The following is a 56,981-nucleotide window of genomic DNA, read 5'->3' as shown; positions in this document are numbered from 1 at the left end:
GGAGGGATAAGAAAAATGACCTATGAAGCTGGGCAATATGAAGTGATTGTAATCGGGGCGGGTCATGCCGGAGCGGAAGCAGCGCTTGCTTCCGCTCGAATGGGCTGCGAGACGCTTTTGCTTACAATCAACCTGGATATGGTGGCCTTTATGCCATGTAACCCGTCTATCGGGGGACCTGCAAAAGGACATGTCGTCCGCGAGATTGATGCGTTAGGCGGAGAAATGGGCCGCAATATTGATAAAACATTTATTCAAATGCGGATGTTAAATACGGGTAAAGGACCTGCTGTTCACGCGTTGCGCGCGCAGGCGGATAAGTTCTCCTATCAGCATACGATGAAGAAGACAATCGAGGAAACGGATCATCTGACGCTTCGCCAAGGCATGGCGGAAGATCTGATTGTCGAAGACGGCAAAATTGCCGGTATCGTAACAAAAACAGGCGCTATCTACCGGGCCAAAGCCGTTGTTATTACGACGGGTACTTACCTGCGCGGCAAAATTATTATGGGCGAGCTGATGTATGAGAGCGGCCCGAATAACCAGCAGCCATCTGTTAAGCTGTCTGCAAGCTTGAAGGAGTTGGGCTTTAAGCTCGCGCGCTTCAAGACAGGAACACCGCCGCGCGTGCATAAGGATACGATTGATTTCTCGAAAACGGAAATTCAACCGGGCGATGATAATCCGAAATTTTTCTCATATGAAACGAAATCCTCCGACAATGAACAGCTTCCTTGCTGGCTGACGTATACGTCGGAGGCTACCCATAAAATCATTAACGATAATTTGCACCGTGCCCCTATGTTCTCCGGAGCAATTGAAGGCACAGGCCCACGTTATTGTCCTTCTATTGAAGATAAAATCGTTCGTTTCGCAGATAAGCCAAAGCATCAAATTTTCCTGGAGCCGGAAGGCAAGCATACGTCGGAGTATTACGTACAAGGGCTTTCGACAAGTATGCCAGAGGATGTACAGCTTGGTATTTTGAGATCTATTCCAGGTTTGGAAAAAGTTGAGATGATGCGTAACGGCTATGCGATCGAATATGATGCGGTTGTACCGACGCAGCTATGGCCTTCGCTGGAGACAAAGCTGGTTGACGGATTATTCACGGCTGGACAAATCAACGGCACTTCCGGTTATGAGGAAGCAGCAGGCCAAGGCATTATTGCGGGTATTAATGCAGCGCGCAAAGTGCAGGGGAAAGAGCCGGTTGTTATCGACCGTTCCCAAGGCTATATCGGCGTAATGATTGATGATCTGGTGACGAAAGGCACTAGCGATCCTTATCGTCTTCTGACCTCCCGTGCCGAATACCGTTTGCTGCTTCGTCATGATAATGCAGATCTTCGCTTAACTCCGACCGGCTATGAAATCGGACTTATTTCAGAAGAACGTTATCAGGCTTTTCTTAATAAGAAAGAACTTGTGGCTCAAGAAATCGAACGGCTTGGCACGGTGAAAATTAAGCCAGAGGTTGCTCAGCCGGTACTCGATGCTGCCAACTCAGCGCCTATTGCTTTTACAATGGATGCTTTGTCGCTGCTTCGCCGTCCGGAATTGTCTTACGCGCTGCTCGAGCAGTTGTCGCCTTCGGAGCTTCCGTTGACGGAAGAAATGAAGGAGCAGGTAGAAATTCAGATCAAGTATGCTGGCTATATTGAGAAGCAGCTGCATCAGGTTGAACGCTTGAGCAAGATGGAGAAAAAGAAAATTCCGGATGATATTGTGTACAGTGAAGTGCATGGTTTGGCATCGGAAGCAAAACAAAAACTGGCGGATATCCGCCCTTTGTCGATCGGTCAGGCATCGCGGATTGCAGGCGTCACTCCGGCAGACATTTCCATTTTGCTTGTTTATTTGGAACACTATAACCGTGTGACGGCAGCGAGAGGGCAATGATGACAGAGACGCATGTATGGTTTGAAAAGCTGCTGGGGGAGAACGGTATTTTGTTATCCCCGAAACAGCTTGAGCAATTCGACTCCTACCACCGCTTGCTGGTGGAGTGGAATGAGAAAATGAACTTAACGGGTATAACTGAACGGGATGCCGTCTTCGAGAAACATTTTTACGATTCGATCTCGTTATCGTTCTTCGTTAATATGAAAGAAGTAGGCAGTATAGCCGATATCGGATCCGGAGCGGGTTTTCCAAGTATCCCACTCAAGATTTGCTACCCGCATTTGAAAGTTGTCATTGTAGATTCACTGAATAAGCGAATTCAATTCCTCAACCATTTGGTTCAAGAGCTCGGGCTCGAGAATGTGAACTGTGTTCACGGCCGTGCCGAGGATATCGCGAGAATGCCAGCGTATAGGGATTCCTTCGATCTTGTAACGGCAAGAGCGGTTGCGCGTCTGAATGTATTGAATGAATTTTGCCTGCCATTCACGCGAAAGAACGGAACCTTTGCCGCCATGAAAGGCTCGCAAAGTGTGGAAGAGGTAAAGGAGGCTGCTGTAAGTTTACGTGAGCTTAAAGCGAAGGTCCGTGCAGAGCATGCCTTCAAATTGCCTTTCGAACAGTCAGAGCGCTATATTGTGCTCATCAATAAGACAGACGCCACTCCAAAAAAATATCCGCGCAAAGCAGGCACTCCGCTGAAGCTGCCGCTTGTGTAACCGCAAATAAAAACTCCGTATGTTCCACGTGGAACATACGGAGTTTTTATTTGCGTCAATCTGAAATATTACGAAGATCAAGCAGGAAAAAACCAAAGTGAAGTCGAAATAAAAGAGTAGAGAAAGAATCCCGTTTTGTCAGGGGTTTACATAGGGTTTCTAGCACAACCGCTAGTCTCTTAAATGAGGTTGTTTGTAAGAGGGAATATATATAAAATGGTAGTAACGGGAATATACCCGTTAATGCATAGCAGCACATCTTGGAAACCAACCAATATAACGGTAATGGTTTCTTGGTCGGGTGGTAGAGTAGATAATATGAAAGAATCATTTTCCCGTTTGTTCGGTCTAAGTGATCAGCGGAGCGGTCAAGAAGAGGTTCGGCAGATTCCTATTCAAGATATTGATACGAGTCCATTCCAGCCTCGGACAATCTTCGATGACGAACGTATCGATGAGTTGTGCCAAACGATCAAAACACATGGCGTTATTCAACCCATTGTTGTTCGCGCACGTAATGGCAGATATGAAATTATTGCAGGCGAACGTCGCTGGCGTGCGGTAACAAAGCTTGGATACGATACAATTCCGGCTATTATCCGCGAATTTAACGATTCACAGACGGCATCTATCGCATTGATCGAAAATCTGCAACGTGAAAATTTGACGGCGATTGAAGAAGCCGTGGCCTACCAGAAGCTGATCGAACTTCATGAGCTGACACAGGAGAGCCTTGCGCAGCGTTTAGGCAAGAGCCAATCTACAATTGCAAACAAGCTTCGCTTGCTGGGATTAAATGACACTGTCAAAGAGGCGCTTGCTAGTCGTAAAATATCAGAGAGACATGCGAGAGCATTGCTTTCTCTTGATACGGAAGAGCTTCAGAACCAGGTGCTCGAGGAGATCATTACGAAGGAACTAAACGTCAAACAGACGGAGAATCGTATTGCTTCTCTGAAGGAAGAGCCGAAGGCGAAACAAACGAAGCGTTTTGCGATGCCGAAGAACACGCGTCTTGCTTTTAATACCATTCGTCAGGCTGTACAGATGGTGTCCAGCACGGGGATGGAAATTAAAGCGGACGAAAAAGACCTTGGCGATTTTTATGAAATTACTATTCATATACCGAAAAATTAGCTTTGCGTAAGTCATCTATGATGAACGTAATAGTACTAATCCGGGCCGTCCTCTTTGAGGACGGCGAAACCGTTTATATCGATACGTTTCACCGTTTGATCATCAGGGGATTTAAAAGTTTGGACACAGAGGTGAACAAGTTTGTCTAAAATCATTGCAATAGCCAATCAAAAGGGCGGTGTTGGTAAAACGACAACGTCTGTTAACTTAGGGGCTTGCCTGGCAACACTCGGTAGACGAGTATTGCTCGTTGACATTGACCCACAAGGTAACACGACAAGCGGAATTGGCATTAACAAAGCAGATGTAAATAACTGTATTTATGATGTGCTTATTAACGATGTGCATCCAAAGGATGCAATGTTTGAAACGAAAATTGATGGTCTGAAGATCATTCCAGCGACGATTCAACTCGCCGGTGCCGAGATTGAAATGGTACCAACGATTTCGCGTGAGCTTCGTCTGAAAAAGGCGTTGTCCCTTGTTAAGGATCAATTCGATTATATTCTGATCGATTGCCCGCCGTCGCTTGGCCTGCTGACAATTAACTCTTTAACAGCGGCTGATTCGGTTATCATTCCAATTCAATGCGAATATTACGCGCTGGAAGGATTAAGCCAGCTCTTAAATACAGTAAGACTTGTTCAAAAACATCTGAATACGGCTCTTCAAATCGAGGGTGTATTGCTGACCATGCTGGACGCTCGGACTAACTTGGGGATTCAGGTTATCGAAGAAGTGAAGAAGTATTTCCAACAGAAGGTGTATCAAACCATCATTCCGCGTAATGTTCGTTTGAGTGAAGCGCCATCTCACGGCGAAGCTATTATTACGTATGATCCAAGATCCAAAGGTGCTGAAGTATATCTTGAACTTGCTAAGGAAGTGATTATGTATGAGCAAGCGGCTAGGTAGAGGACTTGATGCGCTTATTCCATCGCTTTCGGTAAGCGAAGACGATAAAGTCATTGAAATTCAATTGACGCAATTGCGTCCGAACCCATACCAACCACGCAAAACGTTTGACGACGAGTCAATCAAGGAATTGGCAGAGTCAATCAAGCAACATGGTGTTATTCAGCCAATCATTGTACGAACGGTATTGAAGGGTTACGAAATCATTGCGGGGGAGAGACGGTTCCGTGCTTCCCAGCTCTGCGGTAATGCAACGGTCCCTGCCGTAGTTCGGGCATTTTCCGATCAACAGGTTATGGAAATTGCCTTGATTGAAAACCTGCAGCGTGAAGATCTGAATGCGATTGAAACAGCCATGGCTTATCAAGGGTTAATGGATAAGTTCAAGTTGACCCAGGAAGAGTTGTCGATGAAGGTGGGAAAGTCCCGTTCTCATATCGCGAACTTCCTTCGTCTTCTTGCACTGCCTGCTGAGATCAAAGACAATGTTTCACGTGGAACAATCTCGATGGGTCATGCTAGAGCATTGGTAGGGATCAAAGATGCAGCAGTCCAGAAGGACATGGCTAACCGGACTGTCAGTCTTGGGTGGAGCGTGCGCGATCTGGAGGAAGCGATTCAGAAGCTGGAAGTGAAGGAGACGGCAGAAGCGGCAAAAGCGAAAGCAAAGTCGAAGAAACGGGATCCGTATATCGAGAGCCTGGAAGAGTCGCTGAGAGACCGTTTCAAAACGACGGTTAAGATTAAGCAGCAAAAGGATAAAGGGAAAATAGAGCTGCAATACTACAATAAGCAAGATCTCGAGAGACTGCTCGAGCTGCTCCAAAATATGGCGTGATTTAGGCGAAAATCTAGCATACCAAAGTTGTAATCTTTGTACTGAAAGATTAAACTAAGGTATGCTATTCTTATGTTCTGTTATGGTGTTTAAGAGGGATTATTGAGAGGAAAGAAAGAGAGAGGAGGATGGAACAAGGTGGAAGGAATTATCTATTTGGACCATGCTGCAACATCGTGGCCAAAACCGCCGGCTGTACTTGAGGCGATGCAACATGCCATGCTGCATGAAGCGGCAAATCCGGGAAGGGGCAGTCATCGGATGGCTGTAAAGGCTAGCCGGGTCCTATTTGATACGAGGAAGCAATTAGCGAAGCTGTTTCGGATCAAAAATCCGAATGATATAGCATTTGCCGCCAATACGACAGCCGCATTAAATATGGCAATAAAGGGCTGGGTAAAAAGCGGAGATCATGTGATTGCTACTTCGGTTGAGCATAATTCGGTAAGAAGACCTCTGGAGTATTTAAAGCAGGCTCTAGGTATCCATGTTACGTATGTAGAGGCGGATGAGGCCGGCAGGATTCAGGCGGAACGGATTGCTTCGGCTATAACTGCGCAAACTTCATTAATTATAGTTAACCATAGCTCTAATCTGCTGGGCACCATTGCACCAATTGCCCAAATTGGCGAATTGGCTAGAAAAAAGGGTATAAAGCTGCTTGTTGATGCGGCACAAAGCGCCGGTATTCTTGAGATTGATGTAGAGGCGATGGGGATCGACATGATGGCCTTCCCTGGTCACAAAGGATTGCTTGGCCCACAGGGCACAGGAGGCCTGTACATCCATCCTAACGTTGATCTCGTTCCTCAGTTGCATGGCGGAACAGGAAGCCAATCCGAGGCTCCTGAGCAGCCTAGCGTGCGTCCTGACCGATATGAGGCGGGAACGCAAAATACACCCGGCCTCGCAGGTCTCAAGGCGGGTGTCGAATATGTTCTGCATGAGACGGTTCATAACATCCATACTAAGGAATGGGCATTAACCCAGCGGATAATGGATGGACTTTTAGCGGTAGACGGGATTAAGGTTCTTGGGCCTAAGCTAGGCGAGCAAAGAACGGGGATAGTCGCATTCGTAGCGGACGGAATCGATCCGTCTGAGATGTCTTTTATACTTGATCAGCATTATCAAATCGCGGTTAGAGCGGGCTTTCATTGCACACCGCTGGCCCATGCCTGTGCAGGTACGACAGGAACAGGCGCAGTACGAGCAAGCGTAGGTTGTTTTACAACAGAGCAAGAAGCGGATGCCCTTGTTGCAGCAGTGAAAGAAATACGGAAGCAATATTCTTAGCATAATTTTCTGGGGGCGGAAGTTCGAAATGGATGAGTGGACGAATAACCCGATGAATGGGGTTACGGTTGTACTGGCATTGTTGGTCATCGTGTTATTGATTAGAATTTCAATTGTTGGCAGAAGACTGAAAAAGCTCAGAAAGCAGTATGTGGAAGTGATGGGCAACACGGGCATTACGAATTTGGAAGAAGTCATTATCGACCTGAAGCAGTCCATTACGGCACAAGAGCTGCAAAGCGAAAAGCTCTTAAAACAGATGGAACAGATGAAGGAAGTGCAGCAGCAGGAAAAAGGCCGCGTTGGAGTTCTGCGCTATAATGCGTTCGCTGATCAGGGCAGTGATCTCAGCTTCTCGATTGCAGTGGTGAATGCGGCGCAGGATGGGGTAGTGATCTCAGGGCTGCACAGCCGGGAGAATACTTATGTGTACGCCAAGCCGGTAAGCAAAGGCGATTCGAACTACACGCTTACTCCAGAAGAGCGCAAGGCAATAGCTGAAGCGAAGTAATTAATTAGTGCCCGGATGTTCCAAGGCGGCTGCCTGTTCTCTGGAACGGGCAGAGACATGTATGCTGTTCATAATGGAGGAGAATACGCTGGAAGCGATGATGTCGGCCATTTTCATGACCAGATGTAAACGCGTGTTCTGCAGGACAAAATACTCCATAAATCCGCCGACGTTAACGATGCCTGTTATATGGATATCGCCGACAGGAGGAAGTTCCTTGTTCACACCGGCGCCAGGTCTTACAGGGCCTGTGCCTAATTGAATCGAGCCGATGCTGGATACTTGCCCAAGGCAGGCATCAATGCCGATAACAAACGGTTTTTGATAAGTGCGATTGATCTGATGGAGTGTCTCTTCGAGGTTCATGGCATGTACAGGCTCTTCTAAGGTACCGTAAATGGAAAAGTAGGGGCTCTGATACTTGGAAAGGCTCGTTCCGATCAGTGGGCCAAGGGAATCGCCGGTAGAACGGTCAGTTCCAACGCACACGATTACGATAGGCCGCCCGGCGGACATCTCGTCGATCATAAGAGAAAGCCGGTTGACGATTTGCCCAACAGCATTCGCTTCCGTGTAAGGAACCTTTAACGGAATGTCCTTCATAAAAGATAGTTTCATAGAATCCCCTCCATAAATGCCAATATGATACTAGTATATGGAAGGGACAACCATTTTATACGTCGCGAAGCCAATAGTTTCGTTCTATGAGGTGAGGGAGAGGAGAAATCGCGATGTTAATCGCCTTTGATTCGACACAGCAAGCGCTGCGCGCGGAGATGCTGCTGGAATATGCGGAGGTTGAAATCGATATATGTCCAACTCCGAAAGAGATTACGGCCGGCTGCGCGTTATCGATTCATTTTCCTGGGGAAGAGCTGGAAACAGTCAAGCATGTTATCGAGACGGAAAATGTAGAAATAAGAGGGGTTTTCAAACCGATTCAGGACGGGTATGAACAAGTTAACCTGTAGGATTGGCAAGGATGGTGGTGCGGTAAAATGGATATTCAAGCCTAATATAAAGATATTGCGGCATGGATAACAAGCGAGACAACATGGGAAGTTTTTGGACAATCGGTCTTGCGCATTGCGCTTATTATCATCATTGGACAGGTTATTATCTGGATTGCTAATAAAACGATTGACCGGGTAGTATTAAACCGCTCGGAGAGTCGAATGGTCCTTCAAACCAGAAGAATGACGACTGTAGGCAAGCTGGTAAAAAACATTATCTCCTATGCGGGATATTTCATTATCGGCATGCTTGTACTTGACGAGTTTGGCGTACAGCTCGCGCCGCTGCTCGCGGGCGCCGGTGTCATTGGACTGGCTATCGGATTTGGTGCCCAAAGTCTGGTGAAAGATATTATTACGGGTTTCTTTATTATATTTGAAGATCAGTTCGCGGTTGGAGATGTCATTCAGACAGGCGAATTCAAAGGAACGGTTGAGGTTATTGGACTCCGGGCAACAAGGATCCTTAGCTGGACGGGAGAGGTTCATATTATTCCGAACGGCATGATCAATGAGGTTACGAATTTCTCGATGCATAATTCAATTGCATTTATTGATGTATCGATCGGTTACGAGGAGGACGCGGAAAAAGCGATAGTGATTATCCGCAGGGAACTCGAACGGTTCGAGAATGACAATCTCGTTAAGCCTCCGGAGGTGCTTGGTATTCAGACCATGCTGTCAACCGAGCTCAAGGTACGCATAACGGCAGAATGCATTCCTAATACGCAGGCGATCGTAGCAAGGGCATTAAATGCTTATATCAAGAAAGTGCTAGACGGCCACGGAATTGACATTCCGTATCCGCGAATGGTAACGTATCATCGCAATGAAAGGGGCGGCGATCCGAATGGAGCGTAAACAATTCGAGCTGGGCGATATCGTTCAAATGAAGAAGCAGCATCCCTGCGGATCCAATGAAATGGAGATTATCCGCATGGGGATGGATATCCGTATCAAGTGCGTAGGCTGTAAACATAGCGTTCTGGTTCCGAGAGCAAAGTTCGAGAAAAACATGAAGAAGGTACTGCGTTCCGCTGCGGATTCGGGGCAAAACGAACAGGCTTAATATTTTTCAAAAAAACAGTTGCATTGGGACAAGGCCTGTGATAATATAGTTTTTGCTTGACACAAACGGAGAGGTACCCAAGAGGCCCAAGGGGGCTGACTCGAAATCAGCTAGGCGTGTCAAAGCGTGCGTGGGTTCGAATCCCACCCTCTCCGCCATATTAAGTAAATAACGCTTAGGCGGTTACATAAAGAAGAAAGCTCCTACGAGATCACGTAGGAGCTTTTTTTTCATCTTCGGAAGAAGCGGGTGAGCGAATGAATCGGTATGATATTACAATCGTCGGAGCAGGTGTCAGCGGCATATTTGCCGCCCACGAATTAGCTGCAAGCGGATTGAAGGTATTCATGCTGGACAAAGGCAAGATGCTTGAGGAACGAACCGATAGCTATATCGGTTTTGGCGGGCTTGGCCTATCGGAAGGCAAATATAATTATACGAATGATTTCGGCGGGGAGCTGGAGCGGAAGACCGGTTACCAAGCTGCGCTGCAGCTGATGGAAGACGTGGATACGATCCTGTGCAAGTACGGAGGAGGCGCTTCGGAGCTGTATAGTACCTATGATTCCGAACTGTCTGAGCGGGCACAGGAAGCTGGCTTTGGCGTGCTGACGACGAAAACCAGGCATCTGGGAACAAAATTGTCAAAGGCTGTTCTAGAGCGCATGTACGACTACTTGAATTCCCGAATCACGATGAGATTTGAGGCAGAGCCCGTTCGAATCCTTCAGAAGGATAACGGACGCTTTGCTATAGAGCTGGCTGATGGAACCGTTATTGATTCCAGGCAAGTTATTGTGGCAACCGGCAGGAGCGGGAACGAATGGTTTACCAGTCAATGCGAAAGCCTTGGAATTGGCAGGGGAGAAGCAAGGGTTGACCTGGGACTTCGAATCGAGATGAAGGGCGACCAGCTGGCTTCGATTCTGCGGCGTTCTTTCGAGACCAAGCTTAGCTTCGAGGGAGAAGGCTACACGGCCACGACTTATTGCATGAATCCGCAGGGCAGGGTTGTGCTCAAGCTGCAGGAAGGATTGGCGATGCCGGACGGACAAAACTTCCGCGAGAAGGAAAAGGGCAGCTCCAATCTGAACTTTACCCTATTTGTGCCGAACCGATTTGCTACGCTTGATGAAGCAGATGCTTATTTAAAAAATATTGTCTGCGGAATTAACCGGGGACGAAACCGGATTGCTGCTGAAAGGCTTGGATCTCTCCGCGGAGGGAAACGGTGCCACTCCAAAGGCGAAGCTGCTGTCAGAGCCGTCAGAGGCGTTACACCAACGCTGGAGGCGGAATTTACGGAGCTGAGGAAAGAGGTGCCGGGACGGTATATAGAAGCGACTCTGGCCTTTCTGGGCGCTTTGGAGAAGCTGCTGGGGGAACCTATTGATGAAGATACCATTTTGTACGCCATTGACGGAAAGCTGTATTCACCGGCAATCGAGACAAACGAGAAGTTCGAGACGAATATTGAAAGATTTTTCGTGATCGGGGACTGCTCAGGGACAACGCATTCCTTATCTCAGGCAGCGGCAAGCGGCGTTTATGTCGGCCGGCTGCTTGCCGGTCAGGACGCTTGATAGAGCTTATACTCATACTTGCCGAACGGAAACTGAAAAAAGGGACTCTCGCGAGTCCCTTTTTCGACGGTGTTGTAAGTTTCGATGAATTATCGCCTTCATACAACGGAAAACCAGGTGCAATCTTCACAGATCGGTACACAATTCCATTAGGTATCGCTTTTCCGATCGCGATTGCTCGTGTGTTACAGCAACGTGTATTTAGCACAACGCCTCGCTTCTTAAGTGATGAGTAGTCAAATTCTCTAGTAGTCCTTGCCCCTATACAGGTCCAATGGAACCACACCTCTCTTCACCGTCGATAATTATGATGTCCGTGATCTGAATTTCTTATTCAAGGCTTTTATAAAAAAATTAATGAGCCATCCGTTTCCACTTGCGTTCATGGTTAGACGTATCCGGGAATCTCTGTCCGCGCTTCAGCTCAACCTTCTTCGGATTATTAACCCCCATATGGTAGGAATTAACGCCCGTTTCAATATAAGTGCCGTCGTTTGGAGCATGGTCGCCCGGGGAAAACAATGTCCATTCGCCCATACTTAATCACCTCCTTGTCCGATTTGTAGTATTCACCGGAGAGGGTGAGGACATGAAAGGCAGAAATCGGGAGCAGCGGATGACTTGTCAATGAGTAGGCGATTTGCTATACTGTGTAGATGCGAGTAATAATCTCGCTCCTTGCCCCTCTAAGGGGCCGTTAGTCCAAAAGGAGGTGAAACACAATGCGCAAATATGAAGTGATGTACATCATTCGTCCGGATGTTGAGCAAGAAAACGTTCAAGCCATCGTCGACAAATTCAGTGGCATCATTAACAATGGCGGGGAAGTCACGAAGCAAGATGTGATCGGTAAACGCCGTCTTGCGTATGAGATCAATAAGATTCGTGATGGTTACTACGTTCTGGTTCATTTCAATGCAACGACTGAAGTTGTTAATGAACTTGACCGCATCATGAAAATTACGGATGAAGTTATCCGTAGCTTGATCGTCAGAGACGTTGCTTAATCCACGCTAGATGTTCGATTGGGAGGCAGAGGCGATGTTGAATCGTGTAATACTAATTGGCAGATTAACAAGAGACCCCGAATTGCGTTATACACCTGCTGGTGTAGCAGTTACGCAATTTACGATAGCAGTAGACCGGCCGTTTACGAGTGGTCAGGGCGAGCGCGAAGCGGATTTTATTCCGGTCGTAACTTGGCGGCAGTTGGCTGAGACATGCGCTAATTACTTGCGTAAAGGTCGCTTAACAGCGGTAGAAGGACGCATTCAGGTGCGTAACTACGAGAACAACGAAGGCAAACGCGTCTATGTGACGGAAGTTATTGCCGATAACGTTCGCTTCTTGGAATCTAACCGTGAAGGCGGAGCTCCGCAAGAGAGTGGCGGTTATGCCGGAGGCAACAACAGCGGCGGAGGATCTTTTGGCGGCGGTGGCGGTAACGCTCCTTATGGTGGCGGTAACGGCGGCGGCGGAAAGCCTAGTACTCCACGCAACAACAACAGCCGTGATCCGTTCTCGGATGACGGTCGACCGATCGATATATCAGAAGATGACTTGCCATTTTAATCGAAAGGATGGGTTCGAATGAGCTTCAAGCAAAGAGAAGGCGGAGACGGAGAGCGTCCAGAACGCAAATTCGGCGGCCGCAAAGGCGGACGCAACAAACGCCGTAAAGTATGTTTCTTCACTGTGAACAAAATCACTCACATTGACTATAAAGATACTGATCTGCTCAAAAAGTTCATCAGCGAGCGCGGCAAAATCTTGCCACGTCGTGTAACTGGAACTAGCGCAAAATACCAACGTCTGCTGACTGTTGCTATCAAGCGTGCTCGTACTGTAGCATTGCTACCGTACACTACTGAGTAGTTCTTTTGAAAGGAAGCCTATTGGGAAACCAATGGGCTTTTTTTCTTTTATTTTATAAAATAGGAATTGATCATTTGGCGGAAGAAGAATACAATAAGATATAGTTCGTGCATACAAGTCGGCGATGATGTTGGGTCTTCATTGTGAATAATTTCACTTTAAATGACAGATGTGGAATGACGGCTTATGCAAGTAAATCATTTGATCGATTACAGATGGAAAGAGGGATGCATTCGTATGTCTGAAACCGTAACGAAATTACCTGAAGAATCCGGTTCCGTACGTGAACTGGACGTGCTTGAGCAACTGCTGAAGCCAGAAATTCAGCAATCGCTGACTCAATTGGTGGAAAACCTGCCTAAACTGGCTGAACTGGTGACTCTGCTCACTAAAGCTTATGATGTTGCTACTACCGTAGCTAACGACAAAGTACTTGTGAACGATATGGTTCACGGCTTTGGCGAATTCGTTAAACCAATCGTAGACACGACTAAAGGCATCGCGAACGCAGCAGTTGAAGCTGGCGACCGCGCGCAAGGCGATAACTCTACAATTGGTCTCTTTGGCATTCTGAAGATGCTGAAGGATCCGCAAGTACAAGCAACGCTTCGTTTCGCCCAATCGTTCCTGAACGTATTGGCTGAGCGTAAAAACGGTTAATCATACAAGAGCGGAGGGTAAACATGGCTAAGCAAATTTTAATTCTTGGCGGCGGTTACGGCGGTCTTCTTAGCGCACTGACAGCTCGCAAATATATTTCGGCTGAAGAAGCGGAAATTACACTGATCAACAAAACTCCATACCACCAAATCATTACTGAGCTTCATCGTTTGGCAGTTAGCGGCGTAAACGAAGGAAACGTAGCTCTTCCTTTGGATAAACTGCTGAAAGGCAAATCGATTAACCTGGTTGTCGATACAGTCGATAACATTGACCCGGAGAAAAAACAAGTAAAGCTGGCTGGCAACGGCACAGTTAAATACGACCAGCTGGTTGTCGCTCTTGGCGGTGAAACGGCATTCTTCGGCATTCCTGGTCTGGAAGAAAACAGCCTGACGCTGAAATCGGTTGAAGAAGCGAAAGCAGTTAGCGCTCATATCCAAAACCGTATTGCAGCTTACGCGCAATCGAAAAACAAAGCAGACGCAACAATCGTTATTGGCGGCGGCGGCCTGACAGGCATCGAGCTGATCGGCGAGATCGTTGATATGCTTCCAAAATGGTGTGAACAGTACGGCGTTGACAAGAGCGAAATCTCGCTGTACAACATCGAAGCTGGTCCAACTATTCTGATGGGCTTCCCGGCTGACCTTCTTGAGCGCGCGAAATCCAGCCTGACAAACCGCGGCGTTAACCTGATCATGGGTGTTGCGGTAACTGAGGTTCAAGGCAACAAAGTTATGCTGAAAGACGGCAACTCCATCGAAACCAATACTTTCGTATGGACAGGCGGCGTTACAGGCAATCCTGTAGTAGCTAACTGTGGCATCGAAGTCAATCGCGGCCGTGCTTCGGTAACTGAATTCCTGCAATCGACTTCCCATTCGGATATCTTCCTGGCTGGCGACAACGCGTTTGTTATGGGTCCAGAAGGCCGTCCGTACCCGCCAAGCGCGCAAATCGCATGGCAAATGGGCGAGTACATCGGTTACAACCTGTTTGCGCAAGCGAAAGGTCTTCCGATGAAATCGTTCCAATTCGTTAACTCCGGCGTACTTGCGAGCCTTGGCCGCAAAGATGCGATCGGTACGATCGGTGCAAGCCAGCTGAAGCTGAGAGGTACAGCGGCTACATTGATGAAAGAGGCAAGTAACGTTCGTTACCTGACTCACGTAAACGGTCTGTTCTCGTTCTTGAAATAATCGCACTGAAAAGCGAAACCGTTTCTCGGTTCGTCCGTATGAATAATAAAATAAGCATGACCTTGGAGGAGCCTGCCACAGCAGGCTCCTTCTGTCTATTTCAAGGAGTTTGCATAGGAGCAGGCTCCTTTTGTTATGCTGAAATGAAGGAGGAAGGAGCGGCAATGGAATTTATTCTTTATCTAGCCATTATTATAGTCTCAACCAAGGCTGCAGGTGCTTTATCGGTAAGACTGGGACAGCCTGCCGTCCTTGGAAAGCTGCTAGCTGGCATCATTATCGGACCAGCAGTGCTAGGCTGGGTGAAACCAGATGATTTTATCGGTCACTTCTCGGAAATTGGCGTTCTGCTGTTAATGTTTATTGCGGGTCTCGAAACGGATCTTGATCAGCTGCGGAAGAACTGGAAACCATCCTTTGCCGTAGCGGTTGGAGGCATCATATTGCCCTTTGTTGGAGGCTACGGGATTGCGTCGGCACTTGGATTGTCGAACAACGAGGCGTTGTTTCTGGGGCTGCTCTTATGCGCGACCTCGGTAAGCATATCGGTGCAGACGTTAAAAGAGATGGATAAGCTGCAATCGAGTGAAGGGATGACCATTCTGGGCGCTGCAGTGGTGGATGATGTGCTTGTTGTCATTCTGCTGGCGGTCATGATGGGATTCCTAGTGCCGGCCAGCGATGTATCGCTTGGATTATTGATCGGCAAGAAGTTATTATTCTTCGTCGTTATCGGTCTAGTCGGGTGGCTGCTTGTGCCGCGTTTCCTAAAATGGTTTGCGCCGTTGAAAGTAACGGAGACGGCCATGAGCGCTGCATTGATCATCTGCTTCGCCTTCTCCTACTTCGCGGAAGAAATGGGCATTGCAGGCATTATCGGGGCATTTGCAGCCGGCATTGCCGTGTCGCAGTCGCCGTTCAAGCATGAAGTAGAATCCAAGGTAGAACCTATTGCTTATACGTTATTCGTGCCGGTCTTCTTCGTAAGCATCGGATTGCATATAACTTTTGACGGTGTAGGGAAGCAACTGCTCTTTATTGTGCTTGTAACGCTTATTGCAGTAGTAACGAAGCTGCTGGGAGGCGGTCTTGGCGCCCGGCTGACCGGCTTTAATAATCGGTCTTCGATAACAATTGGAGCGGGGATGGTGTCACGAGGCGAGGTGGCGTTAATAATAGCGGCGTCGGGGCTAGAATCGGGATTATTGCCGGAGAAATATTTTACTTCGGTTGTGCTGGTTGTTATTCTGACGACGCTTATTACGCCGCCGCTCCTCAAGCAGGTGTTTAAAGAGAGGCAGACGGCATAACAGGATAAAAGGAAAGGGCAGCCTTCGAGGGCTGCCCTTTGTTCATCGTATAATTTACGCCGTTTCAACTTCGGCTTCATGAGTGCTCTCGTCAGCTTCTTCTTCGATAATAAGTTCGACTTTCTTAATACGGTGCTTGCCAACCTCACGGATGATAAAACGGAGATTCTCGTAGTGCATTTCCTTGCCCGGCTTCGGATCGGTAAATTCCGTGAACAGCCAGCCGCCGACCGTGTCTACATCTTCCTGGTCGATTGCAACGCCAGTTATTTCGGATACATGGTCAAGCGAGACTTTACCGTCAAGCAGGTAGCAGTTATCCGCAAGCTTCTCGATTTCTTTTCGTTCATCGGTATCGAATTCATCGCGAATCTCGCCGACGATTTCTTCCAAGATGTCTTCGATGGTAATCATACCGGAAGTGCCGCCGTATTCGTCCATCAGAACCGCGATATGAACGCGTTCCTGCTGCATGCGCTTCAGGAGCGTCTTAACCGGCAAAACCTCGGACACGGCCAGGACCGGATGAACCAGCTTCTGAAAGTTGAACTCTTTGTTTTCCTGGAATTCAAGGAACAGCTGCTTCGTGTTGATCATGCCAACAATGTTGTCTTTGCTGCCCGTTGCTACCGGGAAGCGCGTGTACTGCTCTTTGCGGATGATGTCCATATTCTCCATCATCGAATTATTCGTATATAAGCAAATCATATCGGTACGCGGAACCATGATCTCTTTGGCGAGCATTTCGTCAAAGGCGAAGATCCGGCTCACGTAACCGTATTCGGTGTTATTGATTTTACCGCTCTGGAAGCTGTCGTTCAGAATGATCTGAATCTCTTCTTCGCTATGCGCTTCTTCATGCTCTTTCACAGCCTTCAGTCCAAACATACGGATCAGGCCAGTTGCGGAACCATTCAGCACCCAGATGAACGGGTACATGATCTTGTGGAAGTAGATAATCGGTTTGGCTACGGCAAAGCTGATAAATTCGGCTTTTTGGATGGCCCATGTCTTCGGTGCAAGTTCACCCATGACCACATGCAGGAATGTAACGGCAACGAATGCTATAACAAAGGAAATAATATGATTCAAATCGCTGTGTACGCCCAATTTCTCGAATAACGGATGGATAATTCGTTCAACGGTCGGTTCGCCTAACCAACCAAGTCCGAGGGCGGTAATCGTAATACCGAGCTGACAAGCCGAAAGATAAGCATCAAGGTTGCTTGTCACGCGTTGTACGGCAAGCGCGTTTTTCTTGCCTTCGAGCACCAACTGATCCACTCGGCTCGAGCGAAGGCGGATAATTGCGAACTCCGTAGCAACGAAGAAGGCGGTCAATACAATTAATACAGCAATCATAAACAAATTAAATCCTATACTACTGTCCATTTGGGTTCTTCACAATCCTTTATGAAATATTATAAGTTCCTATGATCTACTATAACGAACTTCAGCTAGCAGATGCAAACCTGCTATTTTACTTTACGGGCGCAATACCAACCATTATGACGAAAAATTCGGAGCTATCATTACAATTTTGGCAAATACCTCGTCTTTACAAGGCTCTGTACAGGGGCGTATGATAAGTTCAGATGAGCTTGTAATCATCAAGCCAATCCCTTTAGGTCATAAGGAGGTAAGCGATATGGAGGCTTTTACGCTTACCCGCAAAGAGATGGCGGATTTGCTGCTTGCGATGCAAGGCCAAAATTGTTGTGGTCCCCTACAGGTTCTGCAGCAGGCTTGGAAACAATCGCACCGTGATGCTTATGAATCCGGATCGTCCCTGCCGGCATTCCTGTCGACGGCGCTTCCGCCTGTCCTGGTGAAGCTGATTAAAGGACGCGAGGTAAAAGGATTCTCTTTGCAGGAGATATCCGCGTTAGGCGGATTAATAGATTTTTCGCAAATGTCGATTACATCGATGCAAAACTGGGTAAAGAGAGATTTCAAGGCTTATTTCGACTGCCCGAAAATCGGCAAGAAATATTCTCTGAATCAGACAGCACTCTTGTTTATTATTGAGGACCTGAAGTCCAGTCTCGATTTTGGTTCCATACGGAAGCTGTTCGACCGGCTATTCAATAAACCGGAAGACGAAACAGACGACTTGATTGGTCCGCTTGAGCTCTATGCGGCGTATACTTCCATGTATGAAGAGCTTGCCGCGAGAGGGTACCGGCTGTTCGATATGGCTCGTCCATACACGGATGCGAAGGACAGGGAGGCTATTATGGAGCAGATGCTTCACAGCGCTTCGGAGCCGTTCCTGCAAATATTGCCGCGGTTAAGCGAAGAGCAGACAGAGGCATTGCGCCATATTTTGTTCATCGCCGTCATTTCGATCCGTACTTCTTACTTTCATTCGCTGGCCAAACGGTACTGTCATGCCACCCTGTTCCTGAATTCTTAAACGGTTCATACACATAGGCAGCCAAGGTGATTAAAAAGGCAGCAACGGATCCTTGCGCTCCCGTACTGCCTCAGCTAATCAGAATTTATATGATTGCTGTTCCGCCCAGTCGCCGATATACGGCAGCTTGAAGCGCTTGCCCTGCAGGGCAAGCAGCATCAGGGCTATCCATAGAATAAAGCCAAGAGGTGTCAGAACCAAACCAAGAAGCCAGCCGATAACGGGAATGAAACCAAGCACGATATTGAGTACAATAAATACAACGGAAATCGCGATAGACTGAAGGGCATGAAATTTTACGAACCGGCTCTGTTTCTCCACGACCAGGAATATAATACCGGTGATAAAGCCCAGGAAATAAGCAAGCAGTCCTGCCACTTTGGGGTCTATACCTGTTGAGGAACGATCAGGCTCGAAGGAAGCGCTGGACATGAACGGATCTCATCCTTTCTATAATCGACTCTCTCGAGAAGATTGTATTCATGTCCGAAAAGTTATATGTCATTACGTATGTTATAGTGAAGCCACTAGGAAAGATTGGAGTTGAATGACGGATGAATATTGCGTTTTTTCTGCTGCCCAAGCAGGAGGTTATTACGGTAACGCAAGATGCAACGCTCAGGCAAACCCTAGAGAAGATGGAGCATCACCGCTACTCTGCGGTCCCGATTATTAATGAAGAGGGGGGCTATGCGGGTACGGTAACGGAAGGCGATCTGCTCTGGTACATGAAGAACACGCCGGGCGTAAGCTTTGAGAACGCTAATAAGGTGAAGCTGCAGGATGTGCCGCTCCGTATGATGAACCGCTCGGTTCGCATTGATGCAGACATGAAGGATTTGATTGCCCTTGCGAAGGTTCAGAACTTTGTACCCGTAGTGGACGACCGCGGCCATTTCATCGGCATCGTCCGCAGAAGCGAAATTATCGATTACTGCCAGTCCTTTATTCCGGGTTCGCCATCGGTTGCGATGGAGGCCTGATTTGTTCGTATTTTGCAATTATGAGTTAAGAGCATTCAGCATCTCCAAAAATGCATGGCGTGCGCGGCTATATTTTCAGATAGGTTAGGAGAAAATAGGCCAAGCGCGAGCATGACTTCAGGAGGGGCTTCATGAATAGGAATGAGCACCAAAAAGACGGAGGCCGCAAACGGTACCGTCTTTTTGTTTTATTATTATTTGCGTTGGTTATCTCGGTAACGGAGCAGGTGGAAGACGGCATGGCAGCCGAAGCGGCAGCATCGGAGGCGGTCTATGATACGGTTATTGCCGGCGGCAGAGTTATGAATCCGGAAAACGGGCTGGATAAGAAGGGCTGGAATATCGGCATAAACGGCGGCCAGATTGCGATTGTTACATCTAAGCCATTGAAGGGTAAGCATATTATAAATGCAGCCGGTCTTGTTGTGGCGCCTGGATTTATCGACAACCTGTCCTACAATCCGAACCCGCTTGGCGTTTGGAACAAGATCGCTGACGGGGTCACGACCAATATTGCCATGCATGGCGGAACCTCCACGCCAAAAGAATGGTATTACTATTATGCAAATAGCACGACGCCGCTCAATTACGGAGCTTCGTTCTTCTACACGGAAGCCCGTAACCGTTATGAGCTCGGCCGTTACGACAGCGCGCAGCCGGAACAGATCAGAGAGCTGGTCAAGCAGGCGGAGCAGGCACTCAATAACGGAGCGCTCGGCATTTCCTTCAGCCTTGAATATGTGCCGGGCATAACGGCGGCCGAGATCCTGCCGATGATGGAGCTAGCTTATGATTACAACGTGCCTGTCTATTTCCATGCCCGTTATTCCGATATGGAGGAGCCGGGCACCAATATGGATGCCCTTAACGAGTTGATCGGTTACGCCCGGAGAACAGGGGCAGCCGTCCATGTTGATCATATCAACAGCACAGGGGGCACCTTCTCGATGAGGAAGTCGCTTTCCCTTCTGGAGACTGTCCGCAGACAGGGGCTCGATATTACCGCCTGCGTTTATCCCTACGATTATTGGGGGACCTTCCTGAACTCGGCAAGGTTCGACGAGGGCTGGCAATCGAGATTCCGGATTACGTTCCATGATTTGCAGATTGCGGGGACCAATCATCGCTTAACGGAAGAGACATTTGGCCGATACCGCGCGGAAGGCAAGCTGGCGGTAGCTTACGCCATCCCCGAGCAGGATGTCGTAAATGCGTTAAAGGCGCCTTACGTGATGATCGGGAGCGATGCGATCCTGGAACCGGGCAACAATAATCATCCGCGTGCTTCAGGCACATACGCAAGAACGATCGGCAGGTATGTCCGGGAGAAGCATACCCTTTCCTTAATGGATGCGCTCTCGAAGATGAGTCTTATGCCGGCGCAGAGGCTGGAGAAGCAAGTCCCCGCACTTCGCAAGAAGGGCAGGCTCGCCAGAGGAATGGATGCGGATATCGTCATCTTCGATTACAAGACGATTAAAGACCGTTCAACGGTTGAGCATCCGGAGCGGTTGTCGGACGGCATCCGTTATGTGCTTGTCGGAGGGAAGTTGGCACTCGATAAAGGTCAACTGAACAAGGAAGCTCGGGCCGGTCAGTCGGTACGCAGCGAATTCGCAAGGGTGAAGAGCGGAGCGGGACTGCTTAGCTGGGGTACCCGTCAATACGCGGTGGTCGATTATAAAGGCGTGCCGTACGTGGATGTCCGTTCGCTTGAACAGCAGGGCTACAGACTGGCATGGGATAAAGCGGCTCACAAGTTCATTGCCAAGCGAAGCAATAACCCTACTTCTCTCGTTATTACCGGCGCCGAGCTTGCCCCCTCGGAAGGGATGCTTATGCTGGAGCGGGGGTATCAGCTGGAGGCAGGAGACGTTAAAGCTGCTCTAATATCGATCGGAACCCGGATGTTTATGCCATTGTCCTTGCTGGACAACCTGGGGTTTGAAGTGACCGCGGCGGGCGATGCGTTATGGAAGGCCGGCGGAGCCGGCTGATGGCATCCAGAACAGCGCCGGGACGGTCTATGGCGGCTCCGGCGCCTGATCCGCAATAGACGGGCGGCAAGCGCCAAAGGATGTGCGTGATCTATTTTGCTTTTATGATATAATGGAGTTTGAATGTTTGTTTACTGATTATGTACGCAAGAGGTGAACGGCTTGAAAGGTAAGCCCGGTATGAAAGCAGTTCTATGGAGCGGTGCGTCTCTGCTTCTTATTTTGTCATTAGCAGTACCTGTGTTTAATATGCTGACCATCATGCTGCTGATGGTGCCTTACGTTATTTTGTATACGACGCTGTCAACCCGGTCCTTTTTACTGCATCTTGTACCGGTATGGATTATCGCGGCAGTTATACTTGGGCCGTCGGTTCTTATTATCGCGTTATTCTTCCTGATCCCCGCTATGGTGATGGGGCAGATGTACCGGAAAAAGGCTTCAGCACCGTATATATTAAGGCGGACGACGCTGACGATTCTGTTCTGTCTGCTGGCAGAGCTGCTTATTTTCGAAGGGGTCCTGAACCAATCGTTTATTGAGCAAATCGGTGAATTTGTCCGCAGCTTGGTGACTGACCTCGACTCGGAGCATGTGCTTCCGAAAGAGTGGAACAGCGACTACACGGAATCCATCATCAAGATTATGATCCATTCGATTCCGCAGGCGATCATCCTGATCTCTTTCGTGTATGCGGTCGTAACGCAATATTTTGCGCGCAAGGCGCTGGCGTCTTCCATCGAGGATATTCCTACCATGCCTAAGGCAAAGGACTGGATGCTTCCGCGCATTATGGTCTTTTACTACCTGGTTGTTTATATCCTGCAGATGTTTGCAGACAGTACCAGCAGTTCCTTCTATTCCGTAGCGCTTATGAATGTGGTGCCGCTTATGAAGTATGCGTTCACGATTCAGGCAATCGGATTCTTCTTCTACATCGCGCATCAGCGGAGATGGAATAAGGCGGTTCCGGTTATTATCGCAATTCCGCTTCTTATCTTCCCGCCGCTAAGCTTGATTGGCGTACTTGATGCCGCTTTTCCGATCCGTAAGTCGTTTTCGAAATCATCATAAGCAATAGGGGCGAATAGGAAATGCCGAAGTTTCTTGTCACGCGATGGCATGGCATGCATCAGGTCTGGTCTATCGCATTAATGGTTCTTATGACCGTTGTGCTCACCTGGTTTTGGTGGGTGCTGGGGCTTATCGCGCTTCTTCTCACAATAGCCGCGGCGGTCTATACGGTCCTTGCGGAACGGGCATTCCGCAAGGATTTGAGGTCGTATCTCGGGACGTTATCCTACCGGGTGAAAAAGGTCGGCAATGACGTCATCGGCGAGCTTCCGTTTGGCGTTATTTTGTATAACGAAGACCGTACGGTAGAATGGCATAATCCATACATTGCGCAAATCGCGGGTGAGGAATCGGTGATCGGGATGCCGCTCACCGAGTTGTTCCCGGCGCTGCAGCAGGTTAAGGACAAGGAAGGAACCGTTGAAGCAACGGTTGACGGACATGTCTACCAGCTGCTCTTCAAGCAGAAGGAGCGCATTCTGTATGTGCAGGACATTACGCTCCTCTGGCAGCTCAGCAAACGATACGATGAAGAGAAGCTCGCAATGGGCGTCGTTATGATCGACAGCCTGGAGGAAGTTACGCAAGGGATGGACGACCATCAGCGGAGCTCCCTCCAGTCGAAGGTGACGACCGAGATTACCGAGTGGGCGCAGCGATATCAGCTGTACCTGAAGCGGGTAACCTCGGACAGGTTTCTTCTAATTACGGATCAGAAGACGCTGAGGCAGCTGGAGCAGTCGCGGTTTGTCATTTTGGATGAAGTACGGGAGATGACCGCCGATCAGAAAATACCGATTACGCTCAGTATCGGCTTCGCGGCCGGAGCGGAAAGCATAGTCGAGCTTGGCCAATGGGCGCAGTCCAGTCTGGATATTGCCCTTGGACGCGGCGGCGACCAGGCTTCGGTGAAGGTTGGCGGGCGCCAGTCGTTCTACGGAGGCAAGACAAATGCGGTGGAGAAACGCACCCGTGTCCGCGCCCGCGTCGTTGCGCATGCGCTTCGAGATTTGATCAAGGAGAGCGGCAACGTCGTCATCATGGGTCATAAGATGCCGGATATGGATGCGATAGGCGCGGCAATTGGCATTCTGAAAGCGGCTCTGATGTTTGGCAAGGAAGCCTATATCGTGCTCGAAGGCATTAATCCTGCGATTCAGAAGATGATGGAAATGCTGCGCGAGGACGAGAAGTTCACGAAGCGGTTCATTACGCCGGAGCAGGCGCTTGGCATCACGGACGGCCGGACGCTGGCCGTTGTGGTTGATACGCATAAAGCATCGATGGTCAAAGAGCCGCGCATCCTGGCGCAGACAAATAAAATTGTAGTGGTTGACCACCACCGCCGCGGCGAGGAATTTATCTCGAACGCGATCCTGGTCTATATGGAGCCTTACGCCTCCTCAACCTGCGAGCTTGTCACCGAGCTGCTGCAGTATATTCACGACCGGGTGCTGCTGGATGTACGCGAGGCGACAGCGCTTCTGGCGGGCATTACGGTAGATACGAAGAACTTCTCGCTCCGGACGGGGGCCCGCACTTTTGATGCGGCATCGTTCCTGCGCCGTAACGGCGCAGATTCGACCATGATCCAACGGATGCTGAAGGAGGATCTTGAGGAGTATGTACGCAAGGCGGAGATTATCAAGCATGCCGAAGTGTACTACGATCATGTAGCCATTGCGGTGACGGAGCCGGGCCGGAAGGTGGCTCAGCTGCTGATCGCGCAATCGGCGGATACGCTGCTTAACATGACGGATATTTATGCCTCGTTTGTTATTGGGGAAAGGCCGGATGGACTTATCGGCATAAGCGCCCGATCGCTAGGGCATATGAATGTACAAGTCGTGATGGAACGAATGGGCGGCGGAGGCCACTTGACGAACGCGGCGGCTCAACTAGAGGGCACCGTGCAGGAAGTGGCGGCCAAGCTCAAGAATGTACTCGCACAAATCGAAGCGGAAGAGGGGTTATTCGAATGAAGGTTATATTCTTAAAAGACGTTAAAGGTCAAGGTAAAAAGGGCGATGTGAAGGAACTGTCGGAAGGTTACGTACGCAACTTCCTGCTGCCGCAAGGACTTGCGAAGCTGGCGTCTGACGGCAACCTGAAGACGCTGGAAGTGCAGAATGCTTCGGAAGAGAAACGCAAAGCGAAGGAAAAAGCGGATGCGGTTGAGCTCGGCAAGAAGCTGGAAGAGCTGAAGGTAGTTATCAAGGCCAAAGCAGGCGAAGGCGGCCGATTGTTCGGCGCTATTACAAGCAAGCAAATTGCGGAGGCACTGGCTGCCCAGGCAGGCGTTAAAATCGACAAGCGCAAAATCGAGCTGGAAGACGCAATCCGTACCCTTGGCGTTACCCAAGTACCGGTGAAGCTTCATGTGGATGTAAAATCGAAGCTTAACGTTCATGTTACCGAAGAATAAGAGCTCTTATTAAGCGTTATAGAAGCAAGACAACAATGGCGATGTGAGAGCATCGCCATTGTTGTACAATCAGACAGGCCGATGTTGGAACTTTCCATAGCTTTCGGCGGCCTGCAACTGCTACACTGATCGATGTAGCATGAATGGAATCGGAAGCAGTACAGCATGCATTGGAAGGGAGCCAAAAGCATGAGCATGAGTAGTACGGAGCTGATGTTTGATCGGGTGCCGCCGCAAAACCTGGAGGCGGAGCAGGCCGTAATCGGCGCGATCCTGCTTCAATCGGAGGCGCTGATCACCGCGATGGAGCGGCTGCGCAGCGAAGACTTTTATAGCGTTCCCCATCAACAAATATACGAAGCGATGGTTGAGCTCGGGGAGAGCGGGCAGCCGGTCGATCTGATCACGCTAACCGCTTATCTGCAGGATAGACAGCTGATCGAAGAGATTGGCGGCGTCTCGTATTTGGCCAAGCTGGCAAGCGCCGTGCCAACGGCGGCAAACGTCGATTACTACGCTCAAATCGTAGAAGAGAAATCGATGCTGCGCCGTTTGATCCGGACGGCCACCAATATCGTGTCGGACGGTTACGCAAGCACGGATGAAGTCAGTATTCTTCTGGGCGATGCGGAGCGTAAGATTCTGGAGATCTCGAACCGCCGTTCAAGCAGCGGCTTTATCTCTATCCGCGACGTTCTGATGGAAGTATTCGAGAAGGTCGAGACGCTCTACAATCAGAAGGGCGCAGGAACAACCGGTATTCCTTCCGGATTCGTCGACTTGGACAAAATGACGGCAGGCTTCCAGCGCAGTGACTTGATCATTATTGCGGCCCGTCCTTCCGTAGGTAAAACGGCGTTCGCGCTGAACATTGCCCAGAACGTCGGCGTCCGCGCCCGCGAGACAGTCGCCATCTTCTCGCTAGAGATGTCCGCGGCGCAGCTCGTTCAGCGTATGGTCTGCGCCGAGTCGAACGTAGATGCGACCCGGATGCGTACCGGTCAGCTCGAGGGCGACGATTGGGAGAAACTGACGATGGCGATTGGCGCCTTGTCGGAAGCTAATGTATTTATAGATGATACGCCGGGCATTACGGTTGCCGATATCCGCGCGAAATGCCGTCGCCTTAAAAAGGAAAAAGGTCTTGGCATGATTCTTATCGATTACTTGCAGCTCATTCAAGGCCGCGGTAAAGCGGGCGAGAACCGTCAGCAGGAAGTATCCGAGATTTCACGTACGCTGAAACAGATCGCCCGTGAGCTGGAAGTGCCGGTTATCGCCCTGTCGCAGCTCAGCCGTGGTGTCGAGCAGCGTCAGGACAAGCGTCCGATGATGTCTGACCTTCGTGAATCGGGTTCGATCGAGCAGGACGCCGACATCGTAGGGTTCCTGTACCGTGACGATTACTACGACAAGGAATCCGAGAAGAAGAACATCATCGAGATCATTCTTGCCAAACAGCGTAACGGCCCGGTCGGTACGGTCGAACTGGTCTTCCTTAAGCAATTCAATAAATTCGTAAGCTTAGACAGGACCCACGACGACCCGTCGCAGGCATCATAAGGTTATGTATAATATCCGAACAATTGTATGGGCGACTGTGCAATTGTTCGTTTTTTGTTTGACTTCTCTATACGGGACTGCTACACTGTTATTGCTGTCTTTTACGCGGTCGGACCATTTTTGAGTAAGAAGCGCCGATCCGGTTAATGCTAAGACGGTAATTTTCGGTGTGCAAAATCACCGGACGGGGGTATGTTTATGTCTACGGTTGTTGTTGTCGGTACGCAGTGGGGAGACGAAGGGAAAGGCAAAATTACCGATTACTTGGCGGACGGAGCCGACGTCGTCGCTCGCTATCAAGGTGGTAACAATGCCGGACACACTATTCTCATTGACAACAAAAAGTATAAATTAACGATGATTCCATCGGGTATTTTTAATCAAAATAAAATTTGCGTCATCGGCAACGGGATGGTTATCAACCCGCAAGCGCTGATCGACGAAATTAACTATATTCATGACAATGGGTTCTCGAGCGAAAATCTGAAAATCAGTGACCGCGCCCATGTCATTATGCCTTACCATCTCGTGCTGGACGGTCTGGAAGAGGACCGCAAGGGCGATAACAAAATCGGTACAACACGCAAAGGCATCGGCCCATGCTACATGGACAAAGCTGCGCGTAACGGTATCCGTATTGCCGACCTTCTGGATGCGGAAGAGTTCACGGAAAAAACGCGCCGCCTCGTAGCGGAGAAAAACCAAGTGATCCAGCAAGTATACGGCGGAGAGCCGCTTGATGCCGAAACGATCATTGCGGAATACTTAGGCTACGCTGAGACGCTTCGTCCTTACGTAACGGATACTTCGGTTGTTCTGAACGATGCGATCGACGAGAATCGTAAAGTGCTGTTTGAAGGCGCGCAAGGCGTTATGCTTGATATTGACCAAGGTACTTATCCATTCGTTACTTCTTCCAACCCATCGGCTGGCGGCGTGTGTATCGGTTCCGGCGTAGGTCCTTCGAAGATCCAGCAGGTTATCGGTGTAGCGAAAGCTTACACAACGCGTGTTGGCGATGGCCCGTTCCCAACGGAGCAAATTAACGAAATCGGCGATCTGATCCGCGACAAAGGCCATGAATACGGCACGGTTACCGGCCGTCCGCGCCGCGTTGGCTGGTTCGACAGCGTTGTTGTCCGCCATGCACGCCGCGTCAGCGGTATTACAGGTTTGTCCCTTAACTCCCTGGACGTACTGAGCGGCCTTGAGACCGTGAAGATCTGTACGGCTTATAAATACCGCGGTGAAGTAATCGAGCACTATCCGGCAAGCCTCAAGATGCTTGCGGAATGCGAAGCGGTATACGAAGAAATGCCAGGCTGGAGCGAAGATATTACAGGCGCAAAAACACTGGAAGATCTTCCGGTTAACACGTTGAACTACCTGAACCGCGTATCCGAGTTGACAGGTATTCCGATTGCCATCTTCTCGGTTGGACGCAACCGTGAACAAACGAACATCGTTCGTCCAATCTACGAATAGAACGTAATTAGAATTTAAAGATAAGGATAGTCCGAGGCGGAATGCCCGGACTATCCTTTTTTGTCGTTTTCATAGTTTGCTATCCCTATTCTTTGACCATAATGATAGATAGCAGAAGGAAAGGGATGAGCGTAAATGTGGTTAAAAGCAGCCGTATGGATTGCGAAAATCGTAGCGGCAGGTCTCATTGTCAGCTTTCTCTCCATATGGACAACCGGCTATATCGTTAATAGTTATGTACAGACGCTGCTGAAGCAGTATAACCTGCCCCTGGAGGTACAGCCGATGGCATTGTCCGGAGTATGGGGCAAGCTGTGGGGAGCCGAGGAGCCGGTTCAGACGGAGGATACCGAGAAGACGGGGACGGATGGGGCAGACGGGGATAAGGTTGCGGTTGACGCGTTTGCCGAGCAGCCGTCCACTGCGCCGCTTACGGATATCGGCATTGGCGGGGGCACGAAGGCGGAGAGCGGTACAAGCGGTCAATCGGAGGAAGCGGGTACAAGCACGGGTCAGACGGAGGGCAGCAGCCAGACGGACGATGATGAAGCACCGTCGATTGACGGAACGGAAACGGCGATTACAACCGAGGACATGAACAATATGAAGGGTCAGATGAGCGAAGCCGATAAGGATCAATTATTCGGATTGCTCATGAGCAAGCTGCCGCAGGAAGCCATGCAGACGATCTCCGGTTACATGGAAAACGGGCTTACGGATGAGGAGCTTACTCAGATTCAGCAGCTGATGGCACAGTATCTGGACCGAGACCAATATGAACAAATGATGGCAATTCTGAAAAAATATTAATTTCGACTCTTGACAAGAATGGTTGCCGCGTTTATTAACCATATGTTAAAGTATTAGGCGAGTGATCCGACAGGACATTCGTCTTTTTTTATGTCGGAAACCGTATTTTATTGCAGGAAAAGTGCGAAAAGGAGACCATCATGACCGTTTTCAGCCCCAAGGATCGTTTCCGGAAGACTTGGAATCTTGTAAACCAGTACTTTCGGCCTAGTGATCTGCAAGACTCGAAAGGCAAGAAGCAGCCTCCTTCGGCAGGAGAGAGACCACATACTCCAATGTGGAAGAGAAAACCTGTCATGCTTACAGCAGGAGTGCTGGTAGTCCTAGCAGCAGCCGGTATCGGTGGTACCGGATACGTACAAGCGAATACAGTCGATTATTACAACGTATATAAAGACGGCAATATGGTGGGTTCCATCAGCGATCCCGCTGAGGTTGAGCAGCTGATTCAGCAGCAGACCGAGGATGTAAAAAAAGCAAATCCGGAGCTCAGCATGGTGCTCGACGCCGGAGAGATTACGTACAGCGGGGAAAGCGGTTTTAAAGCGGATCCTGAGACCGAAGAAACGTTAAGCAAGCTGAAAGGTCTGTTGTCATCGCATGCTGAAGGCGTCGAGCTGGTAATTGACGGCAAGGTAGCCGGCGTGGTGAAGGATCAGGAAACGGCTGATGCCATTCTGAACCGGGTGCAGAGCAAATACGCTCCGCAGCTTGCGGCAGCGAAGAAGCAGAACGAAGTGAAGACTTTGTCTTACTCCAAGACAGAGGCTGAGAAGAAGAAGACGGAATCGTCCAGCGGCAACAAGCTGACGGGCGTCAAATTCGTTGAAGAGGTTAAGACAGACGAAGTAGAGGTTGATCCAAACAAGATTATGGACGCTAACGAGCTGTACCTGAAGCTTGTGAAGGGCAGCGTCAAACCAACGAAGTATACGGTTCAGAAAGGCGACTGTATCGGTTGTATTGCCACTAAGTTCAATATCTCCGAGCAGGTGATCTACGATAACAACGGCTGGATCGAGCAGGATATGATCAAAGAGGGCGATGTTCTCGATCTGACCGTGCTTCAGCCGGAACTGACGGTAAAAACGGAGGAACGCCAATCCGAAACGATTACTTACGATGCTCCGTTAGAGATCCGCAAGAGCGACTCCATGAAGCTTGGCGAATCGAAGGTGCTGACGGAAGGCAAGAGCGGCAAGAAGACTCTTACATACCGGGTTGTGAAGCAGAACGGTAAAGTTGTTACGGAAGAGCTCGTAGATAGCCAGGTTGTCATGAAGCCGGTAGCCGAGGTTATCATCCGGGGAACGAAGGTTATTCTTGGCGAAGGTACAGGCCACTTTGCATCACCTGTATCCGGGTGGTCGCTGTCGAGCAAGTTCGGCCAACGCTGGGGACGGATGCATAAAGGCATCGACATGACGGGCGGCAAGACCATTATGGCGGCGGATAACGGTGTTATTGAGTTTGTTGGCCAGAAGACCGGTTACGGCAATTGCATTATCGTGAACCATAAGAATGGCTACAAAACGTTATACGGACATCTGAAGTCCATCGGCGTGAAGAAAGGCCAGATTGTCGAAAAAGGTGACAGTCTGGGCATTATGGGCAGCACCGGCGAATCGACCGGCGTGCATTTGCATTTTGAAATTACGAAAAACGGCGTACTGCAAAATCCGTTGAAGTACTTATAATATATTTCTTATCCAAGAAGGCTGTCCTTAAGCGGGCAGTCTTCTTTTTTACCTTTTTTACCCATAATGTATCGGAATGAAACACTCGTCGCGGGCCTTAATTATGAGTTTTATTGGAAAAGGGCTGAACGAACTTTAATTGGGATCTTGACGACTCACTATGTTAAAATAGAAGAGTGAAAATAGGACGAGCGACAGGCGGGTGTAACGATGCACGGGAAAATTTTAGTGGTCGACGACGAACAGCCCATTGCAGATATATTGAAATTCAACTTGGAGAAAGAAGGGCATCAGGTCATTTGCGCGTTTGACGGCGGCGAGGCGGTTCGCCTCGCGTTCGAAGAGCAGCCGGATCTGATTTTACTTGATTTGATGCTGCCGGTGAAGGATGGCATGGACGTCTGCCGCGAGGTGCGCACGCGTCTGCATATGCCGATTATCATGCTGACAGCAAAGGATACGGAAATAGATAAGGTGCTGGGCCTTGAGCTTGGCGCCGATGATTACGTAACGAAGCCGTTCAGCACGAGAGAGCTGCTGGCCCGCGTCAAAGCCCATTTGCGCAGGCAGCAGAAAACCTCGGAAGCTGCGGCTTCTTCGCTCGACAACGCAAACGCCGGCGACAACGGTCAAGGTGCAGCGGACGAAAAACAGGGTCTTAAACTGTTCAACCTGTTTATTGATACCGATATGTATGTCGTCTATAAGGACGGCGAGCCGCTTGACCTGACTCACCGCGAATATGAGCTTGTCTATTACATGGCGCGCAACAGCGGCAAAGTGATGACACGCGAGCATTTGCTGCAGGCGGTCTGGGGATTTGAATATTTCGGCGATGTGCGTACCGTAGATGTCACGATCCGCCGTCTTCGCGAGAAAATTGAAGATGATCCAAGCCGTCCGGAATATATTATGACCCGGCGGGGCCTTGGTTACATGATGCGCAATCCGAAGTCGGGTGGGCTCGGCTACGCATGAGCGGGCGGAGGTTTTTCCGCACCATCCAAGTTAAGCTAGTCATTATTTATTTGCTGCTCATACTTGTCGCGATGCAGCTCATCGGCGTGTACTTCATCAGTACGGTAAAGGCGTCGTTGACCGATAACTTCACGACCAATATGAAGGAGCAGGCGGATATTCTCTCGAAGCTGGCGGCATCGAAGCTTTCCGAGAAGATCAACAGCGACGACGAAGCCGACAGTAACAGCACGGAGGACCTAAGCCTTGTAGTCCGGAATTTGTTCAGCATTAGCGGTACGGAGGTGCAAGTGCTGGATGGCAACGGGCGGGTTGTAGCAACCTCGCTGCAGGTGCCGGAATCCTACATCGGGAAGAAAAACACATCGCTTGCGGTAAGCCGCGCCTTAACCGGCATTTCAGAAAATGAAGAAGAAATCATCGACGAAAACGGCATCCGGAAGAAAATTATCGCGCTTCCCGCCTACAACGATAACGATAAAGTGGTTGGCGCCGTCTACATGGTAGCGTCCATGGACAACCTGTACGACACGGTCAACCGGGTTAACCAGATCTTTTTCTCAGGTACGCTTATTGCGCTGGGCCTTACCGGTATTCTTGGCATCCTGCTTGCCCATACGATTACAAGTCCGATTCAGGGACTGACCAGGCAGGCCGCAGCCGTAGCGGAAGGGAAGTTTGACCTGCAGGTTCCGGTGCTTGGCGATGACGAGATCGGGCGGTTAAGCTCCGCCTTTAATGATATGACGATTCGGCTGAAGGAGGCACTCTCGGTCAACGAAGAGGAGAATGAGAAGCTCGCCTCCATTCTGTCGAATATGAGCGACGGCGTAATTGCGGCCGACGAGAACGGCAAGGTAATCGTGTGGAACCGCCGCTCGCAGGAGATGCTTGATGTGCGTACCTGCGAGGGCTGCAGTCTGCCCGAGCTGCTTGGCATGCCGGTGCAGAAATACCGGGAGCTGCAGAACGGCCGGGAGCAGACCGTCATATTGCCGCGCAACGAAGAGGAAGCAGATATGGATGACGAGGAAGGCATTCTCCGCGTCACCTTTACGCCGATTCACCGCCGCGACAAAGGGATTACGGGTACGATTGCCGTGCTGCAGGATGTTACGGAGCAGGAAAAGCTCGAGCAGTCGCGCCGCCAGTTCGTCGCGAACGTCTCGCATGAGCTGCGCACGCCGCTCACCACGATCAAGAGTTATGCGGAGGCGCTTAATGACGGGGCGCTGGATGAGCGGGAGCTGTCCGAGCGGTTCGTCGGCGTTATCCGCAACGAGACGGAGCGGATGATCCGCTTGGTTACGGATCTGCTGCATCTGTCGCGCCTCGATTCGAATCAGGCGCCGCTGCGGCGGCGGAAGACCAACATTCACGAGATGCTGGACGAAGTGACGGACCGCTTTTCCTTCCAGCTTCGTCAGAAGTCGATTCTGGCGACGATTATCGTAGACCGCGATCTCAAATCGGCATGGCTTGACCGCGACCAGATTGACCAAGTGCTCGATAATCTTATATCGAATGCCATCAAATATACGCTTGAGGGCGGAGCAATCGAGCTAAGCGCCCATAAGCAGGATGCCGCCACGATTGCGATCAGCGTAAAGGATACGGGGATCGGTATTCCGAAAAAAGATTTATCCCGTATTTTCGACCGTTTTTACCGGGTGGACAAGGCCCGCTCGCGCAACATGGGCGGCACTGGCCTTGGTTTATCCATTGCCCGGGAAATCGTAAAAGCGCATGGCGGCACGATCTCGCTGAAGTCTGAGCTAAACGATGGCACAACGGTGACGTTTACGCTGCCTGTACTGCAAGAGGAAGGTGAGACGGCATGATGGAGAAAGCGAAGACGCTCCTGCTCGTTATGCTTGTCGCACTCAGCTTGATTCAATCATACTTCCTCGCCTACAGCATGCCCGGCCTTGGCGCAACGGTCAAGACGGGACAGGATTATATTAATGCCGATCCGCTTGGCAAAAAATCAAATGCGGAAAACGTCATATTCCCTGAGGAGATTGTCCTCCACTTCGGCGACAATGAGCATACCGTGCTGTACCCGGGGACAACGTTCTACAATATGATTCTGAAAGACCGGATTCAGGGCCGTGAGTTTAAAGGCTTCCAGCGAAATCCCGCCAACGTGCTTAATTGGGACGAAGTAAGGAAGAACGATATCGGCGTTGAGCTGCGCTTCCAAAACGGCATTCCGGTAGAGCTGCTCAAAAAGCTGCTCAAGGTGCAGGGAGATTTGCTGTTCCTTGGCGAAATGATCGACCGGATCTGGATCTTCAAAGCGACCGATTCCGAGGAAGTCCGGACATTCTTCTTCAGCGCCGACGGGCAAAAGGTATACGAATCGACGCAGGCGGATTTGACGGTCCGCGACGTGCAGGACTATGTCGGCTTCGGCGAGTACCAGCCGAAGTACCAGATGACGTCGGACGGCATCTACTTGCCGAAGCAGCCGATTCAATCAGTGGAGATGGTCTTCCCTTATGAGGCCTACTCTTCCGATCTCATGCAGCAGAATCTTCTTGACCCGGCAACAACGAAGGTGCTTTATGACCGTAGCGGCTCGCAGATTTATACGGATGGCAAGCGTGGTCTACAGATCGAGCAGAAGGGCGTGTGGATGATTTACACCAACCCGGCCGCCTCGCAAAGCGAGGAAAATCCGCTTAGCGAGAATGTTTTTGCTTCGATTGAATTCATTAACCAGCATGGCGGATGGGACGGCCTGAATCGTTTCGTTAACCCGGGATTGAATCTTGAAGGCAAGACGGGCAAATACGCGGAGTTCCAACAGTATGTCGATAACTATCCGGTTATCGCAACCAAAGACTTCGAGTACGGAAGCATGCGCCTTACGCTGCAGCAGGGAGTCGTAACGGAGTACAGCCGTTCTCTCATTACGCTAGCCAATCGGGCGAAGACGAGGGAAGCCAGATGGCTGCCGGGCGGTGCCCAGCTGCGCAATGCGCTGGATCATTATGACCGCCGTTCGGAGGTTGTCCGCCTGTTCCCGGCTCTTAAAGCCGAACCGCTTGAAAATAATGAATTAAAGTTTGTTCCGATATGGGCGGTTCAGCTCGAAGACGGTACGCAGGAGGCATTGGTCGAAGCGTATCCGACAGGTTTTGTTCCGCAGGAAATAAAGGATAGCCCGAGCTCCGCACATGATTCGGAAGGAAGCGGCGCGGATAAAGGCGGGAAGGAGTCTTCGGGACAGGAGACCGCATCTAAGGACGGCAATAACCTGTTCGGAGGCTCGGATCCGCTGCAGAATTCAATCGCGCCGGATAAAGAAAGCAAGCAATAAGCCGTAACGAACGGAGGCGGAAGATCAGGTGGATTGGGGCAGGGCCAAAAGCGTGCTTATTATTTCGTTTCTGCTGCTCAATATTTTGCTCGGCTATCAGGTATGGTCGAACATCGGCGAGCAGTTGAACGCCAACAAGAATACAGCAGAGCTTCCGAGCGAGACCTACGCCTTCATGAAGCAGAAGGGGATTGAGCTGTCCGCCAATCTGCCGGTCGAAACCCCGAAGCTGCGGGATTTAACGTATATGCTGCGCAGCGGCAACCTTGAGGGGCTGCCGGAGACGAAGCTGGAGACGCCGGTCGACAGCCGGATTATTTTCTCCGAGAAGGACCTCGTCAAGACGCTGGGCAGCCAGATTGTCGATTTGGACAAGTATAAGTTCGATCCGGCGATGACAAGAGACGGCGTATACGTGCTGTACCGTATGGCGGATAACCGTCCCATGTTTGACGTAAAGCTGGAGCTCTATTACAGCAATCAGAAAATAACCGGCTTCCGCCAGGTAAGGGTAGATCTGACGGGTCCGGGCGAAGCCAAGGAACAGACCGTATTGCCTGCCTCGAAGGCTATGGCGCCGTTTATAGAGCGGAACCTGCCGGAAGGAGCGGTGATTACCGATATCCAGCTTGGTTACCATGGTCAGATGTTTGATACGGAGACGCAGGTAGCGGCGCCTTATTACCGGGTGCTGCTGGAGGACGGGAACGAGTATTACATTCATGCGATTAACGGGGAAGTTGCGCAGGTGAAGGAAGAAGTATCGCTGGACCGCGTCCGGTAGCTTGTTGGACGATGCGTTGCGGCAGATGGATAGAATGGCTTTAGTGTTCATGGGAGCAGGGGAAAGGATAGAAGTTAAGCGATGGGACTTACGTTTACGGTACTGGGAAGCGGTTCTACGGGCAATGCGACGATAGTAAGCAACGGGGATAAAATGGTGCTGGTGGATGCCGGCCTCAGCATGAAAAAAATAGAGGAGCTTATGCGCGATCAAGGCGTGTCCGGTCATCAGCTGTCCGCATTGTTCGTTACGCATGAGCATTCCGATCATATTAAAGGACTGGGCGCATTCGCCCGCAAGTACGAGCTGCCGATCTTTGCGAATGAAGGAACCTGGGGCGGTATGGAGCGCCATGTCGGCAACATTGAGCCGGAGAAGCGGGTCATTATGGAGACGGGCGAGTCGCTGCGGTTCGGCACGATGGAGGTCTGCTCCTACCCGATCTCGCATGACGCGGCGGAGCCGGTCGGATATACGTTTGTCGATAACGGGGAAAAGCTGAGCCTTGCGACCGACCTTGGTTATATGAGCGATAAAGTGAAGCAGGCGATTATTGATTCGGACGTACTGGTGCTTGAATCGAATCATGATACAGAGATGCTTCGCATGGGCCGTTACCCGTGGAACATTAAGCGCCGCATCCTGAGCGATGTCGGGCACTTGTCGAATGTTGCCGCCGGAGAGGCATTATGCGAGCTGCTGACGGACCGGACGAAGCGGGTGTATCTTGCCCATCTCAGTCTGGACCATAACCTGATGGATCTGGCCATGCTGACAGTGAGGAATGTCATGGAGGATAACGGAATATTTTTCAAGCAGAATGAGAATCCGCTGCGTCCGACATATCATGACCGGCCTACGGCATGGGATGAAGTGAGGAGGAAATAAACGACTCCAGCTGGTTGTCCAGCTCGTCCGCTTTGGCGGTCAGCTCTTCTCGGGTGATCAAACCCTTGTCCACGAGAAGCTCAAGCATAGCGCTGAGGGTAAGGACGGTGCGGTAGTGCTCTTCCTTAAGATCAGCTAATTTGGCTGCGATCTCTACTTGCTCCCAAGGGGAGAATGGTTTTGTTTTCATAGATACGGTTCGCTCCTTTTTCGTTATGATGGAGGAGTGTGCGAGTGAATCTATTATTATTGTAGTCTAATCTTTCGAAATCATTCCTAGATTGTAAAAATAGTCTTTTGTTCCATTTTCAAAGGCAAGCATAAACATCGAAAGGAGCGGTAACGATGGGAATATTTGATGACGATTTCTATTCGACAAAAGTATCAAGACGCGCTCGTTCCACTTCTTCGAAGGATGAATTTGCCTTCTCCAATAAAAAGGGAATGCGCAACTGGTCGAATGTCCGTATCGCATTTGTTGCTTCTTTCACCAGCGCGGTGGCAGCGGTATTGTTGTTTGTGCTTGTCTTTGGCGGCGGTGGCATCGGCCCGGGTTCGCATGCGGCAAGCGTATCGGCATCCGGGAGCACCTCGCTGGAGCAAAGAACCATTCAGGCTTCGGCCAAGGTTCGACCGGCGGTCGTCAGCGTCATTAATGAGCAGACGGTTCCTTATGGGCTTATTCCCGGTGACGGCGCCCAGGGTCAGGCAGGCAGTGGAGAGGAAGGACAGATTCAGGGTTCGAAGCAGGAGGTAGGAGTTGGCTCCGGCGTTATCTTCAAGCTGAAGGACGGCAAGGCCTACATTATTACGAATCATCATGTCATTGCAGGCGCCGAGTCGGTGAAGGTTATGCTCGTGAACGGCGAGAAGCGCGAAGCAAAGATCGTTGGCAGCGACCAGATTACGGACCTGGCGGTGCTCGAGATGGACGGCAAGGACATTAAGACGGTAGCCGAGATTGGCAAATCATCGAAGCTGCAGCCAGCCGAATTCGTTCTTGCGATTGGCAATCCGCTTGGACTTGGCGACTCACTGTCGATGGGAATTGTGAGCAAGACGCACCGGGTCGTGCCGGTATCCTTGAATGAGGATGGCGTATATGACTGGCAGCAGGAAGTTATTCAGGTGAACGTTTCCATTAACGAAGGCAACAGCGGCGGACCCTTGATTGATATGGATGGCAAGGTTGTTGGCATTAACAGCATGAAGATTGCCGAGGTAGGCGTCGAGGGATTAGGCTTTGCGATTCCGATCGATAACGCCATGCCGATTATCGACAGCCTGATGGAGAAGGGATATGTATCTCGCCCTTATCTTGGTGTTTATACAGTGGACCTGGAGCAGTATTTCGCGCAGAAGCAGCAGGAAGAACAGGCGGCTGGCAGCAATGGCAAGACTGATCAGGGCACGGGCGCAGCTTCCGGAAGCGAGGAATCCGAACTGCCTGAGCTGAGTCTCCCTGATGAAGTACTCAATGGGGTTATCGTGCTTGAAGCGGTAGGACCAGCAAAGGACGCGGGTATGAAGCTGAATGATGTGATCGTGAAGCTGGACGAGAAGAGCATTAGCAGCACCATGGAGCTGCGCCAATACTTGTACCAGCAGAAGCATATCGGCGATGAGATTAAAGTGACGTTCTACCGTGACGGCAAGCTGATGACGGCATCGTTCAAGCTGGCGGAGAAAACGAAGGATGAATAAAGCATAATGAAGCTGTGCTGACGGGAAACTGTTGGCACGGTTTTTTTTGTGCTTTACCCCGACTAAAGTCTAACCCTCGAGCCATCCTCTGGAAGGTTTCTGGCAAAAGTCTGCTGGCGTAAAATATACTCAAGAAGCAAGAGAGCAGAGAGGGAGAGAAATCAACCATGAATAGACGATGGGTCAGAAATACGATAGGAGTGGTCCTAGTGGCGATTGGGATAATGGCGTTGTTCCAATATCAATTCGGCGGTGTGAAGAGCAAGGAATATGCCCATACCTTGCAGCTCGAAGATACAATGCAAGATCTTAGTATTGCATCCGACGGCCTTGGTCTTGATATTAATTTTGTTCCTAGTACAGACGGAAGCAACTCGATTCATGTGGAAGGCAAAGCAAAGCCGGAGGTTATCGACCAGATTAAGAACGCAAGAGTTGAGAACGGAAAGCTTAATCTTCGGATGAAAGAGAAATGGCGCCTTAATTTCTTTGACTTCTCGGGCTGGAACGAGAAGCAGGTCGTAACCGTATCACTGACCGAAGACGCAATGTCGTCCCTTAAGTCGTTGAATGTAAAAAGCGATTCGGGTTCGGTAAGAGTAGATGGCGCAAAAGCAGCTGACAGTCAGGTGGAAACAGATTCGGGAAGCATTAGACTGGGCAGCTTCGAGGCTGGCACGCTGACGTTGAAGGCGGATTCCGGAAGCATCAAGCTGGAGAGCTTCAAAGGCAGCAGCTTGTCGATCAAATCGGATTCGGGAAGCATCCATGCGGGAACTGTTCTTGCAGAGCTGAAGGCTTCCTCGGATTCCGGCAGCATAACGATCGATCATCTGAGCGGCAAGGCTGTCGTACGTTCCGATTCCGGCAGTATTCGTTTGGTGAAGGATGATACAAGCGGCGCTGACGTAAAGAGCGACTCGGGCAGCGTGAAAATCGAGATTCCTTCTTCGTATGGGGGTATGTTTGATCTCGATTCGGATTCCGGTTCCATTCATAAACCGGATCAGCAAGGGACTTCGGGAGAAGTCATCAAGGTTCGTACGGACAGCGGCAGTATCCGGATTAGCCAACCGTAAATACAAAGCCGCACGGGCAGAGTGGGTGCCCGTGCGGCTTTTAATTTGCGGTTAGCTGCCACGGGGAGCATAGAGCATAATGGCAACCCCGATGATGCAGACGGCGGCTCCGATCCAGTCGTAGAGATCGGGAGCTTTTTTATCGATGAGCCATCCCCAGAGAACGGCCAAAATGATAAAGACTCCTCCATAAGCAGCATAGACGCGGCCAAAAGAGGGGAAATTTTGTAGGGTGGGAATAACGCCGTACGCAATCAGGATAATGCCGCCTACGATACCGTACCAGAGCGGCTTTGCTTCGCGCAGCCATAACCAGACCAGATAACCGCCGCCAATCTCGGCCAGTCCGGCAATTACGAACAGGACAATAGCAATAAACACGGGATAGACTCCTTCTTGGTATTGACTTGTAATCATTATAGCGGGATGGCAGGCGGAAGGAAATGAAAGGGAGAATTGGCCGGATTACTTCACATCGGCAGGCTTGTTTGCTATGCTAGCTATATAATAAACAACATTGAAGAGGAAGCGAAATTCGAATGTATTGTGTGTGCAAGCAGCATGTAGAGCTGGCGATTGATAAATTTGTGGACGAATACGAGGATGCGCCGGATATTGTCGATTTAAAGGAAACGGAATTTGCGGATTGGGATCCGCCTCGCAGCTGCGATCTTTGCGGGGAGGCAGCCGCCGAGTTTTTGGTGGTATAGAAAGAGGAATGACATTGAGGCGCTTGCCGCATGGGTGCGGGGCGCCTTTTTCATAAGGCAGGGTTGGGCCTGCACAGGGGGATACCCGATGAAGAAATGGATGCTTGCATGCCTCCTGCTGCTTCAAGGATGCGGCAACGGTGCCGGGGACGAACGTCATATTCAAGAAAAGGAGAGTGTAAGCGTAATGGGAACGATGGATGAGCAGCTGCTTCAAGCCTCGGAGGATGGACATGCGGAGAAAGTCCGCCAACTGATTCAAAACGGCGCAAACCTGGACGTTCAGGATGACAAGGGACGCACCCCTCTTATGATTGCAACCTACAAGAAGGATTTTGCGGTGGCAGAGGTGCTGACTGAAGCGGGAGCGGATGTGAATTTACGGGACGATATGCTAAACTCGCCTTTCTTGTATGCCGGAGCCGAAGGGTATGTGGATATTCTGAGGCTTACGATTGATGCCGGGGCGGATACGAAAATAACGAACCGATACGGGGGCATAGCCATCATACCGGCCTCGGAACATGGCCACGTTGAGGTGGTTCGTGAGCTGCTCGAGCGGACGGACACGAATGTGAACCATGTCAACAAGCTGGGCTGGACCGCATTGCTGGAAGCCATTATTCTCAATAACGGCAACAAGCGGCAGGTAGAGACGGTGAATCTGCTGATCGAGCATGGCGCGGATGTCAATCTGGCCGACAATGACGGCGTTACGCCGCTGCAGCATGCTCGCAAGAGAGGGTTTAAAGAAATCGAGCAGCTGCTGGTTGACGCTGGAGCCAAGTAGCAAAAAGAGTTCCACGTGGAACGTAAGAGCGGCTGGCTTGAATGGAAACCAGTGAGATTGCAGCGCGGCAAGTAGAGCGTTTTTTCGGTATGCTAGAGGGAATAGGGTTGCCAATATACATAAGGGATGAACATTCATGCATATACAGATTGCTTCGGTTGGCAAGCTTAAGGAAAAATATTTGGTGCAGGGCATCGCGGAGTATGCCAAGCGGCTCGGGCCGTACGTGAGGCTGACGCTCACGGAAGTGCCCGACGAGAAGGCGCCGGAGACGATGAGTCCGGCGGAGGAAGCGCAAGTGCGCGAGCGGGAGGGGGAACGGCTTCTTGCGCAGCTGAAGCCGGACGCCCATGTTGTCGCGCTCGCGATTGGCGGCGAGCTCTGGTCCAGCGAGGATCTCGCGGAACAGCTCGATAAGTTGGCCACGTATGGGCGAAGCCACGTGGCTTTTGTCATTGGCGGGAGCACGGGGCTCGCTCCCGCGGTGCTGCAGCGCGCCCAGCAGAAGCTCAGCTTCGGGCGCATGACGCTGCCGCACCAGCTGATGCGGCTGGTGCTGATCGAGCAGATCTACCGCGCGGTGAAGATTAACCGCGGGGAACCGTACCACAAGTAGGGCGAAATTTCACGAAGAGCTTAATTAAAGGGGCTTTCTCTTCAACAGAGAAAGCCCCTTTACCATGTTGTCAGCAGAAGCCGGTACTCATAAATGCTTCTCGGTTTCTTCGTTGAAGTTGAGCACGACGCTTCCGACTCAGGTAGGCGGATAAGCCCAATTAGCAGCAACTTTATCCCACTTCCACCAAAAATCTAACGTTTGTTGACTGCGGTCTCATGTTTTTAGTCTGGAACTGAGCAGGTGATTTTCTATAAAATTACATCAATTAGATTGATCAGCACTGTTTAATGAATGCGCTTACGGGGAACTGAAAACGTGTACATGCTGAACGTAAACAACGTAAGGAGTGGCGAACATGGACATGAAAAGCGGACGAAAACGCCTGCGAACACGCTGGCGCACACAGGATACCGAACTGACGTTTCTGGCCTTACCAACAACCATCTGGTATATCTTGTTTTGTTTCTTGCCAATGTTCGGCCTTATTATTGCCTTTAAAGATTTCAAGATCCACGGCGGTTTTCTGAGCAACGTCATCAACAGCGATTGGACCGGCTTTAAAAACTTTGAATTTCTGTTCAAGTCTAACGACGCTTGGGTCGTGATCCGCAATACGCTGGGCTACAATCTGATTTTCATCGTGCTGAGCATTGCGGTACCCGTCACGTTAGCACTGATGATCGGTCAACTGCATAGCGGCAAGGCCGGGAAAATCTATCAAACGCTGATGTTCCTGCCGTATTTCCTTTCCTGGGTCGTGGTTTCCGCCATTGTGTGGGCGTTTCTAAGCTTCGATAAAGGGATCGCCAATCAATTCCTGGCCACCTTAGGCAACGATCCGGTGAACTGGTATATGGAGCCGGAATATTGGCCGTACTTCCTGGTATTCATGAACGTATGGAAGGGACTGGGCTACGGCATGGTGGTCTACTTGGCGACCATCGCCGGCATTGACAGCACGTATTACGAGGCTGCCGTCATCGACGGCGCGTCCAAGTGGCAGCAAGCACGGTTTATTACGCTGCCGCTCATGAAGCTAGTTATCGTAATGATGTTCATCTTGGCCGTAGGCCGCATCTTCTACACCGACTTCGGCTTGTTCTTCCAAGTGCCGAGGGATTCCAACTCGTTGTTCAATGTAGCGACCACGATTGACGTTCTTGTGTATAAGCAGCTCAAGTCCGCTACGTTAGGAATGGCATCAGCATCTGCATTCTTGCAATCCGTGATGGGCTGCGTGACCATTCTGATTGCCAACTGGGTCGTTCGTCGCGTAGACCGAGAGAGCGCGATGATGTAAAGGAGGAAGCGGGAAATGTCATCAAGAACGAAATTTGAAACGGGTCTAGACAAGTTCAACCGGATCCGAACCGGCACGAACGTGGTTTTCCATCTCATTTTTAGCGTATTGGCGCTGCTTTGCCTTATACCTGTCATTGTAGTGCTGTCCATATCGCTAAGCAGCGAGGACTCTATTCGGGAAAGTGGGTATCATCTCTTCCCGACGGTCTTCTCCGTTGATGCTTATCACTATATTGCGCAGCAGGGGACGATGATTACGAAGGCGCTTGGCATCTCGTTGCTCGTTACCGTCCTCGGTACCGTGATTGGCGTGATGCTTACAACGTCGATGGGGTACGTTCTTTCCCGGCCGAATTACAAGCTGAAAGGGCTTCTGACTTGGATCGTATTCATCCCGATGGTGTTCAATGGAGGTTTGGTGTCCAGCTACTATATCAATTCGAATATGCTGGGCCTGAAAGATACGGTGTGGGCGCTCATTCTGCCGCTGGCCGTCTCCTCCTTCAACGTCATCATATGCAAAACCTTCTTCCGAAGCACGATTCCGGACGCGCTGATCGAATCCGCCGAGATCGACGGCTCGAGCCAATTGCGCATTTACTTCTCGATCGTGCTGCCAATTTCGCTGCCGGTCTTGGCGACCATTGGATTGTTCCTCTGCTTCGCCTATTGGAACGATTGGTTCCAATCCATGCTTTACATCGATAACCAGAACTTGTACTCGCTGCAGGCGCTCTTGAACAGCTTGATGACCAACGTGGACGCCCTGGCGAAAAATGCTTCCAGCATGGGCATCAGTTACGCGGAACTTGTCGCAACCATGCCCAAGGAATCCGCGCGTATGGCCGTTGCCATCGTCATCGTGGTTCCCGTTGCCGTTGCTTACCCGTTCTTCCAGAAATATTTTATTTCTGGCCTGACGGTTGGCGCCGTGAAAGGTTAACTCGAAATAAACTCGGATTCGTCCGGTTTATGATATCCACCGCGCAATGCAGACGGTGGGAATGAAGAGGGCTATATCAAAGGGAGGAAATGTAGATGAAAAGGACGAAAAAAAAATGGCTTGCAATGAGTGCTGTGGCACTTTTAACAACCGCTCTTGCAGGCTGCGGCAACTCGAATTCTAATTCCAATTCCGATTCAAGCACCAGCACGCCTTCGAACACTAATGCGACAGCAAGCGCGCAGACGGAAACGAGCAAGCCCGCTGATTCGGGCGATGTGCCTACGCTGGTATGGTGGACGATCGGCGGACAGACTCCCGCCAACTTCGATAAAGCGATTGCCGCGATGAACGAATACACAGCCGAGAAGATCGGCGTGAAAATCGACATTAAGGTAGCAAGCTGGGGCGACTGGGATACGAAGATCAATACCATCGTGAATACCGGCGAACCGTTCGACATCATGTTTACGAATAACTCCAAGTATAGCCAGCAAGTGACGATGGGCGCGTTTGCCGACCTGACCGACTTGGTGCAAAGCGAATCGCCGGATCTCTACAAGCTGATTCCTCAGAAGGTATGGGATGGAACAAAAATCGGAGGAAAAATCTACTCCGTGCCGACGTACAAAGACTCGTCTTTAACCCAATACTGGGTGTTCGACGACAAGTACGTGCAGAAATACGGCATCGACACGGCTAGCATCAAGACGTTGAAAGACCTCGACAAACCGTTCCACGATATGAAGGCAGGCGAGGGTAAAAGCTTCTACCCGCTGTCGCTCACTCAAGGCGACGGATTTAACGGATTCTTCAACGGCTATGACGATATGACGCTTGGTCTGCCGCCGATCGGCGTAAAAGTCGACGATGCTTCCCGCAAGGTTGTCTCCGTGTTGGAGCAGCCGGACATCATGGAGGGACTCAAGCAGCTGCACCAATGGTACCAAGACGGTATTATCAATCCGGACGCACCGACGAAAACGGAAGCGGATAAAGCCCGTCCGTTCTTCGCGGCGCAGGCATTCCCGGGCGCGGAAGCGAGCTGGCAGATTACGGAGGGTGTCGAGAAGTACGACATGTTCCAGATCTTTGGACCGATTTATACGACGAGTACGATTCAAGGCTCTCTGAATGCGATCTCGGCCAACTCGAAATATAAGAAAGAAGCATTGAAATATTTGCAGCTGGTCAATACGGATCCGAAGCTGCGCAATATGCTGGCCTTTGGCGAGCTGGGCGCCGATTACGACAACGTGGATGGCGAGAAAGTAATTGAGCGCAAGTCCGATACATGGCCGCTTGCCGCTTATACGCAAGGGACGTTCTTCGACCTGGCCGTAACGAAAGGCGCTCCGGTAGATCAGTGGGATCAAGTTCGCAAGCTGAACGATCAGGCGACTTCCTCCACGAACCTGGGCTTTGCGCTGGACATCAGCAAGCTGAGCACCGAAGTGGCCAATACGAAAGCGGTATGGGACAAATACCGGTATGAGCTGCTGACGGGCGCTTCCGATCCGGAGAAGATGGTACCGAAGATTGTGTCTGAATTGAAGGCCGCTGGCATGGATGCGATTATGAAGGCCGCCCAAGAGCAAGTCGATACTTATTTTAAATAAGTCTAATCTGTCATCAACATCCGAGACACCCGAACGGAAATTGCCGTTCGGGTTTTCTGGCACAAAATTTAGGATTGCTTTTATCGATAACAACGTTATATGTTTGAGCAGTGGGGTAGGGCAAAAGCCTATTGCAAAGGAGACGCCGCATGCGTTCATTTATGCAAATCAAGATCTATCGCGGCAAGTTCATTGCATATGCGGTATTTGTGGTGTTCATCGGCTTGGCGCTCGGCGCGCTCACCTGCGCGGTACTGCTGGACCAATGGGTGGGGAATTCCAGGAACGAGGCTACCGGAGCGTTCTCTCGGGTGGAAAACAGCCTCCAGTACGATGCCGACCGTATCGAAGCGTTTATGCAGCGGGTGTATTCCAACAGCGGGCTGGTGTCCGACATTCGCAGCTTTCTAGGAAATAACGCGGAAGGCTATCTGACGAGCAGGCTGCAGGGCAGTCAATATAACCGGCCGCTTGTCTCCTTTCCCGACGATATGAAATCCTTTCTGAGTAACGGGGGAAAAGGAGACATCACGCAAATCAGCCTGCATACCGAGCAAGAGGGCAACGTGGTGAGCTTCGACAATAACGGCAATACGAGTTATCTATTCCGTCTGCCAAACTCCGATGAAACGTTCCGCGAGACCATCCAAAAAGGATTCGTCTATCACAAAAAGCTGTCGGATCCGAACCAAATTTCTCGCCAGCTGGGCGAATTCCGTTTTCTGGTCAGCAGCGACCGGATTTTTAAGACGGTGCAAAATTACCATCTGGATGGAGCCGCGGCAGTCAGCGATTCCGGAGACGTGTACCTGATCGCCGGTAACGGCCGCAGCTCGGAGGAGCTGATTCGCCGGATTGTGGCGGATGGACGCACGCATGGCTTTCTATCGACGGGATTTTTGGACCGTACCTATTTCGTGACTTTCCATTCGAACGAGTTCGATTATCGGTTCGTCAGCACCGTAGACTTGGCCTCGCTGATCCGTCAAAAAGCGAACGTGCTGCTTATCGTGTTTCTTATCGTGCTGGCCGCTATGATCTGCGTCCTGCTGCTCATCGTGTACAATCTGCGCGAGGATGCGAACTTCCTGCGGCGGATTATCGTGTCCATCGGACGAGTGAAAACGGCGGATTTTACCCCAGTTAGCCCGGCCCGCTACCGAAGGAACGAATACGGCATGATCGCCCGGGAATTAGACGATATGATTCGTCAACTCGATCGGCATATTCGCACGAATTATTTATTAAAACTCAAGCAGCAAGAGACTGAAATGAAAGCGCTTCAGCATCAGATTAATCCTCATTTTTTGTACAATACGCTTGAGGTGATACGTTCTTCTGCCCTGGTGAACAGCGCCGACCATACATCCGACGCTATCGCCACCTTGGGCGCCCTGTACCGGGATATCGTAAAAAACGAGAATATCATTTCTCTTGGCAGTGAGCTAAACTTGCTTCAAAAATACTTAAAAATTATGGAATTCAAATATCCGGACCGGTTTTATTATCAGTTTAATGTGGAAACGGCATTAGTATCCTTGCCCACCGTCAAATTCTGGATGCAGCCGCTGGCGGAAAACTTTTTCATTCACGGCTTTCACCCGGAAAACGAGTTCAACCTGCTTATTGTGAACGGCTGGGAAGAAGAGGCACGCTTCGTGCTGGAGATCGTAGACAACGGCAACCGGATTTCCGAACAGCAGTTGGCCGAAATCAGGAAAAAGCTCTCCAGAGGCGACGACGCCCCGGTGGACAGCATTGGCCTGCGTAACGTTTATACCCGGCTGCGCTTTTTCTATGGGAAAGGCTTCTCCATGACGATCGACAATAACGAGGAAGCTGGCGTTAAAATAACCGTAATCCTATCCAAGGAGGCGACTAACGATGTACAAGCTGCTGATCGTAGATGACGAGCCACAGATTTTGGAAGGAATGAAGCGAACGCTGGATTGGGAGAAATACGGCTTTGGTCGCATCGAGACGAGCGAGACTTATGAAGGCGCGATTTCGAAGGCCGTGGAAATTTTGCCGGATTTGGCGATCTTTGATGTATGCATCGGCAAGCAGCGCGGCTATGACGCCATCCACAAGCTCAACGAGCTGCGCCTTCCCTCGAAATATATTATTATGAGCGGCTATGGCGAGTTTCAATATGCGCTGGAGGCGATTCGCTGCGGGGCCAAGGACTACCTGCTCAAACCCGTGGATCGTTCAAAGCTGCAGCAGCTGGTCGAGAAGATTATCGTAGAAGATTTGCACGGTAAGCTGGCAGATGCGGATCGCAGTGACCTAGATATAGACCCGGTACTTGGCGTGCGTTATGACAGCTTGTCCAAGCTGACTAATCGCATTCTATTGATCGTCAAAGCGGAGTATGCCCAGAACTTGAGCTTGAAATCGGTTGCGGAGCGTTTTCGCATGAACGGAACGTACCTCGGGCAGTTATTCCTCAAGGAAACGAAAAAGAAGTTCTCGGAATATTTAATGGCTTACCGAATGCTTCGCGCCCAGGAACGCATACAGTGCACGGACGAGAAGATTATCAGCATCGCGCTTTCTGTCGGATATCCCAACCTGAACTATTTCTATTCTCATTTCCACGCTTATTTCGGCAAATCACCCTCGGATTTGCGTAGAAAGGAATAACGATGCCATGCGGGAACAACGGAATTTGAGTCGTCTCCTTGCATCCTTCGTGCTCGTCATCATGTTGACGCTGCCTATATCCGGTTGTTTCTCCGCATCCGGTAAGGAAGAGAAAGCCTCGGCAACGGACAATACAGTGAATTTGATCTATTATACGATCGGCGATCCGGACAAGGACCTTAAGATGGTCAACGACAAGATCAACGAGATTCTGGCCAAGAAAATCGGCGTTACCATTACGTATATCAAGGTAGGCTGGCAAGAGTACGAGGAGCGTCTGAATACCCTCGTGTCGGCAGGAACTCCCTTTGACATCGCTTTTGCCCCGGAGTACGCGAATTACGCGCAGCGCGGCGCTTGGCTGAGGCTGAACGACTATCTGTCGAAAGTGGGGAAGGATATGTATGATGCAATCGACCCTATTTTCTGGCAAGGCGTACGGATGGATGACGGCGGTATTTACGGTGTGCCGACCAATAAAGAATTAGCCGTGCGCGACCAGTGGATGTATCCGGATGCGCTAGTGGAGAAGTACCATATTGATATCTCGAAGTACACAACGCTGGCTTCCCTTGAACCGCTGTTAAGGATGATCAAGGAGAAGGAACCAGCTTATATACCGATGGAGCTCGATAAGGAATCTCAAAATTTCTTCGCCTTGGACGGCTACGAATACGTATCGGAAAAGACGCTTCCCCTAATGAGGAATGTCCTGGATCCCGATTCTCCGGTCGTGAATATTTTTGAAACCGACGAAGCCCGGAAAGTGCTGGACCTTCTTCGGCGCTACTATGTGGAGGGTTATATCAATGAGGACGCGGCCATGCGGGAAACCGAAGGACTGAAGCGCGGCGCGCTAGTCTTCTGGAAAGCAGCGGGGGGAGGCCCGCTGGCGGAAAATAGTTGGAGCAAGGATCGCGGTTACAAGCTGGTGGCTTACCCTGTAACCCCAGCATTGATCACGACGGAATCCATTCGGGGGGGAATCATGGCTATTAGCGCGGAAACGAAGCATCCCGTCGAGGCCGTAAAGTTTCTCAATCTGCTGAACACGGATCCCGAGGTGCGCAATCTGTTCAATTTCGGGATCGAGGGCGTACACTACAACCTGGATCGTAATGGCCAAGTGGTGCCCATTCCGCCCAAGGACAAGAACGGCAATCCTATTCCGGACGCGCAGCCAAGCTATGGAGGCGTGCAGTACACCCAAGGCAATTGGTTCATCTTGAAGACCATGGGCGGGGAATATCCGGATCCCTTGGACAAATGGAATCAATTCCGCGCGAGCAACAAGGAAGCGGTTGTATCGAGTACGCTGGGTTTTACTCCGGACTTGTCACGGATGCCCATCCAGATGCAAAACATCCAGATGGTCTGGGAGAAATACTTTCCCAGCCTGATGACGGGCAGCGTGGATGTAGCTTCGGTACTGCCGAATTTTAATCAGGAGCTTCGGCAGGCGGGCATCGACGAAGTGCGGGCCGAGGTGCAAAAGCAGCTTGACGCCTGGCGAGCCGCCCATTCGTCACCCGGAAGAGGTTAATTGGCTTAACCCACGAGCTTCCCGTCAACCGCAATGCGGTTGGTACCATTGGACTTGGCGAGATACATGGATTGATCCGCCTCGCGTAAGAGATCAGTCTCCGTCTTGCCCTCTGACCATAACGTACAGCCGACGCTGGTGGTCATCGGAAGACGAAGCTCCTTAATCTGCATTGGCAATTCCAATTGACTGACCAACCTGTTAGCGGTCTGTACCAAGTCGTTATCTTTCTGCAGCCATGCCGCCACCACGAACTCGTCTCCCCCTAGCCGTGCGACCAGAGCGGATTCGCCAGTTGCATTTTTGATGCGATTGGCGAATTCCACAAGCACGAGATCGCCGACTTCATGTCCGTGAGTATCATTGCATTGCTTGAATTTATTTAGATCAAGGTAGAACACCCCAAAGAAGCCTTCTTCTCGACCGGCGCGGTTAATCCAGCCTTGGATACGTACGCTAAAGCCTCTACGATTCAGTAATCCTGTCAGAATGTCGCGCTCGGTTAATTGAATAAGCTCGTGCTCCAGCTTTTCGCGTCTATCAATTTCAGCTCTTAATTGAATCAATAATTGCTCGTAATCGTTTAGGATCCGGACTTTGTCATCGTAGTTAATTTGCTTGCCTAACTCTGACCCTAGAGCGAGCGATAACAACTGCAGCGTCTCGATATCGCGGCTGGAGAAAGCGTTAGGACGACCGGAGATGACTTTCAACACTCCGACGGCGTTGGTGGATTCAAACAGGGGGACGCAGACCATGCTACGAGCGCCAACCTTCATTGTCGCTTCCTTGTTGACGCGATCGTCTTGCTGCGTGTCCGCGGAATACAAAATATCCTCCTTCGTTACGCATAATCCCGACAAGCTGCCGTTCTTATTGATTCGAATGCCAAGATGAGGCTGCAAAGTGCCGCTGACGGCAGCATAAACCATCTCATCTCCTGCCAGCATCTCGATCGTAGAGCCGTCGGCATCGGTTAGCAGGCACATCCGATCACATATCGTCTGCATAAACAGCTTTAAATCAAAGTTAGATAACAGCATCTGCTGCTGGACTTCCATTATGACTTCCAGGCGACGGCTTTCAATCATCGTCCTTATTCCCCTCCATGCGTACACAGTAATCTGCCCGACATTATTAGTTAACATGCTAGCATTTTTAAATAGGTTTGTCAGCCCGGCCGCGAGCCGTATTTTGAGCTAATATGCACTTTCATGCGATGCCCCGAACGAAGTAAAATAGAGGTGATTAGGCTCCGAGTACGATTGAAAATAATAGAAAAGAGGACTGCATCGTTATGTTGGAAATCTCTGTTATGACTTTCAATTTACGCTATCCGGAAATCCAAGACGGTTCCGATTATTGGCCGGAGCGAGTGGATCGGGCAACCAACGTTATTCGAAAACATCATCCTTTGCTCATCGGCACTCAGGAAGGTTATCATTCGATGCTCAAAGATTTGGAGATTGAATTATATGAATACGATTGGGTCGGGCGAGGCCGGTTCGGGGAACACGAGAATGAACACAATGCCATTTTTTATAACCGTGACGAGTTGACCGTAGAAGAGAACGGACAGTTTTGGCTGTCGGAAACGCCGGAGTCGGAAGCTTCGGTTAGTTGGGATAGCTCGTTTCCGAGAATCTGTACATGGGCGCGTTTCCATCATCGGAGGTCCGGTAAATCCTTCTATCTTTACAACACCCATCTGGATCATCATAGCCAAGAAGCGAAAGACCGCGGGATTCAAGTCATTGGGGAGTACATGGCTAAACAACGCGCTTTGGATGGACTCCCGGCTTTGCTTACAGGGGATTTCAACTCGTATCCAGGTGAATTCCCGATTCGTTTCTTGCGCGGCGAGATTGAGATTGACGGCAAAAAAAGCGGGTTGACGGACGCGTACTCCCAAATCGCGGAAAATCCCGGCCTGACGTTCCATAGCTTTAAAGGGGGAGACTCCGGAGAGCCGATTGACTATATTTTTGCAACCGCCGAATTCCAATTCTTATCGGTGCAGATCGATCGCTCCCAAGTTAACGGAAGATATCCATCCGATCATTATCCGGTTGTGGCGGCAATCCGATTCTAAAAAAGATGGGCAGATCAGCATACTTTTACGATGCAAGCAAGGCGGCTGCCGTTACTAGGTCAGGTGTCCCTACATAGATATAAGCTAATGAGAATGGCTTATACCATAGGCAGGGATGGTGTAAAGTGAATGGCACAAAGCCGGAAAAAGAAAGGTACGCGATTAACCGGGAGAATCGTATTCCCGGGCAATCCATCTTATAATGCGGCCAGAACGGAGTATAATAGGCGGTTTTCCAAATTCCCAAGGGTTATTGTTTTTTGCAGACAAACCCGGGATGTGATCAACGCGGTTAAATGGGCCCGCGAACGGGGCGTACGGCTGCGAGTGCGCAGCGGGCGGCACAGCTATGAAGGCTTTTCTTCCGTAAATGGCGGTATTATTATCGATGTGAGCGGGATGAACAAGGTTAAGGTTGATCGAAAAAATAGGGTGGCCATCGTACAGGCGGGAAATCCGCTTGCCCGAGTGTACGAAAAGCTGTGGAATAAACGAGTAGCGATTCCGGCGGGGACTGCCCCCGATGTAGGCGTAGCCGGGCTCACCTCGGGGGGCGGCATTGGACTTCTGTCGCGCAAATATGGTCTTACATGCGATAACTTGATACAAGTGAAGATGGTCGTAGCCTCGGGACGTTATGGAGCGAAGACAATTGCGGCAAACCGGAGGAAGCATTCCGATTTGTTGTGGGCATCGCAAGGCGGCGGTGGAGGAAGCTTTGGCGTTGCTACGGCTTATACTTTTCGGGTTAGACCCATTTCGACGGTTTCTATATACAGCATCAACTGGAAATGGGGTGATTTGGAGAAGGTATTGCCGGTGTGGCAGCGCTGGGCCCCGTCTGTCACGAACCGCTTAACCTCAACGATTGAGGTATCTGCCAAGCAGGTGGGAACTATTGTATCTACGGGGCAATTGCTTGGCGGCGCAGAGGAGCTGCGCCGATTAATTAAACCGCTTTTGCGGGCAGGCACTCCGGTGAAGGTGCTGGTGAAGACGGTGCCGTTTATAGAAGCGACTAAATTTTTCGCCGAAGCGGATTTAAACTTGGAACCAAAGTTTAAAATCACGGGAGCTTACGGCTTCCACCCCTTGCCTAGCGAAGGAATACGAATTATTCGCGACTTTTTATCCAAAGCACCCAACAAGCATTCTAGCGTATGGAGTCAAAGCTTAGGCGGAGCAGGAAGTGCGGTGAGTCGGGTGTCGCCTACCGCAACGGCCTATCCTCACCGGAAGGCGGAGACCATTTACGAGCTGTCGGCCCGCTGGAGGAACAACGGGGAGCAGGAGCGGAATATTCAGTGGGTGAAAAGGTTCAGGAGAGCATTACGCCCCTTTGTTAAAGGGGATTATGTGAATTTTCCCGATTTGCAGATTAAGAATTGGCCCAAGGCGTATTATGGTGTGAACTTCGGCAGATTGAAGCGGGTGAAACGCAAGTACGATCCTCAGAATGTGTTTCGTTTTGCTCAGAGCATTCCAGTGGGTAAACAGGTCAGGAAATGATCATATTCGCATCAGATCTAAATTAAGCAAAGGAGCTGACAGAGTCAGCTCCTTTGACATTTTTCCTCGATAGCCCCCGGGAGGAGGCGATGTTAGCTTCTGGTTTGAACAGCTAACCCACTAAAAGATATTGGCCCTACAACATCTACTCTTGTATTTGCTGTACGGTTTTCTGCTGTGACCGTGTAAGAATGAGTACCTGCTTTAACATTTCTATCTTCAGCTTGGAAAGTAACTATATAATTTTGCTCTGAATCCGTAGATTCGATACCCTGCAGCGTATTGAAGATTTCTTTATTACCGCGGAAGACTCTAAAGAGAATTTGCCCAATGCCTGTAACACCTCTGACACCAACGGATGCTACCAAATCTACCCGGTTGGGTTGAGAATTCCTTGGAATCCGAATGGCGATCGTTGCGATGCCAGATTTTTGCGGGGAACTCTGAATAGTAAACGATTTGGCCAGGTTAAAGCGACGAAGCGGCTGGACGGCTGCTTTATCAAGAATTCGTACCATAATATCAACTCCTCTTATTTGATGCTTCAATTTATGAGAGATTAAGAGAGACTGATTGGGCAAAATTCAAAGATTGCTAGATTATGTTTTTGAGATGAATTGGCGCCCTTACCCGGGCGCCTTTACTTATTTTTAACGCGATGTCCCCCGTAGACGTATCAACCCGCGGACGCTACACTAGGGAGGGCGACAGAGAATAAATATAGTAGGAGCTTGTAAACGTGACTTTATCAGACCATACTCCATCATGGAAGAAACTTAGTCTTTATGCCGTAACATGGCCCATTTTCGTAGACTCCGTATTGCGGATGCTGCTAGGTACGGTTGACGTGTTTATGTTAAGCCGCATTTCCGACAAGGCAACGGGTGCAGTAGGCTTAGCCAACGAAATTATTTATTTTTGCATTATGATGTTTGGCTTTGTCGGCATAGGCACCAGCGTTGCGGTATCGCAGTATATCGGCGCCCGGCGGGCGAAAGAGGCAAGCCGCATTTCGGCGATGGCTATTTCAATGAACCTGATCTTCGGAATCCTCGTCAGCATCGTTATCGTAAGTTTTGGGGAATCGCTGCTGCGGCTGTTAAACTTAAACCCCGAACAAATTGGAATCGCCAATCATTACTTAAAGATTATCGGCGGATTTATTTGGATCGAGGCGCTTTCTTACGCGGTGTCGTCGGTTATCCGTTCAACCGGAAATACGAAGAGCGTTATGTTTGTTACGCTAGGCGTTAACCTCCTCCATATGGGAGGGAATTATTTGCTTATCTTCGGCAACTTGGGCTTCCCGGAATGGGGAGTTACGGGAGCGGCCATATCAACGGTCGTAAGCCGTTTGCTTGGTATCGTCGTTCTGTTTATCCTTTTGTACCGCCGTATTGCCGTACCGATTCAAAGGAAGGATTACGTGCGCTGGAAAGGTTCTTACGCAAAACAAATCCTGAGCATTGGCTTGCCCGCAGCGGGGGAGCATCTCTCTTATCAATCGCAATACTTGATGATCATTGGTTTCGTCAATATGATTGGCATTACCGCTTTAAATACGCATGTGTATGTCATGAATGTATCGAACTATTTCATGGCGCTGGCACTGGCGATCGGGATGGGGACGGAGATTATCGTCGGACAAATGGTCGGTGCGGGAGAAATGAAGGAAGCTTACCGGAGACTGATGAAAAGCGTAAAAATCAGCTTCCTGTTAACCATAGCTGTCGTTGGGGTGGCAGCGATATTCCGGCATGAATTGATCGGTTTGTTTACAAAGGACCCTGAGATTATTGCTGCCGGGGCGAGCATATTTTTGCTTTCCATCATACTTGAACCCGGCCGAACCTTTAATATGGTCATCATCAATTCGCTGCGTGCCGCCGGGGATGCACGGTTCCCTGTATTAGCGGGCGTCATCTCCATGTGGGGAGTCTCGGTACCGCTTGCTTATTTGCTCGGCGTTCATTTCGGAATTGGCCTGCTTGGCATATGGATTGCCTTTACGGTGGACGAATGGCTGCGCGGAGTTATGATGCTGCTTCGCTGGAGAAGCAGAGTTTGGGAGAAGAAAGCATTAGTAAAGCCTGCTTCCGTCGTTTCGGATCAGGGCGTGGAAGCACCGATTTAAGCTGAAATTATTTAAAGCGCTACTGACATGACGTTGTCGGCGTGCTTTTTTATAATCGGAGCATGCGAACAACGCATGAATAGGAAAGGCGGGATTTATCGCGGGAGCGTGCTGGATTCCACGCGACAGCAAGCATAGACAGGAACGAATTCGGCCTCGTATTTAACGTTTATGAACCGCCTGCCGGCAATTGTCGGCAGGCGGTTTTTAGCATGTGCCTTTCAGGAATTTGAAGTTAGATTTTATCAAATCTGGCATAGGTTATAGAGGAAATATTTTCTTGCTGATAGAATAGAGATTGAAGTCGAATTATGCACGTAGACCTGGGAAAGCAAGGTCTTTAGTCATAGAAGGAGGCATACAATTATGGCCGTAGTCGAAGTCGTCAAGTTCGATGGACCGCCGGACTTGTTCGTCTGGAAATATCCGAATCAGGAGATGGGCACCTGGACGCAATTAATCGTCAACGAAACGCAGGAAGCAGTCCTGTTCAAGGGAGGAAAGGCTCTGGATCTGTTCGGGCCTGGCCGGCATACGCTCTCAACGGCTAATATTCCTTTTATTCAGTCGCTTGTCAATTTACCGTTTGGCGGACGTTCTCCGTTCACAGCGGAAGTATGGTACGTTAACAAAATCAATTCATTAGACGTGAAGTGGGGAACGGCTTCACCGATTCAATTGCAAGATCCGAAATACCGAATTCTTCTTTCCGTTCGCTCGTTCGGGCAATTTGGTGTGCAGATCGAGGACTCCCGAAAGTTTTTGATTAAGTTAATCGGTACGCTGCCGGCATTCGACAAGGATGCACTGGTGAAATATTTCCGCAGTCTTCTGATGATGAACATTAACGAGCTGATTACGACCTACTTGGCTGTAAAGAAAATCAGCATTTTGGAAATTAATGCTTATATTACGGAGATCGCTAAACATATCGAGGAAAGGATCGGGCCGGTATTTCAAGACTACGGCATCAAGCTGCTTAACTTTTATATCGATTCAATTAATACGCCCGACGACGATCCGACGACAAACCGGCTAAAGGAAGCGCTGGCTAAAAAGGCCGAGATGGATATTATCGGATATACGTACCAGCAGCAAAGGACGTTCGATACGCTTGAAGGAGCGGCTAGAAACGAAAACACGGGGAGCTCAGGCATAATGGGTGCGGGAATCGGACTCGGTATGGGGGCTGGTATCGGAGGTGCGTTCGGCGGCCAAATGTCAGGTCTAACGCAGCAAATGAATATGACGGCTGACAAACCGTGCCCGCAATGCCATACGACTAATAGGGAAGGTTCCCGTTTCTGCAACAGCTGCGGTTATTCATTTGTCTCGGCGCCGTCCGCTCCCGCAGTCGGTCCTAAAGAAACGGAATGCAGCGTATGCGGCAAGTCTTTTTCCGCAGCCGCGAAATTTTGCCCGCATTGCGGTGATAAGAACCGACTGTGTCAGAATTGCGGAACGGATAACCCCGATGAAGCCGAATTTTGCGTAAAATGCGGACATACCGTAGGTATTAAGCTGTGCTCGAGCTGCGGGGATCCATTGGTCGCCGGTGCGAAATTTTGTCCCAACTGCGGAGCGAGTGCGGTGTTGAAATGCGGGCAATGCCAGCATGAAGTGAAGCCGGGTCAGAAATTTTGCCTGGAATGCGGCAATAAGCTCATTCCATAAGGAGGTTTGGCATGAATAGCTTTCGATTATATACGGGGGCATGGACTTTCATTTACGCATGCGCGCTTGTGCTGACGGTTGCGCTCTTATTCTGGATAGACTTGCCTTTTTTGCGCCCCGATCATTTATGGATTTCCTTAGAGGCGCTGGCGTTAG

Annotated in this window: 56 protein-coding genes and 1 tRNA gene (1 of these 57 running past the window's edge); 49 read left to right on the top strand and 8 right to left on the bottom strand. The window is 50.1% G+C overall.

Annotation, left to right across the window (positions count from 1 at the left end; genetic code table 11):
• Positions 1–15: 15 nt before the first annotated feature.
• The 7 genes from mnmG to PJDR2_RS31575 all read left to right on the top strand — a co-directional run bounded on the left by mnmG (position 16) and on the right by PJDR2_RS31575 (position 7,324).
• Positions 16–1,905, top strand: a complete 1,890-nt coding sequence (gene mnmG, locus PJDR2_RS31605) for a tRNA uridine-5-carboxymethylaminomethyl(34) synthesis enzyme MnmG (protein WP_015847825.1) — start codon at positions 16–18, stop codon at positions 1,903–1,905.
• On the top strand, positions 1,905–2,627 hold the full coding sequence (rsmG, locus tag PJDR2_RS31600) for a 16S rRNA (guanine(527)-N(7))-methyltransferase RsmG (RefSeq protein WP_015847824.1): 723 nt from the start codon (positions 1,905–1,907) through the stop codon (positions 2,625–2,627). The genes mnmG and rsmG overlap by 1 nt, the downstream gene beginning before the upstream one ends.
• Before the next feature lie 318 nt (positions 2,628–2,945).
• The gene (noc, locus tag PJDR2_RS31595) at positions 2,946–3,764 is read left to right on the top strand and encodes a nucleoid occlusion protein (protein WP_015847823.1); all 819 of its coding nucleotides are present in this window, start codon (positions 2,946–2,948) and stop codon (positions 3,762–3,764) included.
• Positions 3,765–3,905: 141 nt separating this feature from the next.
• Positions 3,906–4,679, top strand: a complete 774-nt coding sequence (locus PJDR2_RS31590) for a ParA family protein (RefSeq protein ID WP_015847822.1) — start codon at positions 3,906–3,908, stop codon at positions 4,677–4,679.
• Positions 4,660–5,517, top strand: coding sequence for a ParB/RepB/Spo0J family partition protein (locus tag PJDR2_RS31585; RefSeq protein WP_015847821.1), 858 nt, complete (start codon positions 4,660–4,662; stop codon positions 5,515–5,517). The genes PJDR2_RS31590 and PJDR2_RS31585 overlap by 20 nt, the downstream gene beginning before the upstream one ends.
• Before the next feature lie 138 nt (positions 5,518–5,655).
• A complete protein-coding gene (locus tag PJDR2_RS31580; RefSeq protein ID WP_015847820.1) occupies positions 5,656–6,813 on the top strand; it encodes an aminotransferase class V-fold PLP-dependent enzyme in 1,158 nt (385 codons plus the stop codon).
• A gap of 28 nt (positions 6,814–6,841) precedes the next feature.
• Entirely contained in the window at positions 6,842–7,324 is a 483-nt protein-coding gene (locus tag PJDR2_RS31575; protein WP_015847819.1) for a DUF4446 family protein, read from the top strand.
• Here PJDR2_RS31575 and yyaC read toward each other — a convergent pair whose 3' ends face one another.
• Positions 7,325–7,942, bottom strand: a complete 618-nt coding sequence (gene yyaC / locus PJDR2_RS31570; protein ID WP_015847818.1) for a spore protease YyaC — start codon at positions 7,940–7,942, stop codon at positions 7,325–7,327.
• 113 nt (positions 7,943–8,055) lie between these two features.
• On the opposite strand from yyaC, the gene PJDR2_RS31565 reads away from it, so the two are divergent.
• The 5 genes from PJDR2_RS31565 (at position 8,056) to PJDR2_RS31545 (ending at position 10,989) form a co-directional block, all read left to right on the top strand.
• Complete coding sequence (locus PJDR2_RS31565) at positions 8,056–8,295, top strand: DUF3343 domain-containing protein (RefSeq protein WP_015847817.1); 240 nt, start codon at positions 8,056–8,058, stop codon at positions 8,293–8,295.
• Between the two features lie 108 nt (positions 8,296–8,403).
• Positions 8,404–9,198: a mechanosensitive ion channel family protein gene (locus PJDR2_RS31560; RefSeq protein ID WP_015847816.1), complete on the top strand. Its 795-nt coding sequence runs from the start codon at positions 8,404–8,406 to the stop codon at positions 9,196–9,198.
• The gene (locus tag PJDR2_RS31555; protein ID WP_015847815.1) at positions 9,188–9,406 is read left to right on the top strand and encodes a DUF951 domain-containing protein; all 219 of its coding nucleotides are present in this window, start codon (positions 9,188–9,190) and stop codon (positions 9,404–9,406) included. Before PJDR2_RS31560 ends, PJDR2_RS31555 begins: the two co-directional genes overlap by 11 nt.
• Positions 9,407–9,473: 67 nt before the next feature.
• Positions 9,474–9,564, top strand: a tRNA-Ser gene (locus tag PJDR2_RS31550).
• Positions 9,565–9,663: 99 nt separating this feature from the next.
• A complete protein-coding gene (locus PJDR2_RS31545) occupies positions 9,664–10,989 on the top strand; it encodes an NAD(P)/FAD-dependent oxidoreductase (protein ID WP_015847814.1) in 1,326 nt (441 codons plus the stop codon).
• Positions 10,990–11,343: 354 nt separating this feature from the next.
• Here PJDR2_RS31545 and PJDR2_RS31540 read toward each other — a convergent pair whose 3' ends face one another.
• Entirely contained in the window at positions 11,344–11,526 is a 183-nt protein-coding gene (locus tag PJDR2_RS31540) for a YjzC family protein (RefSeq protein ID WP_015847813.1), read from the bottom strand.
• Positions 11,527–11,711: 185 nt separating this feature from the next.
• On the opposite strand from PJDR2_RS31540, the gene rpsF reads away from it, so the two are divergent.
• The 6 genes from rpsF to PJDR2_RS31510 all read left to right on the top strand — a co-directional run bounded on the left by rpsF (position 11,712) and on the right by PJDR2_RS31510 (position 16,036).
• Positions 11,712–11,996, top strand: coding sequence for a 30S ribosomal protein S6 (gene rpsF / locus PJDR2_RS31535; RefSeq protein WP_015847812.1), 285 nt, complete (start codon positions 11,712–11,714; stop codon positions 11,994–11,996).
• Positions 11,997–12,030: 34 nt separating this feature from the next.
• On the top strand, positions 12,031–12,561 hold the full coding sequence (gene ssb / locus PJDR2_RS31530) for a single-stranded DNA-binding protein (RefSeq protein ID WP_015847811.1): 531 nt from the start codon (positions 12,031–12,033) through the stop codon (positions 12,559–12,561).
• Between the two features lie 18 nt (positions 12,562–12,579).
• Positions 12,580–12,864: a 30S ribosomal protein S18 gene (gene rpsR, locus PJDR2_RS31525; protein ID WP_015847810.1), complete on the top strand. Its 285-nt coding sequence runs from the start codon at positions 12,580–12,582 to the stop codon at positions 12,862–12,864.
• Between the two features lie 237 nt (positions 12,865–13,101).
• Positions 13,102–13,524 carry a DUF1641 domain-containing protein gene (locus tag PJDR2_RS31520; RefSeq protein ID WP_015847809.1) on the top strand — a complete coding sequence of 141 codons (423 nt, stop codon included), beginning with the start codon at positions 13,102–13,104 and terminating at the stop codon, positions 13,522–13,524.
• Between the two features lie 23 nt (positions 13,525–13,547).
• Positions 13,548–14,726 carry an NAD(P)/FAD-dependent oxidoreductase gene (locus PJDR2_RS31515; protein WP_015847808.1) on the top strand — a complete coding sequence of 393 codons (1,179 nt, stop codon included), beginning with the start codon at positions 13,548–13,550 and terminating at the stop codon, positions 14,724–14,726.
• 164 nt (positions 14,727–14,890) lie between these two features.
• Positions 14,891–16,036, top strand: a complete 1,146-nt coding sequence (locus PJDR2_RS31510; protein WP_015847807.1) for a cation:proton antiporter — start codon at positions 14,891–14,893, stop codon at positions 16,034–16,036.
• 54 nt (positions 16,037–16,090) lie between these two features.
• Here the strand turns inward: PJDR2_RS31510 and PJDR2_RS31505 are convergent, their stop codons facing one another.
• Positions 16,091–17,398 carry a hemolysin family protein gene (locus tag PJDR2_RS31505; protein WP_150106587.1) on the bottom strand — a complete coding sequence of 436 codons (1,308 nt, stop codon included), beginning with the start codon at positions 17,396–17,398 and terminating at the stop codon, positions 16,091–16,093.
• Between the two features lie 286 nt (positions 17,399–17,684).
• Between PJDR2_RS31505 and PJDR2_RS31500 the strand changes: the two genes are divergently transcribed.
• Positions 17,685–18,452, top strand: coding sequence for a DUF1836 domain-containing protein (locus tag PJDR2_RS31500; protein ID WP_015847805.1), 768 nt, complete (start codon positions 17,685–17,687; stop codon positions 18,450–18,452).
• A 78-nt stretch (positions 18,453–18,530) separates the two neighbouring features.
• On the opposite strand, the gene PJDR2_RS31495 is transcribed toward PJDR2_RS31500, so the two are convergent.
• On the bottom strand, positions 18,531–18,884 hold the full coding sequence (locus PJDR2_RS31495; protein ID WP_015847804.1) for a DUF4870 domain-containing protein: 354 nt from the start codon (positions 18,882–18,884) through the stop codon (positions 18,531–18,533).
• 122 nt (positions 18,885–19,006) lie between these two features.
• Between PJDR2_RS31495 and PJDR2_RS31490 the strand changes: the two genes are divergently transcribed.
• From PJDR2_RS31490 to PJDR2_RS31425, 14 genes are all read left to right on the top strand, one after another.
• Complete coding sequence (locus tag PJDR2_RS31490) at positions 19,007–19,435, top strand: CBS domain-containing protein (RefSeq protein WP_015847803.1); 429 nt, start codon at positions 19,007–19,009, stop codon at positions 19,433–19,435.
• A 131-nt stretch (positions 19,436–19,566) separates the two neighbouring features.
• Positions 19,567–21,432: an amidohydrolase family protein gene (locus PJDR2_RS31485; protein WP_015847802.1), complete on the top strand. Its 1,866-nt coding sequence runs from the start codon at positions 19,567–19,569 to the stop codon at positions 21,430–21,432.
• 180 nt (positions 21,433–21,612) lie between these two features.
• The gene (locus tag PJDR2_RS31480; RefSeq protein ID WP_150106586.1) at positions 21,613–22,506 is read left to right on the top strand and encodes a DUF2232 domain-containing protein; all 894 of its coding nucleotides are present in this window, start codon (positions 21,613–21,615) and stop codon (positions 22,504–22,506) included.
• A 20-nt stretch (positions 22,507–22,526) separates the two neighbouring features.
• The gene (locus PJDR2_RS31475; RefSeq protein WP_015847800.1) at positions 22,527–24,488 is read left to right on the top strand and encodes a DHH family phosphoesterase; all 1,962 of its coding nucleotides are present in this window, start codon (positions 22,527–22,529) and stop codon (positions 24,486–24,488) included.
• Positions 24,485–24,931: a 50S ribosomal protein L9 gene (gene rplI / locus PJDR2_RS31470; RefSeq protein WP_015847799.1), complete on the top strand. Its 447-nt coding sequence runs from the start codon at positions 24,485–24,487 to the stop codon at positions 24,929–24,931. The genes PJDR2_RS31475 and rplI overlap by 4 nt, the downstream gene beginning before the upstream one ends.
• A gap of 189 nt (positions 24,932–25,120) precedes the next feature.
• On the top strand, positions 25,121–26,494 hold the full coding sequence (dnaB, locus tag PJDR2_RS31465; protein WP_015847798.1) for a replicative DNA helicase: 1,374 nt from the start codon (positions 25,121–25,123) through the stop codon (positions 26,492–26,494).
• Positions 26,495–26,692: 198 nt separating this feature from the next.
• The gene (locus PJDR2_RS31460; RefSeq protein ID WP_015847797.1) at positions 26,693–27,979 is read left to right on the top strand and encodes an adenylosuccinate synthase; all 1,287 of its coding nucleotides are present in this window, start codon (positions 26,693–26,695) and stop codon (positions 27,977–27,979) included.
• A 135-nt stretch (positions 27,980–28,114) separates the two neighbouring features.
• Positions 28,115–28,789, top strand: a complete 675-nt coding sequence (locus PJDR2_RS31455) for a hypothetical protein (RefSeq protein ID WP_015847796.1) — start codon at positions 28,115–28,117, stop codon at positions 28,787–28,789.
• A 296-nt stretch (positions 28,790–29,085) separates the two neighbouring features.
• A complete protein-coding gene (locus PJDR2_RS31450) occupies positions 29,086–30,486 on the top strand; it encodes a M23 family metallopeptidase (RefSeq protein WP_190276171.1) in 1,401 nt (466 codons plus the stop codon).
• A gap of 210 nt (positions 30,487–30,696) precedes the next feature.
• Entirely contained in the window at positions 30,697–31,464 is a 768-nt protein-coding gene (gene yycF / locus PJDR2_RS31445) for a response regulator YycF (protein WP_015847794.1), read from the top strand.
• Positions 31,461–33,305, top strand: a complete 1,845-nt coding sequence (gene walK, locus PJDR2_RS31440) for a cell wall metabolism sensor histidine kinase WalK (RefSeq protein ID WP_015847793.1) — start codon at positions 31,461–31,463, stop codon at positions 33,303–33,305. Before yycF ends, walK begins: the two co-directional genes overlap by 4 nt.
• The gene (locus PJDR2_RS31435) at positions 33,302–34,789 is read left to right on the top strand and encodes a YycH family regulatory protein (RefSeq protein WP_015847792.1); all 1,488 of its coding nucleotides are present in this window, start codon (positions 33,302–33,304) and stop codon (positions 34,787–34,789) included. The genes walK and PJDR2_RS31435 overlap by 4 nt, the downstream gene beginning before the upstream one ends.
• A gap of 28 nt (positions 34,790–34,817) precedes the next feature.
• The gene (yycI, locus tag PJDR2_RS31430) at positions 34,818–35,573 is read left to right on the top strand and encodes a two-component system regulatory protein YycI (RefSeq protein WP_015847791.1); all 756 of its coding nucleotides are present in this window, start codon (positions 34,818–34,820) and stop codon (positions 35,571–35,573) included.
• Positions 35,574–35,654: 81 nt separating this feature from the next.
• The gene (locus PJDR2_RS31425; protein WP_015847790.1) at positions 35,655–36,461 is read left to right on the top strand and encodes an MBL fold metallo-hydrolase; all 807 of its coding nucleotides are present in this window, start codon (positions 35,655–35,657) and stop codon (positions 36,459–36,461) included.
• On the opposite strand, the gene PJDR2_RS31420 is transcribed toward PJDR2_RS31425, so the two are convergent.
• A complete protein-coding gene (locus PJDR2_RS31420; RefSeq protein WP_015847789.1) occupies positions 36,430–36,651 on the bottom strand; it encodes a hypothetical protein in 222 nt (73 codons plus the stop codon). The two genes, PJDR2_RS31425 and PJDR2_RS31420, sit on opposite strands and share 32 nt — an antisense overlap.
• 155 nt (positions 36,652–36,806) lie before the next feature.
• On the opposite strand from PJDR2_RS31420, the gene PJDR2_RS31415 reads away from it, so the two are divergent.
• Positions 36,807–38,165 carry a S1C family serine protease gene (locus PJDR2_RS31415; RefSeq protein WP_015847788.1) on the top strand — a complete coding sequence of 453 codons (1,359 nt, stop codon included), beginning with the start codon at positions 36,807–36,809 and terminating at the stop codon, positions 38,163–38,165.
• Between the two features lie 167 nt (positions 38,166–38,332).
• The gene (locus PJDR2_RS31410; RefSeq protein ID WP_083778234.1) at positions 38,333–39,244 is read left to right on the top strand and encodes a DUF4097 family beta strand repeat-containing protein; all 912 of its coding nucleotides are present in this window, start codon (positions 38,333–38,335) and stop codon (positions 39,242–39,244) included.
• Between the two features lie 51 nt (positions 39,245–39,295).
• On the opposite strand, the gene PJDR2_RS31405 is transcribed toward PJDR2_RS31410, so the two are convergent.
• A complete protein-coding gene (locus PJDR2_RS31405) occupies positions 39,296–39,625 on the bottom strand; it encodes a YnfA family protein (protein WP_015847786.1) in 330 nt (109 codons plus the stop codon).
• Positions 39,626–39,783: 158 nt separating this feature from the next.
• Here PJDR2_RS31405 and PJDR2_RS32695 point away from each other — a divergent pair, with 158 nt between their 5' ends.
• The 9 genes from PJDR2_RS32695 to PJDR2_RS31365 all read left to right on the top strand — a co-directional run bounded on the left by PJDR2_RS32695 (position 39,784) and on the right by PJDR2_RS31365 (position 49,416).
• A complete protein-coding gene (locus PJDR2_RS32695) occupies positions 39,784–39,954 on the top strand; it encodes a CxxH/CxxC protein (protein ID WP_015847785.1) in 171 nt (56 codons plus the stop codon).
• Between the two features lie 88 nt (positions 39,955–40,042).
• On the top strand, positions 40,043–40,744 hold the full coding sequence (locus tag PJDR2_RS31400; protein ID WP_015847784.1) for an ankyrin repeat domain-containing protein: 702 nt from the start codon (positions 40,043–40,045) through the stop codon (positions 40,742–40,744).
• 136 nt (positions 40,745–40,880) lie between these two features.
• Positions 40,881–41,360, top strand: coding sequence for a 23S rRNA (pseudouridine(1915)-N(3))-methyltransferase RlmH (gene rlmH / locus PJDR2_RS31395; RefSeq protein ID WP_015847783.1), 480 nt, complete (start codon positions 40,881–40,883; stop codon positions 41,358–41,360).
• A 358-nt stretch (positions 41,361–41,718) separates the two neighbouring features.
• Positions 41,719–42,663: an ABC transporter permease gene (locus PJDR2_RS31390; RefSeq protein WP_015847782.1), complete on the top strand. Its 945-nt coding sequence runs from the start codon at positions 41,719–41,721 to the stop codon at positions 42,661–42,663.
• Between the two features lie 15 nt (positions 42,664–42,678).
• Positions 42,679–43,608, top strand: coding sequence for a carbohydrate ABC transporter permease (locus PJDR2_RS31385; RefSeq protein WP_015847781.1), 930 nt, complete (start codon positions 42,679–42,681; stop codon positions 43,606–43,608).
• A 95-nt stretch (positions 43,609–43,703) separates the two neighbouring features.
• Entirely contained in the window at positions 43,704–45,227 is a 1,524-nt protein-coding gene (locus tag PJDR2_RS31380; protein WP_015847780.1) for an ABC transporter substrate-binding protein, read from the top strand.
• A 149-nt stretch (positions 45,228–45,376) separates the two neighbouring features.
• Positions 45,377–47,137, top strand: coding sequence for a sensor histidine kinase (locus PJDR2_RS31375; protein ID WP_015847779.1), 1,761 nt, complete (start codon positions 45,377–45,379; stop codon positions 47,135–47,137).
• Complete coding sequence (locus PJDR2_RS31370; protein ID WP_015847778.1) at positions 47,112–47,873, top strand: response regulator transcription factor; 762 nt, start codon at positions 47,112–47,114, stop codon at positions 47,871–47,873. The genes PJDR2_RS31375 and PJDR2_RS31370 overlap by 26 nt, the downstream gene beginning before the upstream one ends.
• 7 nt (positions 47,874–47,880) lie before the next feature.
• The gene (locus tag PJDR2_RS31365) at positions 47,881–49,416 is read left to right on the top strand and encodes an ABC transporter substrate-binding protein (RefSeq protein WP_015847777.1); all 1,536 of its coding nucleotides are present in this window, start codon (positions 47,881–47,883) and stop codon (positions 49,414–49,416) included.
• 5 nt (positions 49,417–49,421) lie between these two features.
• Here PJDR2_RS31365 and PJDR2_RS31360 read toward each other — a convergent pair whose 3' ends face one another.
• Positions 49,422–50,507, bottom strand: coding sequence for a sensor domain-containing diguanylate cyclase (locus tag PJDR2_RS31360; protein WP_015847776.1), 1,086 nt, complete (start codon positions 50,505–50,507; stop codon positions 49,422–49,424).
• 224 nt (positions 50,508–50,731) lie between these two features.
• Here PJDR2_RS31360 and PJDR2_RS31355 point away from each other — a divergent pair, with 224 nt between their 5' ends.
• Together PJDR2_RS31355 and PJDR2_RS31350 are read left to right on the top strand one after the other, a co-directional pair.
• The gene (locus PJDR2_RS31355) at positions 50,732–51,508 is read left to right on the top strand and encodes an endonuclease/exonuclease/phosphatase family protein (RefSeq protein WP_190276170.1); all 777 of its coding nucleotides are present in this window, start codon (positions 50,732–50,734) and stop codon (positions 51,506–51,508) included.
• A gap of 129 nt (positions 51,509–51,637) precedes the next feature.
• Positions 51,638–53,017 (top strand): FAD-binding oxidoreductase, encoded by a 1,380-nt coding sequence (locus PJDR2_RS31350; RefSeq protein ID WP_015847774.1) that lies wholly within the window; start codon positions 51,638–51,640, stop codon positions 53,015–53,017.
• Between the two features lie 92 nt (positions 53,018–53,109).
• Here PJDR2_RS31350 and PJDR2_RS31345 read toward each other — a convergent pair whose 3' ends face one another.
• The gene (locus PJDR2_RS31345) at positions 53,110–53,535 is read right to left on the bottom strand and encodes a hypothetical protein (RefSeq protein ID WP_015847773.1); all 426 of its coding nucleotides are present in this window, start codon (positions 53,533–53,535) and stop codon (positions 53,110–53,112) included.
• A 221-nt stretch (positions 53,536–53,756) separates the two neighbouring features.
• Between PJDR2_RS31345 and PJDR2_RS31340 the strand changes: the two genes are divergently transcribed.
• The 3 genes from PJDR2_RS31340 to PJDR2_RS31330 all read left to right on the top strand — a co-directional run.
• Complete coding sequence (locus PJDR2_RS31340) at positions 53,757–55,151, top strand: MATE family efflux transporter (protein ID WP_015847772.1); 1,395 nt, start codon at positions 53,757–53,759, stop codon at positions 55,149–55,151.
• A 366-nt stretch (positions 55,152–55,517) separates the two neighbouring features.
• The gene (locus tag PJDR2_RS31335; protein WP_015847771.1) at positions 55,518–56,825 is read left to right on the top strand and encodes an SPFH domain-containing protein; all 1,308 of its coding nucleotides are present in this window, start codon (positions 55,518–55,520) and stop codon (positions 56,823–56,825) included.
• Between the two features lie 11 nt (positions 56,826–56,836).
• Positions 56,837–56,981, top strand: partial view of a hypothetical protein gene (locus tag PJDR2_RS31330; protein ID WP_015847770.1) — the beginning only. It continues 587 nt past the right edge of the window; the window shows 145 of its 732 coding nt (coding positions 1–145); its start codon is at positions 56,837–56,839; its stop codon lies beyond the right edge, outside the window.

The organism is Paenibacillus sp. JDR-2 (assembly GCF_000023585.1).
Lineage (GTDB): Bacteria > Bacillota > Bacilli > Paenibacillales > Paenibacillaceae > Pristimantibacillus.
This window is presented reverse-complemented; position numbering and strand designations above follow the sequence as displayed.

What these genes read in the sequence shown, in the direction of transcription:
- PJDR2_RS32695 (WP_015847785.1), top strand. Translation starts at nt 39,784, where the DNA reads ATGTATTGTGTGTGCAAGCAGCATGTAGAGCTGGCGATTGATAAATTT.
- dnaB (WP_015847798.1), top strand. Translation starts at nt 25,121, where the DNA reads ATGAGCATGAGTAGTACGGAGCTGATGTTTGATCGGGTGCCGCCGCAA.
- PJDR2_RS31565 (WP_015847817.1), top strand. Translation starts at nt 8,056, where the DNA reads ATGTTAATCGCCTTTGATTCGACACAGCAAGCGCTGCGCGCGGAGATG.
- PJDR2_RS31355 (WP_190276170.1), top strand. Translation starts at nt 50,732, where the DNA reads ATGACTTTCAATTTACGCTATCCGGAAATCCAAGACGGTTCCGATTAT.
- mnmG (WP_015847825.1), top strand. Translation starts at nt 16, where the DNA reads ATGACCTATGAAGCTGGGCAATATGAAGTGATTGTAATCGGGGCGGGT.
- noc (WP_015847823.1), top strand. Translation starts at nt 2,946, where the DNA reads ATGAAAGAATCATTTTCCCGTTTGTTCGGTCTAAGTGATCAGCGGAGC.
- PJDR2_RS31555 (WP_015847815.1), top strand. Translation starts at nt 9,188, where the DNA reads ATGGAGCGTAAACAATTCGAGCTGGGCGATATCGTTCAAATGAAGAAG.
- PJDR2_RS31370 (WP_015847778.1), top strand. Translation starts at nt 47,112, where the DNA reads ATGTACAAGCTGCTGATCGTAGATGACGAGCCACAGATTTTGGAAGGA.
- rplI (WP_015847799.1), top strand. Translation starts at nt 24,485, where the DNA reads ATGAAGGTTATATTCTTAAAAGACGTTAAAGGTCAAGGTAAAAAGGGC.
- PJDR2_RS31335 (WP_015847771.1), top strand. Translation starts at nt 55,518, where the DNA reads ATGGCCGTAGTCGAAGTCGTCAAGTTCGATGGACCGCCGGACTTGTTC.
- PJDR2_RS31505 (WP_150106587.1), bottom strand. Translation starts at nt 17,398, where the DNA reads ATGATTGCTGTATTAATTGTATTGACCGCCTTCTTCGTTGCTACGGAG.
- PJDR2_RS31360 (WP_015847776.1), bottom strand. Translation starts at nt 50,507, where the DNA reads ATGATTGAAAGCCGTCGCCTGGAAGTCATAATGGAAGTCCAGCAGCAG.
- PJDR2_RS31475 (WP_015847800.1), top strand. Translation starts at nt 22,527, where the DNA reads ATGCCGAAGTTTCTTGTCACGCGATGGCATGGCATGCATCAGGTCTGG.
- PJDR2_RS31425 (WP_015847790.1), top strand. Translation starts at nt 35,655, where the DNA reads ATGGGACTTACGTTTACGGTACTGGGAAGCGGTTCTACGGGCAATGCG.
- PJDR2_RS31375 (WP_015847779.1), top strand. Translation starts at nt 45,377, where the DNA reads ATGCGTTCATTTATGCAAATCAAGATCTATCGCGGCAAGTTCATTGCA.
- yycF (WP_015847794.1), top strand. Translation starts at nt 30,697, where the DNA reads ATGCACGGGAAAATTTTAGTGGTCGACGACGAACAGCCCATTGCAGAT.
- PJDR2_RS31350 (WP_015847774.1), top strand. Translation starts at nt 51,638, where the DNA reads ATGGCACAAAGCCGGAAAAAGAAAGGTACGCGATTAACCGGGAGAATC.
- walK (WP_015847793.1), top strand. Translation starts at nt 31,461, where the DNA reads ATGAGCGGGCGGAGGTTTTTCCGCACCATCCAAGTTAAGCTAGTCATT.
- PJDR2_RS31400 (WP_015847784.1), top strand. Translation starts at nt 40,043, where the DNA reads ATGAAGAAATGGATGCTTGCATGCCTCCTGCTGCTTCAAGGATGCGGC.
- PJDR2_RS31485 (WP_015847802.1), top strand. Translation starts at nt 19,567, where the DNA reads ATGAATAGGAATGAGCACCAAAAAGACGGAGGCCGCAAACGGTACCGT.
- PJDR2_RS31415 (WP_015847788.1), top strand. Translation starts at nt 36,807, where the DNA reads ATGGGAATATTTGATGACGATTTCTATTCGACAAAAGTATCAAGACGC.
- PJDR2_RS31500 (WP_015847805.1), top strand. Translation starts at nt 17,685, where the DNA reads ATGGAGGCTTTTACGCTTACCCGCAAAGAGATGGCGGATTTGCTGCTT.
- PJDR2_RS31365 (WP_015847777.1), top strand. Translation starts at nt 47,881, where the DNA reads ATGCGGGAACAACGGAATTTGAGTCGTCTCCTTGCATCCTTCGTGCTC.
- PJDR2_RS31480 (WP_150106586.1), top strand. Translation starts at nt 21,613, where the DNA reads ATGAAAGCAGTTCTATGGAGCGGTGCGTCTCTGCTTCTTATTTTGTCA.
- rlmH (WP_015847783.1), top strand. Translation starts at nt 40,881, where the DNA reads ATGCATATACAGATTGCTTCGGTTGGCAAGCTTAAGGAAAAATATTTG.
- PJDR2_RS31450 (WP_190276171.1), top strand. Translation starts at nt 29,086, where the DNA reads ATGCTTACAGCAGGAGTGCTGGTAGTCCTAGCAGCAGCCGGTATCGGT.
- PJDR2_RS31410 (WP_083778234.1), top strand. Translation starts at nt 38,333, where the DNA reads ATGAATAGACGATGGGTCAGAAATACGATAGGAGTGGTCCTAGTGGCG.
- ssb (WP_015847811.1), top strand. Translation starts at nt 12,031, where the DNA reads ATGTTGAATCGTGTAATACTAATTGGCAGATTAACAAGAGACCCCGAA.
- rsmG (WP_015847824.1), top strand. Translation starts at nt 1,905, where the DNA reads ATGACAGAGACGCATGTATGGTTTGAAAAGCTGCTGGGGGAGAACGGT.
- PJDR2_RS31460 (WP_015847797.1), top strand. Translation starts at nt 26,693, where the DNA reads ATGTCTACGGTTGTTGTTGTCGGTACGCAGTGGGGAGACGAAGGGAAA.
- PJDR2_RS31585 (WP_015847821.1), top strand. Translation starts at nt 4,660, where the DNA reads ATGAGCAAGCGGCTAGGTAGAGGACTTGATGCGCTTATTCCATCGCTT.
- PJDR2_RS31420 (WP_015847789.1), bottom strand. Translation starts at nt 36,651, where the DNA reads ATGAAAACAAAACCATTCTCCCCTTGGGAGCAAGTAGAGATCGCAGCC.
- PJDR2_RS31345 (WP_015847773.1), bottom strand. Translation starts at nt 53,535, where the DNA reads ATGGTACGAATTCTTGATAAAGCAGCCGTCCAGCCGCTTCGTCGCTTT.
- PJDR2_RS31545 (WP_015847814.1), top strand. Translation starts at nt 9,664, where the DNA reads ATGAATCGGTATGATATTACAATCGTCGGAGCAGGTGTCAGCGGCATA.
- PJDR2_RS31380 (WP_015847780.1), top strand. Translation starts at nt 43,704, where the DNA reads ATGAAAAGGACGAAAAAAAAATGGCTTGCAATGAGTGCTGTGGCACTT.
- rpsF (WP_015847812.1), top strand. Translation starts at nt 11,712, where the DNA reads ATGCGCAAATATGAAGTGATGTACATCATTCGTCCGGATGTTGAGCAA.
- yyaC (WP_015847818.1), bottom strand. Translation starts at nt 7,942, where the DNA reads ATGAAACTATCTTTTATGAAGGACATTCCGTTAAAGGTTCCTTACACG.
- PJDR2_RS31520 (WP_015847809.1), top strand. Translation starts at nt 13,102, where the DNA reads ATGTCTGAAACCGTAACGAAATTACCTGAAGAATCCGGTTCCGTACGT.
- PJDR2_RS31540 (WP_015847813.1), bottom strand. Translation starts at nt 11,526, where the DNA reads ATGGGCGAATGGACATTGTTTTCCCCGGGCGACCATGCTCCAAACGAC.
- PJDR2_RS31575 (WP_015847819.1), top strand. Translation starts at nt 6,842, where the DNA reads ATGGATGAGTGGACGAATAACCCGATGAATGGGGTTACGGTTGTACTG.
- PJDR2_RS31495 (WP_015847804.1), bottom strand. Translation starts at nt 18,884, where the DNA reads ATGTCCAGCGCTTCCTTCGAGCCTGATCGTTCCTCAACAGGTATAGAC.
- PJDR2_RS31515 (WP_015847808.1), top strand. Translation starts at nt 13,548, where the DNA reads ATGGCTAAGCAAATTTTAATTCTTGGCGGCGGTTACGGCGGTCTTCTT.
- PJDR2_RS31435 (WP_015847792.1), top strand. Translation starts at nt 33,302, where the DNA reads ATGATGGAGAAAGCGAAGACGCTCCTGCTCGTTATGCTTGTCGCACTC.
- PJDR2_RS31390 (WP_015847782.1), top strand. Translation starts at nt 41,719, where the DNA reads ATGGACATGAAAAGCGGACGAAAACGCCTGCGAACACGCTGGCGCACA.
- PJDR2_RS31455 (WP_015847796.1), top strand. Translation starts at nt 28,115, where the DNA reads ATGTGGTTAAAAGCAGCCGTATGGATTGCGAAAATCGTAGCGGCAGGT.
- PJDR2_RS31510 (WP_015847807.1), top strand. Translation starts at nt 14,891, where the DNA reads ATGGAATTTATTCTTTATCTAGCCATTATTATAGTCTCAACCAAGGCT.
- rpsR (WP_015847810.1), top strand. Translation starts at nt 12,580, where the DNA reads ATGAGCTTCAAGCAAAGAGAAGGCGGAGACGGAGAGCGTCCAGAACGC.
- PJDR2_RS31385 (WP_015847781.1), top strand. Translation starts at nt 42,679, where the DNA reads ATGTCATCAAGAACGAAATTTGAAACGGGTCTAGACAAGTTCAACCGG.
- PJDR2_RS31490 (WP_015847803.1), top strand. Translation starts at nt 19,007, where the DNA reads ATGAATATTGCGTTTTTTCTGCTGCCCAAGCAGGAGGTTATTACGGTA.